Genomic DNA, 57,671 nt, shown 5'->3' with positions numbered 1-57,671 from the left:
TCACCAGCACGAGGTCAACGGGGATGCGCACGGGTACGTCATCAATAGTGGTTCCGGGCCGCAGCACGTTGATGTTGGGCCGCGCCCTGTATGAGGCCGAAACATCAATCATAGCGTTGATGGGGTCGCCGTCCCAGGTAATGGTTCCGCCATCGCGCAGGGTAAACCTTCGGCTGAAAATATCGCCGCCTACAAACAAATAGTCGCCGCTTGCCACATCGAAACTTCCGAATACCTGAAAAACCTCATCCTGAAGCCCCAAGCGGATGCGCCCGGTACCGCGCGCGGAAAGGATTTCGGAGGTCACTTCGTCAAAAATAAGACGAACCGTCATATTATCGTTTGCAACAAACTGAAGGTCGAGGCCGAATTTTTCCATAAAGGTGAGGTTCACTTCCCGCCCGTTTTGTCCGTTTCCGCCGTTTTCGGGATCCGGCGGGAGGAATAACCGGCTGAAATCAAATTCATCCACAAACTGAATAAACCGTGTACCACCTTCAACCGACTGATCGGTGCTGATCGGGATGGAGATGATGGAGTTACCGCTCATCACAATAGGTTGCGGTGTACTGATGAACGGATCATCGTTAGAACCGGAAAGCCTTACAATACCGGTTCCCTGCCCGCGGCCGAAGAATGGCACATCAGGGCCGGCCTGATTGTTCAGAAAGGTGAGGTTATTCATCTGAAGCTGCAAGTTGAACAGCGTTGGGCCGGTGAAGTTGTTGAGGTCAACTACGCCGCTCAAAGTTCCTCTTCCGTTGCGGGTGTCACGCACCCTTACATTGTTGATTTCAACACCGCGTTCACTGCTGAAATCGATGTTTCCGTTTAGCACGAGGCGGGTCATCAGAAATACGGGTACAAGTTCAATATCGATCAGTTCAAAGCGGGAATCAAAATACATGCCCTCTTCTCCCCATTCAAAAACGCCGTTTCCTCTTGCGCGGCCTTCCACTTCTTCAAAAACATTACTCACAATAAGCGGGAGAACCCAAAGGTCGATTTCATTGAGACGCACATCAAAAGATGCATACACGCCGGTTTCCCTTGCCGAAGCAAGGGTATTAAAGAAGCCCTCCACAACTACATCTTTCACTACAAGGTCATCTGTAAAAAACGGCCCGCCGGCCTCCTCCTCCGAAATGTCATCGGGTTGTGCCTGAACAGTGAGGATGGTATCAAAGCGTTCGAGCAGCGCGTTGAAACTGCTGTTGAAAGTAATATCGCCAACAAGCCGCTCATTGAGGCGGAGCCTATCAACCTGAAAGCCGCCCCTGAAACCCGGGTCTGAGCCTATGGTCCGGGTTTCAAAGCTGCCGTCAAGCGTACCGCTGAAACTCACGCGCCTGTTAATGAGGGCAGAAATGCGCTCAAGCTGCAGGCCGCTGATGTTATAGTACACTACGTCATCCGGGTCTTCACTGAAGGTTCCTTCAATGATGAAGCGCTCTTCCTGATTTCCAAACTCGAGGCGGTCCACAAAAATCTGACCTCCGTCAAAAATTCGGATTGGTGTCTGCCGGATGTTACTCCAGGTGTAGGCTTCATCACCCACAAAGAAATCCATGAGGCGGATATCTACATCGCGGTTGGTGAATACGGCACTTGCCATTGCACCGAGCATCACATCGTCGCCGGTTACAAGGCGGAGATGCTGAAGCACGAAGGCTTCGTCGTACATATCGAGCATGAGGCTTGCATCGCGCAGCTGTTGCCCGTTGCGGGTGCCGATGCTTGCGGCATCAAGCTGTAGCAGGCCGGAGAAGAAGCCGGCTTCTGCATCCGGCCTTATACTGAATGAGAGCCGGCTTACAACGCTGTCGGCAGTTACGGCTTCGGCATCAATAAAATCAGAGAAAAAGGAAGATCTGAATTGTACAGATGAGCCATCGGCCGTTACGGTTGCATCGAGGTTGGAGAGGGTATTGATTCGTGGAACAGCCGGAAATAGTGCGTGAAGCAGGCTCAGATCGTCGAGCTGCATTTTTATATTGAGCTGTTGTGCCGGCATTTGGGCAGCATGGCGGCTGAGCTGCCGTGCCGAAACCGGAGGTGCATCGCTGAGCTGGTACAGCGAGCGCTCCGTGATAAGGCGGTCAATTTGCTGATACCAGTATTCGGTTACAGCAAGGAGCTCCGAAGGGATAAGCCTGCCCCTGATTTCGGCTTCAAGCATGGTACCGCCAATCCTCAGCAGCCTGTGGGGAGATCCCTGATCAGCTGATACAGCGGCGGCGTCTTCCTCAAGGGTTACAAAAAACTCAAACTCGTCGATATTTTCATCCCCGTAAACAGAGCTGATCAGGTTGAGATAAACTTCACCCACAAAACTATCGGCATCGCTGCCCTGAATTACAAGGGTGATATCCGAATTAAGCAGGCCGGGCAGGATTTGCTCATCCAGCAGAGTGAGCTCCGGCCTGAAGCCGCTGAGCCTTCCTTCGAGGTTCAGCAGGGGCTGCTCGCTGATAAGGTCGAGCCAGCCGCGCAGGCTGAGTTCACCTCCCTCCGGCTGACGAACCAGCAAGTCCGGCTCGAGGAAACCGTCTTTGAGTTCGAGCTTTAGCAGCACGTCATCCAGCTGAAGATCCGTTATTCTGCTGTTGGTCAGGGCTGCTTCGAGCTTTCCTTTTCCGTTGGCCAGGGTACTTCCGCTGCCTGTGGCATTCACGGCGAAATTAAGAACAGAATTGCCCATTTGCATACTCGGCAGGCGTGAGAACCTCAGGTTTCTGACTTCGAGCTGCGTGTCATAGACCGGCAGACCGGCCCAGTTGGCACTACTTCTTAGAAGGAGTTCACCGGCTGCTGATTCTGCCCGCAGCTCTGCATCAAGCTCAGAGAGGGTTCCGGAAACTTCTCCCCTGAGTGTAAAAAGTTCAAGCTCGCGAAGCCGGAATGGCCCGACTTCAGCGAACAGCAGGTCAAGATCGTCGGAAGTTACGTTCAGGTAGTCGATAACGGCCGCGTAAGCGAACGGGCCGGATAGCCCTGAGGCTTCACCATAGAGCTGCAGGCTGCTGTCGCCAAAACGGAGGCTAAACCGGGAGAGTTCGGCTTCGCCAAGGCTTCCCCGAGCCTGCAAGCCAACTTCCAGTGCTTTGCCGAGCGCAGGCAGAGCCGGAAACAGCGGTCTGAACTCATCTGTAAGCACACGGGATTCATCAATCCTGAACTGAAAGCTGGCCGATTTGAGCTGCTCAGTGAGGTCGGGCATGGCTGCATTTACACCCTCAAAAATAAGATTAAAACGCAGCAGGCTCTGCGGTGTTTGCAGGGTGATGCGATTGAATTCGAGAAAACGCTCATCGGTGTACAGCTGCCCTCTGAACAGCAGTTCTTCAAAAGGAAGGGCATCGGAGCGGAAGCGCAGCTCACGGAAGGCCAGCAACCGCTGATCTTCAAAAAGCTCGAGGTTTAAGCTGATCTGTAAGTCCTCAGCGGAAAAGGCGTCAGGGAGATTTACAACAGTCGTATCTATGCCCGTGTTGCTGAGGCCGCTGAGGTTAATCCTGCCTCCGTTAAGAGTCAGATCCTGTAAGTAAATGCGGGGCAGATCTGCTGCGAGGGATGCGCGACCACTAACGGCAGTATGCACTGAATCGGCCTGATCCGGGTTTTTCAGCCGAAATGCCCGGGCAAGGCCCGGTGGCTGATCAGGCTCGAAGGCAAGCCTGATTTCCGGTTTTTCAATCCGGATGGAAGATATGGTAAGGCGGTCAAAAAGGGATCGTTGCAAATCAAGGCGTATATACAGCTGACTTGTGCTGAGAAGGGTATCCGCGAGGTTTTCCCCGATATCGCCCCCCGAGGCATCGTTCAGAGGCAAAGTAAGGGTTACATCAGAGAGCTCGAGTTCAAGGGGTAACGTACCCCGCACAGAGCCGATGGTGATATTTCCTTCAAAACGCTCATTGAAACGATCTGTAATGCCGTCAGCTACCCATTGCTGAACGGCCGAAAGCTGAAGCAGCAACAATACCATCCCAAAAACAAATGACACTATCATGAGCAGCGCAAAAAAAGCTGTCCAGAAATAACGCCAGATGGTATAAACCCATTTAAGAATCACGTGTAAAAACAGAATTAGAGGTCATTCAGCTGCTAAGCTGATTCATTTTTTGGAAGCTTTCTTCCCAAACTGATGTAATAAATTCAGCATCGTTAACAGGGTGCAGATAAGGTCTGCCATATTCGTGCAATAGAATAAAGCGTACTGTGGCGCGGCTCACTTTTTTATCAGACTGCATGGCTTTATTGAGGTCTTCAATGGAAAAGTGATCGAAAAAGCCTCGTGTAACAAAAGCCGCTGCATGCTGATCAATTAAGCTGTTGTCGATACGTGCGCCTAACTTTTGCGCCATAACACCGGCAGCTACCATGCCGGCGAATACAGCCTGACCATGTGAGATACAGCCGTAGCCCGCAACTTTTTCGAGGGCATGGCCGAAGGTATGTCCGTAGTTAAGAATCATGCGCAGGCCTGCTTCTTTGGTGTCTTCACTAACGACCCTTGCTTTCACTTTAATACACCGCTGTACAATTTCTTTCAAAAGCTGAGGGTCTTTACGCAGGCTTAAAATACTCCGCCCGTTAAGGAGCGCAAGAATGCCGGTATCTTCAATGGCGCCATACTTCAGAACTTCTGCAAAACCGCTAATAAATTCGCTGTCGGGCAGGGTATCGAGCACCTTGAGGAAAGAAACGACCGCCCGGGGCTGATAAAAAGCGCCGACCAGGTTTTTACCAACTGAATGATTAACGCCGGTTTTGCCCCCAATGGAGCTGTCAACAATGGCAAGGATGGTAGTCGGGATGTGAATGAGCGGGAGGCCGCGCAGCACAGAAGCAGCCACAAAACCCGCAAGATCACCCGTAACGCCACCGCCCACAGCCACAAGCGGAGTTTGCCGGTCGATGCCCTGTTCCAGACAAAAATCAACCAGGGAGGCCCAGTTCTGCACACTTTTGCTTTGTTCACCGGCAGGCACGCGTGCCAGTATCGGGCGCTTCACCAGGCTTTCAAGCCGGGCGATGAATGCATCCTGGAGGCGGAACACATTTTCATCGACAAAAAATACAGCCTGCTGTGTATTGATTGAGCGGATAATTTCCGCAAGTTCTTCCCACGGCTCATCAGCCGTAACAACCTGATAATCAATGGCTTCTTTTACGCTAATTTTCTGTTTTTCGGCTGTGTGCATCAATCTGTTGTATTAACTTTTTTACTGAAGCCCATACCTTTGCGTTAGGATGAGGCCTGAAATGAATCTGTGCAGTTTCGTATAAGGGCCGTCGTTTTTGATCGAGTGACAGCAGTATGTTACGTATTTCCTCTTCGGTTTTGAGTGTTCCGTTTTCATTAAGCAATAGCGGCCTTCTTGTATTGCGCTGCACCCTGTCTAAAATACTATCAAACGGAGCATCAATAAAGCATAAAATGCTGTTTTCGCGTATAAAGCGGGCATTACTTTCATCCTGAAGCGCGCCTCCTCCAAGCGCAATAACGGCAGATTCACTGAACAGCAGCTTTGCGAGAATTTCCCGCTCAGCAGCGCGGAAAGCGGCTTCACCGTTCTGTGCAAATATTGCGTGAACAGCTTTGCCAAAAACCCGCTCTATTTCCTGATCAAGGTCCAGAAAAGGGCGGCCAAGCTGCTTTGCAAGCTGCCGCCCGTGAGCTGATTTACCGCAGCCCATCATACCACAAAGGGTGATCATTTTCGGGAAGTAAGCATTCATCGGTTAATCCTCGAGTTCATCAGCCCGGGGCTGAACGGGCGGCACTATGAGTACTTCTTCTCTGTCAATCAGCACAGCGCCTGCCGGTCCTTGTTTTTGTTTGCGCACAAATTTACGCCTGGTTTTGATTACCGGAGTGAAAGCGCTGCCTTTGGCTTTGGAAAACCAGGCTGCCCACCCGGCCGCTTTTTCAAGCTGAGACACATCCGGCTCGGTCTGTGCGCGGTTCATACGAATGATTACATGTGAACCGGCAACGCCTTTGGCGTGCATCCAGATATCTTCCTTATGGGAATCCCGCATAATCAGATCGTTGCTTTTTGCATTTTTGCCAATCCAGACCTCATACTTCCCGATTCGGCCAAACTTATAGGGCCTTACGCTCTCCGCACCGGGCAACTGTTTTTTCCGAAATAATTCATGGCTGCTGTATTCGGCTTTCAGGGCATCAAGCGCCCTCAGGTCGGTTACATGCTGTAATTTTTCTTCGATTTCACGAAGCTGTGAAAAACGGCCTTCGATCATTTCCGCATACTCAGCTGCCGTTTCGAAGGCCCGTTCAGCTTTTTTTCGGAGTTCAAAATATCGGGCAGCGTTGCCTGCAATACCGAGGCGCGGATCGAGCTTAATACGGCGCTTTGTTCCTGCCTGATAAAAATCTTCCAGCTCGATTTCCTCCGAAGCCGGCAAGGCTTCGTGCGCATGTGCCATCAGAATATTGCCCGTCTGTTCGTAAAATTCAGCCTTTTCAATGCTTTTTCTGGCGTTATCGGCATCCTGCAGGGCCGATTCGTACCGTGCACGGAGTTTTTCAATGCGTTTTTGCAGCAGCAGAAGTTCCTTTGCAAAAACATTTTCCCGTCTTTCAGAAAAAAAGGCTACGCGAACCGCCGTGTTGATGTCAGTAAAAGTTTCAGCTCCGTCAACTGGAAAGTTCGCTGCAGAAAAAAGTGAAAATCGGCCGTCATGCAGAATGCGGGGCTCGGGGCTGTGCGTCAGTTGTAAATGAATGCTGCTTAGGAGTTCGTCAGCCTGATCAGGCGGGAGTTCATCAAGCTTATGAAAAGCAATAAGTTCATCCAAAAAAACACGCGGGAGCTGCGGCCAGGCCTGCTGAATTTTGCGCTTAAAACCGCCTTTGGCTTCTGAGAGTAAAGGTGCCTTAAGTGACTGCGGCAAAGGCAGATTTGCACCGGTATAACGGGAAGGATTTTTGAAAGCTTCAATAATTTTATCACCGTCGGTCAAAAAAATATTGGGATCATTTCCAAACATTTTGAGGGTAAGAAATATCTCAGAATCCTGAAAACGAATAAAAATAAATCGGTCAGATTCTGCAATATGAATTTTCTTAACGGTGTAGCCTGCGAGGGATGAAAAGAAAGAAGCTGAGTTAGATTTTTTAACAGAAACCCGTGGGTCAGTAAATACAGCGGTTCGCTGCGGATCCGTTGATACCATTAATTTAAGCTCCTGTTCCGGGCCGGAGAAAAACAAGCCGATCTCATTTTTGCGGCTCGTAACAGCCTGCGCAAACACTGCCTCAGAGAGCATTGCATTTAACTCAGAAGCTAAATATCTTAAAGAGTAATACGTGTTCATTGAAATAAATACTAAGTGTAGAAGCGCTTCTGGCTTAAATTTCTTAACCCAACATTCAAATTAAAATCCTTCGGCTATATGATATGAAGTACCCAATTTTTAAGTCAATGATAAAGAAAATTGAAACAGAACTTGGCAGAAGAAACATCAACCCGTCAAAATTTCGTGTCTGGAATGATCCTACAATAAATGCGGCTGGTCTTGAGCTTGCCCTTGAGCCTGCAGATGCGGGTTGCGGGGTTCGTGAGATCACTGTAAATCTGGATTGGGATAGCTTTCGGGAAGCCAAACTTGCAAATCAATTAGAAGGTATGGCCAAACATCCGCTGCTAAAAAAAAGAGATCTGCTTTCCAGCAAAGTGCCGGTAACCATTGATATCGAAACAGCCTGGCATTTTGATGAACAGCAAATCATCGATTTGCCTCCGAACGGAGATGCCGATGCGAGAATCAGCTATGCAAGCTCGTGGATGAACTCACTGAATCAGGAAATGGCCTTTATGCTTCAAACCGGCAAACTGCTTCACCGCTGGCATATTGAGGTTGACGGTGATCAGCACGGCAAGTATATCTCTGCAATGGCTTTACTGCTGTACCATCAGTATTCCTTCCGAGATGCAAAAAATCTTTCGGAGGTTCATGATGAGGTGAGCATCAAACTCGATAACATCCTCCGAAAAAGCTCGCTTGTTTTGGATTTAGCCCGAAAAACAAGACCTGTGGCCGCCTGAATACGCACATCCTTATGCTAAAATAAAAAAAGCCCTGTACGATATGTGTATCGCGGGGCTTTTTGCTGAAATAATTCCAAAAAAAAATCACAGATGGTTGGTGGACCTGTGATTTTTTTCGAAAACTCGGAGAGCCCTTTACGGAAGCTTACTTTTTCTTATGTCTGTTTTTGCGCAGACGCTTTTTGCGCTTATGCTTCGCAATTTTAGCTCTTTTTCTTTTTTTTCCGCTTGGCATCGGTAAATAAGTTTTGATGTTAAATATTTAAGGTCGTTTCTGCGATAGCCGAACGAACCTGCTTGATTTCATCTTCCGTTTCGGCTATTTCAATAGAACGACTAAGATAAGAAATACTTTCATCAATCCTATCATGATGATACAAAATCATGCCCATAGCTAAAAAAGCACGGTAATAGGGCTCATGATTGGTTATGGCAGCCTCAAGTTTAGATAGGGCGTAATCATCGCGATTCATAGAAACAAGCGCGACCGCATAATCGGTAAGCAGCTCAGCGTTCTGAGTGAGGGCCAGTGCTTCTTCGAAACAATCCTGAGCGAGGGAAAGAAAATGATTTCTGAGATCAGTATCGGAAATAGTTTCGGCCCAGTTGTAATTAAGCATGGCTGCATTCCACCAATCCTGAGGGTCATTAACAATCATGGCAATATGACGGCTGGCCTGCGCGGCACCATCAAGCCTGCCGACACGCTGATGGAGCAGCATGAGTTCCCCGTAAAATGGTACTGCGCTTCTGGAAAGCGGTTCGATCTCAGAAAGGCGCTGCTCGATCTGAGCTACGCGTGCGGCAATTGCCTCGGGGTTGCTTACATCAACATCACCGTGAAACTCGAAATAAGTTTCGCTTGTTTGCCCGAAGCCTTCTCCGTGATGAACCGTTGATTGCCCGGTTTCCTGTTGCTGCTGGTCTTTAGACCGCATATCAAAGGCTATAATTACCGATAAACCGGCTATTGCAATCAGGAAGAACAAAAGATACCAGCGGTACATAATTAATTTGGATGTTTTATGATGGTTTCTGACAGAAATCATCAAATTAAGCCAAAAACATGAACAGCGGGTGAATCTCAGCCTGGTACACGCATATTGCCGCTAACTTCACGCTTAAATTCTTTGGAAACCTTCAGCACGGGCACGTACTGCTCAGGTACTATCACTTCTTCATTGGTTTTAGGATTACGGGCAACGCGCTGCGCACGCTTCACAACTTTAAAACTGCCGAAACCGCGTAATTCTATATTTTTTCCTTCTTTAAGAGAAGCTATTACTGTGTCCAGAAATCCGTTAACTACGGCTTCTGTTTCTGCTTTGGAGATACCGGTTGACTCTGTAATGATATCAACAATGTCAGCTTTAGTCATGATATAAACGTTTGGTTGTGGGTACTGATAATATTGTTAGGAATGACACTCAAGGCCAATTTAACGGGAATAAAGCATATAACTTTAATGCTCCCGCTATAGTTCACTCAGAATGGTTTTTGATTCAGTCTTTTGTCGGGAAATCCTGAATTTGGGTTATTCATGTTTATCAAAAATGCCTTATACTCTTAAATTCGTTTCAAAAGCATCCCGTCAATTAACTAACTACGCCGCATGGAATTCTTTGAGTCAATTGTTGACGTTCTTGAAAAAATCGTTTGGGATACACCAAGTGTCTTCCCGATGATGGTTATACTTTTATTGGGCTTTGGCATTTTTATTACTGCACGGCTCGGTTTTATACAGCTAAGAAAGCTGAAACACGGTTTCAAAGTTGTAACCGGGCAATACGATGATCCTAACGATGAGGGCGATGTTAATCATTTCCAGGCCCTTAGCACTGCTCTTAGCGCTACGGTTGGAATCGGTAATATTGCCGGTGTTGCGCTTGCCATCCATTTTGGCGGGCCGGGTGCGCTCGTATGGATGTGGGTTACCGCGCTGCTCGGTATGGCCGTTAAGTATGCTGAATGTACCCTGGCGGTACATTACCGCACCAAAAACGCCGACGGTTCCGTTTCGGGCGGCCCTATGTATTATATTGAAAAAGGGCTCGGTGGCAACTGGAAATGGATGGCTATGGCTTTTGCCGGTTTTACGGTTATCTGTTCTTTTTTCACAGGCAATGCCATTCAGGCAAACTCGGTTGCTGATGTAATGTCAAGCTCGTTTTCTGTTCCGGTCGTGGTAACAGGCTTTATAACCGCAAGTATAGTAGGCGTTGTAATTATTGGCGGAATTAAACGCATCGGCTATGTAACTTCCCGCCTCACTCCTCTTATGGCAGTTCTGTATGTGCTTGGTGCACTTGTTATTCTGATTCTTAATTACGATCAGGTACTGCCTTCCCTCTATTTGATTGTTACTTCTGCTTTTGACCCCGTTGCAGGCGCATTCGGCGTAGGCTCGGGCGCAATCATGACTACCCTGGTGTGGGGTGTTAAGCGCGGATTGTTTTCAAATGAAGCCGGTCAGGGTTCTGCACCTATTGCGCATGCCGCTGCAAAAACCGATGAGCCCGTTCGCGAAGGCGTTGTAGCTCTGCTCGAACCTTTCATCGACACCCTGATTGTCTGCACCATGACGGGCCTCGTAATCATCACCACCGGTGCCTGGGATACCAAGCACCCTGAATCCATTTCGCTTTCTGAAGGCAATACGAGCTTTGGATGGGTACAGAATTCTCCGCAGGCAGGCACTGAGCTGCCCCAACTTATTTTGTTTGAGGAAGGCCTGCCGGCAAGCGATGTACTCGTACAGCGGTTCCGGTTCAGTGTTGACACGCTCTTTGTAGATGCCGCACAGCAGGTGCCTTTCACTGGTGAAATTAACCTGAGCACACTCACCGCCACAACAGCTACAGGCGAGCAAATGGCAAGATTATTCGGGAACGCAATCGATAACGGTGCTTCACTTACCGCACGCGCATTTCAGATCGGCCTCGAGCCCATTATGCCCTGGGGCAGCCTGCTGGTTACCATCTGCGTGCTTTTATTTGCCATTTCCACCTCCATTAGCTGGAGTTACTATGGCGACCGTGGCGCGCAGTATCTTTTCGGGGATGGCGCCATCCTGCCTTTCCGGATTTTCTATGTATTTATGAACTTTGTAGGTGCCGTTATTGCACTTGAACTGGTGTGGCGGCTTGGGGATATTGCCCTGGGCCTTATGACAATCCCCAACCTGATTGCACTGTTTGCGCTCAGCGGCGTTGTTGTTAAACTCACCAACACCTACTTCAAAAAAATGGACGAAGAAGGCGAAGATTAATGAAGCCAAATCCTCAGAATTTTACTGAAATCAAGCATCCGGTTATCGCGCGGGATCTCACCATCCTGCGTGATAAACGCACCGATACAGCCAATTTCCGGCTGGCACTTTCGCGTATCTCAACCATCCTTGCCTATCACGCGCTCAATAATATCGGGCTGAGCAGCTTCGAGGTAGAAACGCCCATCCAAAAAACGACCGGCTACAAGCTCGATACCAACATCGTTGTAATTCCGATTTTGCGGGCAGGGCTCGGCCTGGTTGATGCCATCACAACCTTTGTGCCCGATGCACGCGTTGGTCATCTTGGTATGTACCGCGATGAAGTTACCAAAAAACCGGTCGATTACTACGTGAACGTGCCTGATGGCATAGAGAACGCACTGGTGCTTGTAATTGATCCCATGCTTGCAACCGGTGGCAGCGCCTGCGATGCCATTGGGTTTCTGAAATCGAAAGGGGCCCGTGAAATCCGCTTTATCTGCCTCATTGCCGCACCTGAAGGCGTAGCCGAAGTGCAGAAACATTTCCCCGATGTGGCCGTTATCACTGCCGCCCTCGACGAGCGCCTCAATGAGAACAAATTTATTGTTCCCGGGCTCGGGGATGCGGGTGACCGGATTTTTGGCACGACCTGACCCACATTTCTTTTCATGACAGCTTTGGCACAACACTGCCGCATTACCTTCAGGCTATTTGCCCTAATTACAGGGCTAATAGCCTTTTCTTTTATGATGCAGTCTTGCAGTGATGCAGATCAGCACAGAGACCGACCGCCCAACCCGCTCGCTGATACCCTTGCGGGCATGACCGAAAGCAATAACCCGCACATCGAAATTATAGCCGGCAATCGGGTTAGGGTGTCGGCAACCGCTCCCCGGGGCGTAACCCGCGAAAGTGCCAACCTCAATCGCACCGATTTGTTCGGGCCTCCTGTTGAAATCACTGTATTTGATTCCCTCGGGCATGTCGAAACTCATATAACTGCCAATCAGGCGAGCTTTCTGAGCCGGCAGTATCTGTTTGAATTTATTGGTGATGTGGATGTGCATACCGGCGAACAGCGCCGCCTTCGCACCGAGCAGCTCACCTGGGATGAAATCGGAAGCCGTTTTACCTCCAACGGTTTCGTAATTATCACCACACCTGAAGACAGCATTACCGGTTACGGACTCGTGGGCGATCAGGACCTCACCCAGTACCGCCTGAACCGCGTAACCGGGCAATTCCGCATCAATGATTAAAGCAAACGCCATCACCGGTCAATATATAGCCCTGCATCACCTCAGCAGGCTCAGGCTCAGATTAATGCTGCTGATCCTGCTATCGGTATCGGCGCAGCTTTGGCCGGCTGGCGGCGAGGCCGTTGCGCAAACACAAGTACGCCTGCTGTTTACAGAAAGCCTGCGCGGCGAAACTACGGAATTAGGCAGGGTACGCATCCTGCGGGGTAATGTAGAAATGGAGACCGACGAGCTGCATATCAAAGCTGACAGCGTGTACCAGTACCTGGACCGGAATTTCATCGACGCCTTCGGAAATATTCAGATCAGGACCGATAATCAGACCATTTGGTCAGACAGCCTCCGGTACAATACCCTGAACGATATGAGCCATTTTCGGGGGCGTGTTGTGGTTGAAGGCCGTACTGCAAGGCTTTTCAGTCATGAAATGATCTACAACTTCCTATTTGAAATCGCTGAGTTTCCGCAGCGAATCCGTTTGGTTGACCAAGCCGGTACACTACAGGCAAGCCGTGGATTTTATTTCAGCCTGCCGGACAGTGCTGCGTTTTACGGAAACGTTCAGCTTGCCGATTCCACACAATATGCGGAATCAGACACCCTTTATGCGGTGCGTTCAGCTGATTTTTATCAGTTGCGGGGCAATGTTTTCCTCGAAGATTTTACGGAGCGTACACGCATGCGGGGCCGTTTCAGCCAGAGCGACAGTACCGGTTTCCGTGAACTTCGGGGCGATGCCCGCCTGCAGCGGGTGAATGAAGCTGAAACCGACACTACCTACCTAACGGCAAACCGCATCGAAGTTATCAACCGGGATACCGTCAATATCGTGAACGGTTTTGAGAACGTGCGCATCTGGGCTGAGCGTTACGCCTCCCTTTCTGATGAATCGACCTATGATGATAATTCAGGTCTTTTCCGCCTCACCGGTGCAGCCAGGCTGTGGCAGCGCGACCTTCAGCTGTCTGGTGAAGTGATTGATATTCAGCTTGCTGATGACGAAATCGACTACCTGTTCGCCTTCCCCAAACCCATAGCTGTAACCCCCGACAGCATCACCGGAAGATTCAATCAGATTCTCGGTGATTCCCTTTGGATTTATTTTGATGAGGGGGAAATCTCACAAATGCGTGTTGAACCGAACGCAGAAATGATCATTCACGAACGGGATGAAAACGACCGGCCCGAATTTGCTATTCAGATCTCGGCAGAGCGGTTACTGATGTTTTTCAGCGAGGCTGGCATCGACAGCCTAAAATATTTCCGAACCATAGAGGGGCGTTACATTCCGGAGATACAAAACCCGGAAAGCATTCGTCTTGAAGGTTTTCAGTACGAGCTGCAGCTGCGGCCTGATAAGCCTGAAACCTGGCTCTTCCCATCCCTCCCCCCCATCAGTGAAGAGCCCTTCTTCCCGCTGCCACAGCGCTATCTCGATTTTTTGAGGGAACGAGAAACCGGGACGGAATCACCCTGAGTTCAGTTTATCACAGAGAAAAAAGGCAAATCACCAGCCCGGCTCAACCCTCAGGCTAAGCAGCAGCAAAAGCACTTTCATGCACAACATAAGCCGCAAGCAGTTTCTGCAGCCGAAGGCGGCCGCGGTTTAGGCGGCTTTTTACCGTGCCAAGAGGCAGATTCACCGCCTTCGAAATTTCTTCATAGCTCAGATGGTGGTACTCACGCATTTCAAGCAGCTCACGGTACTCAGAAGGCAGCTGCTTCACAGCATCTGAAATTACGCGCAGCATCAGCGCATTACCGGTCTGTTCGTCAGGCAGCGGGCTTTCATCGGGCAACTGTACTGTCACAATGGTTTCGGGGTCGTCCGGGTCCTGATCTATGGAAACAGCATGATGCCGTTTCTGTTTTCTGAAACGGGTACGCATCAGGTTACCCGCTATCGTGTAAAGCCATGTGGAAAAGCGCGCAATTTCTTCGTAGCTGTTGCGGCTGCTGTACACCCTCAGAAAAGTTTCCTGAACAATATCCTCTGTATCCTGCTGATGCCTGGTGTAGCGAAATAAGTAAAGATACAGGCGGCTCTCATATCGCTTCATCAACTCGCTGAACGCCTCATCACTGCCACCCTGAAAGCAGCGCATCACCTGCTCGTCTGTCAGTCCTTCAAAATGATTTTCCCTTGTCCGGAATTGTTCATCATCCATAAAATGACCTTACCTGAGGAGGAGCCGCCGGAAGTTAACCTTCCTGAACAGCCCGGATTGCCGGTTTTAGTTAACACGGACTCAGGTAAGAATACGCCTAAGCATCAAAATAAAAACGGCTTTGGGGTCAAGCTTGCTGTACCCTTTCACTGCACGATCGGCATCTAAAATGGCCTCAAAAATAAGCGGCATTTCTTCAGGCCTGTATTTTGATGCATCCTTTGCCAGAAATTTTAGCCGCCATTCATTCACTTTCAGCTTTACTGCAATTTCTGACGGGCTCATGCCCTTAGCCGAATATTTCAGAAAACTCCACATAATCGTGAAGTTTCCGTAAATCAGCGACATCATTCTGAAAATCTCACCTGTGTCCGTGTCTTTATTCTGCAATAAACGTTCCGCAATGTAAAGGGTGAGTTTTGTATCCCGTGCAGAAAGTGCGTTTGCAAGCTCAAAAGCCGTGTATTCACGTGAAATCTTAACTACTTCTTTTACATCTTTCCTGGTTAAGACCGTTCGCCTGCCCGCATAATCGTTTATTTTTTCCAATTCTTTAGACAGTTCATGTAGCCTATTGCCTACAAGACTATACAAATAAAGCACGGCCTCATGCTCAATTTGTTTACCAAATTTTTTCTGAGCCCGCTCCACAATCCAGTCGAGTACTACTTTTTCTGAAGGTGCCGACGAAACAAAAAACTCACAATGCTCAGACTGGCTCAGCGCTTTGCCAAAACGCGTATTCCCCGCAGGCTTCTGACTATCAATCAGTACAAGCACCGTTGATTCCAGCGGGCGGCTGAAATACGGGATGAAGATTTCCAGGCCTGCTTCCGGTTTTTGGGTCGTATTATCAGCCAACACCTTTCGCTCAGTGCATTTCATGAACTCACGAACAATTACAAAGCGCCGGCCGCCGCTGAAGGCGTAACTTTTGGCTGAATCCAAGATACGCGACGGATCAACATCATTGCCATAAAGCAGCTCGTAATCAAACGATTGGCTTTCAGGCGGTATCATTTCAATGATTTTCTGCTGCAGTTCATCAATATATAAGGGTTCATCCCCGCACAAAAAATAAACAGGTTTGAACTTTCCGGCTTCAAGGTCCCGCATAATGCGCTCGAATTCCTGCTGCGGTTCGGCTTTGTTGCTTCGTTTGGCCATATATTAATAAGCGTTTTCCGGCAAATCTTTTTTGATGGGATGATGACGGGCTCCCGGTTCTTTCCGGTGCCAGATATTTATCAAAAATACCAAATCATTCCGGCTTTTTCTTTTTTTATGCAGGGCGATGCAGAAAGCCTCAAACTTTGGAAGCCCTTAAAATACAAAAACCCGTCCGCAAAAGTCATTAGCGGACGGGTTTTTACCGGGGGAAGGTTTCGTAGCCCTGATGGCTTTAAGGTGTAAGACGGCCGAGCATACGCGGAAACGGGATGGTTTCACGAACATGGCTAAGACCGCAGATCCAGGCTACGGTGCGTTCCAGGCCCAAACCAAAGCCGCTGTGAGGCACCGTACCGAATCGGCGGAGGTCCAGGTACCAGTCGAATACACTTTCATCCAGATCGTGCTCTTTAATCCGCGCACGCAGGGTTTCGAGGTCGTCTTCCCGCTGTGCCCCGCCAATCATTTCGCCGTAGCCTTCCGGTGCGAGTACATCCACACCGAGTGCCACACGGTCGTCGTTAGGGTCGCGCTTCATGTAAAAAGCCTTGATTTCAGCTGGATAGCCGTGTACCATAATCGGGCGGTCGAAGTGCATCGTAAGCAGGGTTTCGTCGCTGCCGCCGAAATCATCACCCCATTTGGTTTCAAGGGCCGATTTACGCCATACCGGCAGGTTTCTCAGGTTTTCTTCGGCTTCTTCGCGCTGTGCACGCAATTCTTTCAGGCGGCGGTCGATCTGGAATTTTCTTCCTTTTTTGGCTTTGCCGTGCTCTGCTTCCAGCTGCGGTATTTCAGTACTAATTGCCTGGAGTGCCGCGGTATTATCGCGCTCCATAGTATCGAGCAGGTTTTTGGTCTTCTCGCCGGAAAGCAGCTCAACAGCTTCGGTGTAGGTGATACGCGGAAAAGGTTTCTTCACTTGCTCCAGCTTGCTTACATCCCGGCCGAGGGTTTCCAGCTCGCTGCGGCAGTCGAGCAGAACCCGCTCCACTATAAACACAACCATATCTTCGGCAAGGTCCATGTTCAATTTGAGGTCGTAGAACGCCATCTCGGGTTCAATCATCCAGAACTCGGTGAGGTGCCGGCGGGTCTTGCTCTTTTCCGCCCGGAAGGTCGGGCCGAAGGTGTATATCTTGCCGTGTGCCAGTGCCATGGCTTCCCCGTACAGCTGCCCTGACTGACTCAGGTAGGCTTTCTGATCGAAGTAATCGGTTTCGAACAGGTTGGTTGTGCCCTCAGCAGCATTACCTGTAAAGATGGGGGCATCCATCTGTACAAAACCCTGCTGCTGAAAAAATTCATGAACGGCAAAAATAATGCGGTTCCGAACCCGCATAGCAGCCCACTGGCGCTGACTGCGAAGCCACAGGTGCCGGTTTTCCATCAGGAACTCAACGCCGTGCTCTTTGGGAGTGATGGGATAATCCCGGGCGATCTGAATAATATCAAGGTCGCGTACGTGCATTTCATAACCACCAGCACTGCGGTCGTCTTTTTTTACCATGCCCTTAATACGTAGCGAAGACTCCTGAGTGAGCTGCCCTGCCTTATCCCATACCTTTTCGGGCACATCATCTTTTGATACGATGCACTGGCAAAGGCCGGAGCCATCCCGCATGATTACAAAAATGAGAGATTTACTGCTGCGGATGTTCTGCACCCAACCCTGCAGGGTAGCCGTTTGGTCTTCAAACTGATGCAGTCCGCTTATATAGGTCGTGTTTTCAGCTGTCATGATTCAGGTACTAAAATCGTTTCGGTGAAAAATTCCGGATTGAAAAAATCAACGGCGAAGTTACGAATCTCTTCGGAAGTTACCGCGTCGATATGTTCCACAAGCTCATCAAGCGAGATGTAGCGGTCGAAATAAAGCTCGCTCTTTGCGAGGCGGGTCATACGGTTGCTCATATTTTCCTGCCCGAGCAGGAGTTTTCCTTTCAGCTGCGACTTGGCTTCCATCAGCTCTTTTTCCGGTACGATTTCACTGCCAAGACGGCCAAGTTCCTGATAAATAAGCTCCTGAACGTGTTCGGCATAGCTTTCATCGGTTCCGGCATACACACCAAAAAGTCCGGTATCGTGATAGGCCTGATTAAAAGAAGAAACTGAGTAGCAGTAGCCGTACTTCTCACGGATGTTCTGATTCAGGCGTGAACTCATTCCGCCGCTCAGCAGCGTATTGGCGAGCAGCAGTTCGTAACGGTTCGGATGGTTGATACCCAGCGAGCGGCGGCCCAGCACCAGGTGCGTCTGCTCAATGGCACGGCTTACGCGCTTGTGCTGCTTCACAAAGGTACTGAGCGGCAGGTCTTCCACAGGAACGTAGGGTGATGAATCGACCGTAAAGTAGCGCAGTGCCAGATCCACGATTTCCTGATGGGTTACGTTGCCGGCTACAGAAAGCACGGTGTTTGCCGGGTTGTAGCGCTGCGCAAGGTAGGCACTCAGGGCATCCTGAGCGAATGAATTTACGGTGTGTTCATAGCCAAGAATCGGCCGCCCGAGCGGATGGTTTTCGAACATCAGGCCGTTGAAGATTTCGAAGATGTAATCTTCGGGTGAATCCCGGTACATCTTCATTTCTTCGATAATCACCTTTTTTTCTTTTTCGATTTCTTCGGGGGGGAAAGTTGAGCGCAGCACCATATCGGAAAGTACATCTATGGCCCGCTCCTTCTCGGAATCGAGGCAGCGGCTGTAGTAGCAGGTGTGCTCAAGCGAAGTGAAGGCATTCAGGAAACCCCCAACCGACTCCATCGTCTGCACGATGTCGAAGGCGCTGCGGTTTTCGGTGCCTTTAAACAGCATGTGCTCCAGAAAATGGGTGATGCCCGCCTGCCGGTCAGTTTCGTGCCGGCTGCCGGTTTTCACCCAAACGCCACATGAGAGGCTGCGCACCGAATCTATGGTTTCGGTTACGATTCGCAGGCCGTTAGGCAGCGTCGTTTTTTGAATATCATCCTGTGGATAGCGTTTCATAAATTCCTGATAAATAATAATTATTGGCCTTTGAGAGGAGATGTTAAACCAGCTGCCCGCATAGGGGCGTGATGCCTTCACCCGAAAAAAAGAGCAAAAAATAAAAGCGCCGGTTGAACACATCAACGGCGCTTTTAAAAGTAAAGCAAAGGCTGCTACCGTTCGCACGGTGCGCAGCCGTTAAGTTGGCTGCTCAGGTTTAGTTGTTGTCAAGCAGGGCTTTCATGGAAAGGCGGAGTTTGCCGCCGGCTTCCACGCGCACAAGTTTAACCTGAATTTTCTGACCTTCAGTGAGCACATCTTCCACGTTGCGGATACGCTCGTGAGAGATTTCAGAGATGTGGAGCAGGCCGTCTTTGCCCGGCATGATTTCCACAAAAGCGCCGTACTCTTTAATGGAGCGGACGGTACCTTCATAAATTTCGCCTTCTTCAGGTTTACCGGCAATTGCTTTGATACGCGCGAGGGCAGCTTCTGCTTTTTCAGCGGAATCGGCTGCGATTGTCACGATGCCTTTGTTGTCCACTTCTTCGATCATGATTTCGGTGCCGGTTTCTTTCTGAATGGCCTGAATCACTTTACCGCCCGGCCCGATGATGGCACCAATCATGTCGGTATCCACTTCGTAACGGGTGAAGCTTGGTGCATATTTAGAAATGCTCTGACGCGGTGTTGAGATGCTTTCAGCCATGCGTTCGAGAATGTGGAGGCGGCCGGCTTTGGCCTGTTTGAGGGCCTCGAGCATCACTTCCGGCGTAATACCCTGCACTTTGATATCCATCTGACACGCAGTTACGCCTTCAGACGTACCGGTAATTTTGAAGTCCATATCACCGAAGTGATCTTCTTCACCAGAGATGTCGGAGAGAACGATGTAATCGCCGTCGGCACCCATACAAAGGCCCATAGCGATACCGGCAACAGGCTTCTTCATTGGCACACCGGCATCCATCAGCGCCATAGAACCGCCGCAAACGGAGGCCATAGATGAAGAGCCATTGCTCTCAAGAATGTCGCTTACAACACGAACGGTGTAGCCGAACTCTTCGGCGGAAGGCGCCATAATTTTGAGGGCGCGCTCGGCCAGATTTCCGTGTCCGATTTCGCGACGGCTAACACCGCGCAGCATTTTAGCCTCTCCGGTACAGAAGGGCGGGAAATTGTAATCAAGCATGAAGCGCTTGGAGTTGGTGTTGAAGAGCGTATCAACTGACTGCTCGTCGCGCTTGGTACCGAGAGTTACGGTTACGAGGGCCTGTGTTTCACCGCGGGTGAATATGGCCGAACCGTGTGTACGGGGCAGATAGCCGACTTCGGTCCAGATATCGCGGATGGTATCGGCTTCGCGGCCGTCGATGCGAACGCGGTCTTTAAGCATCATGGTGCGTATAGCATCCTGCTGAATGTCGTGACAAATCTTGTCGATATCCTGCTCCTGCTCGGGAAATTCTTCGGCAAGCGCGGCTTTTACTTCATCGTAAATAGCCTTGTTGGCTTCAGAATAAGCTTTTTTACCGAGCTGTGCTTTTGAAGCTGTGTAAAAACGATCACCAACGAGTGCTTGTACTTTTTCAACGAGGGTTTCTTCCGGCTTGGGAATAGAAACCTCACGCTTTTCTTTACCGAACTCAGCGCGGATCTCTTCCTGGAAAGCGCAGAGTTTCTTAATTGCTTCGTGAGCGATCTGAATAGCTTCGAGCATGTCTTCCTCAGAAACTTCGTGCATTTCGCCTTCGACCATTACGATACTGTCTTTCAGACCGCCAACGGTGAGGTCGAGGTCTGCTGTTGCGAGCTCATCAACGGTTGGGTTAACGATGAATTCACCAAAAACGCGGCCGATACGAACCTGCGCCATAGGCCCGGCAAAAGGAGCGTCTGAAAGGTGAAGCGCGCAGGATGCTGCAACGGGCGCAATAACATCGGCATCATTCTGACCGTCAGACGAAATCACCTGGCAAATTACCTGGGTTTCGTTCATGAATCCATCCGGGAAAAGCGGACGGATGGTACGGTCGATTAGGCGTGCGGAAAGGATTTCCTTCTCTGAAGGACGACCTTCACGCTTGATGAAGCCACCGGGAAACTTGCCTCCGGCGGCGTAGCTCTCGCGGAACTCCACGGTGAGCGGAAAAAAGGGCTGGCCGGGGCGCGCATCCTGTGCAACAACGGCGGTTGCGAGTACCATGGTGTCACCCAGGCGGGCAACAACACTACCGTGCGCCTGTTTTGCAAGGCGGCCGGTTTCGATGCTCAGGGTTTTACCCGGAGCGAATTCTACTGATCTGAAATCTGCTTTCATTATATTTTAACTGCGTTTAACTGCTGGAAACGGCTTACTGTGAATGCTTTTTCACAGCTCCGGCTTCCGGTAATGATACTGCAGCACACCTGATTGTGCACTTGCAGCGGTTGGCTTGTGCAGCACAAAAGGCAGTTTTTCTATGAAGCCCGGTACTACATGGCGCAGGCGGATTCAAGAGGCAAGCGCAGCAACTGTGGTTTAGTACAGCGGGTGCGCGGGCTTGTTAAATCCGCAACGGCGCATCGTGGCATTAGGGCATCAATTAAAAAAGAACAGCCTGTGCTACAAAAAAGGCACGGGGTTACCGTGCCTTTTTGGAGAAACGAAAAGCTTACTTACGAATACCGAGCTGCTGAATGAGCGTGCGGTAGCCTTCAATATCTTTTTTCATCAGGTAGTTGAGCAAGCGACGACGCTTACCAACTAATTTAAGAAGACCAAGACGGGTTGAGTGATCTTTCTTATGTATTTTAAGGTGACCGGTAAGGCGGTTAATCCGCTCGGTAAAGAGCGCAATCTGACCTTCTACGGAACCTGTATCTTCGCCATTTTTGCCGTATTTCTCAAAAATAGCTTTTTTTTCTTCTTGTGAGACGTTCATAAAATGAATGTATCCGCTTTAGATTAATATCATGCTAAAGTAGAAACTTTAACTGTTAAGCCTGTTAATATAGCGCTTTAAACAGTTGTATGCAATCTGCTTTATCCTGATGCAGCTGTGCCCGAAGGGCATCAAGTCCTTCAAATTTTTTTTCTTCCCGTATTTTATCATAAAAGCGAACCCGAAGCTGCCGCCCGTATATATCACTTGTGAAACCGAAGATATTGACTTCAATTCGAAGTTCTGCCGAACTCGTGACTGTTGGTCTTACGCCAATATTGAGCATGCCCTTATAAACCTGATCGTCGAGCAGCACTTCTACCGCATACACCCCCTTTTGAGGGATAACTTTCCGGGTTTCTTCAATTTTGAGGTTAGCTGTAGGAAAGCCCAGTATCCGGCCCTTTTTATCGCCATGCACAACCATACCGCTCAGCGGATACGGCCTGCCAAGCATGGTGCGGGCAAGGCGCACATCCCCCTTTTCCACAAGTGCCTTACGGATTAGCGTTGAACTTACCGTATGGTGGGCAACTTCATGGGCCTGAATTAGGTGTACGTTATAGCCAAGCGTTCCGGAAAGTTCCTTTACTGTTTGGATGGTGCCTTCACGATTTTTACCGAACTGATGGTCGTACCCGATGATAAATTCAGCGATTCCGATTTTACTGAAAAGAATTTTTTGGATGAAATCCTGAGAACTGAGCAGGGAGAAATCCCGGTCAAACGGAATCACAACCATGGCATCAACCCCGAGTTGCTGCAGTATTTCGGCTCTTTCTTCCAGTGTTGTGAGCAGGCCTACAGTGTTGTGCCCGCCGTGCAGCACTTCCCGCGGGTGGGGATTGAACGTAACGAGTACGCTCCTGCCGTTTATTTCCCGCGCCTTAGTTACGAGCTTTTCAATGAGGGTACGGTGCCCGAGGTGTACCCCGTCGAAAGTACCGACTGTTATCGCGGTTTGGGGGTGATGGGTGGCATCGTTAAGATAAGTCAATGACGTCATCAGCTTTGAAACGAGATACGAGTTCTGTTGCAGTTAATGCCCGTTCAACCGAATATGGGCCTATTTGGGTTCGTCTGAGGGCCGTAAGGTGGGCGCGGCTGCCGAGAGCCAGCCCCAAATCGTGGGCAAGGCTCCGAATGTAAGTGCCTTTACTGCAGGTAATTTCCAGTTCAGCTTCTCCTGCAGAGGCATCATAGCTGCTCAGTTCAATTTTATGAATTACAACGGTACGCAGGCTTCTTTCTACTTCCAGTCCTTTTCGGGCTAATTTGTACAGCCGCTGCCCTTTTATTTTAATAGCCGAATACATGGGCGGCACTTGCTGAATTTCACCGGTAAAACACTCTTTCAGCTTTGCTGCCACAGCATGATGGGTGATATGGCTAAAAGAAGATGTGGCATCCGGCTCGGTTTCAGCATCATAACTGGGTGTTGAGGCGCCGAACTGAACCCTTGCCTCATAAACCTTAATGCCATCCTGAACAGCCGAAACAGACTTTGTAGCCTTCCCGGTGCACAGCACCAGCAGACCGGTAGCCATGGGGTCGAGGGTTCCGGCATGACCAACTTTTTTGATGCCAATGAGCCGTCTCGTAAGCCCTACGAGCCGAAAACTGCTCCACCCGCCAGGTTTGTCGAGCAGAATCACAGCACCGGCAGTGTAATCATGATCGAGCAGCTGCTCATCAGCTGTGTGCCGGTCAGCATGAAAAAAACTGCCGGGTTCGGGCGGCGATTTAGCCGGCATATTCTCCATTCATTTTTTATCGTCTTCCGGTGGAGCCGGAGGAATATCCTTCACCTTGCGAAAAAGGTTTTCCATTTTACTGGCATACTCTGCAGTTTCATCCCGATAAAACTCAATTTCGGGCATTTTCCGCAGCTGATGCCGTAGCAGGGCAGAAAGTGCGGCACGAATTGCGGTTTTTTTATCAGACAGCATCTGATATACCGTTTCGTCAGCACCGCTGCTGTCAATCACGCTGATGTAAACCCGCGCAATCGAAAGATCGGGAGTCATTTTTACATCAGTAATGGTAATAATATTGTTGTGCTGGTAATCAAGCAGGATTTTGCTCAAATCCTGCTTAATTACCGACGCAACCCGCTGTGTTCTGATACTCATAACTTTATTGGGTTTGGCATGAACAGCGGTTAGTTGGAAGAGTCAAGCGTACGCTTGGTTTCAACCATTTCGTATCCTTCAATTACATCACCGACTTTAATATCGTTGAAGTTCTTGATACTGATACCACATTCGTAGCCGGTGAGGACTTCCTTCGCGTCGTCTTTAAAACGCTTGAGTGAAGAAATTTCCCCGGTAAATATTACGATGCCGTCGCGAATGAGACGTACTCGTGTATTCCGGGTGATTTTCCCTTCCGTAACATAACAGCCGGCAATGGTACCGACACCAGGTACTTTAAAGGTATCGCGTACATCAACAGAAGCTGTAATTTTTTCACTGATATCCGGTGAAAGCATGCCTTCGAGGGCATCGCGAACCAGATCGACAGCTTCGTAGATAATGCTGAACAGACGGATGTCGATTTCTTCTTTTTCGGCAAGTTTTCGTGCATTGGCAGTCGGGCGTACCTGAAAACCGATGATGATAGCGTTCGAAGCCGTTGCAAGCAGCACGTCAGTTTCACTGATAGCTCCCACACCGGTATGTATAATGTTTACTATCACTTCGCCGGTACCGAGTTTTTGCAGTGCACCTGAAAGGGCTTCAATAGAGCCATCCACATCACCTTTTATGATGATATTAAGCTCAGAAACATTACCAGCCGACATTCTCCGCGCGAACTCGTCGAGGCTCATGTGTTTCACCTTGCGCAGTTCCTGCTCGCGCTTAATCTGCTGACGTTTCAGCGCGATATTCTTAGCTGTTTTCTCATCGTTGGTAACGTTGAATTTATCACCTGCCTGCGGCTGACCATCGAAACCGGTGAGCTGAATAGGAGTAGCGGGGCCGGCGGTTTCAATACGCTGACCGCGCTCATTTTCCATAGCACGTACACGACCGAAGTGTTTACCGGCAACAAAGGTATCGCCAATTTTGAGGGTTCCCTTAAGAATGAGCACATTGGCCACTACCCCTTTACCGCGGTCGAGCTTGGTTTCCAGCACGATACCTGCGGCATTCCGCTCGGGATTGGCCTTCAGCTCAAGCAGCTCTGCTTCAATGAGCACTTTCTCAAGCAGCTCATCGATACCGGTTCCGGTTTTAGCCGAAACGCGGGCACACTGAACGCTGCCGCCCCAATCTTCCACAAGCACGTTATGATCTGACAGCTGCTGCATAATTTTATCGGGGTTCGCAGCTTCCTTGTCAATCTTGTTTAAGGCAACTACCAGAGAAACTCCGGCAGCCTGAGCATGATTAATCGCTTCAATGGTTTGCGGCATCACCGAATCGTCAGCCGCCACAACCAGAATTACAATATCAGTTACCTGTGCACCACGGGCACGCATGGCCGTAAAAGCCTCATGACCAGGTGTATCGAGGAAGGATATTTTCCGGCCGCCGTCGAGTTCAACCGCGTAAGCACCGATGTGCTGGGTAATTCCGCCGGCCTCGCCTTCTGCGACTTTGGTTTTCTTGATGTGATCGAGCAGGGATGTTTTACCGTGATCAACGTGACCCATAACCGTAACGATGGGTGCACGAGGAAGCAGATCTGCTTCATCATCTTCATCTTCTTCGAAAATTTCTTCAGCTACCGCATCGGCATCTACAAACCGGATTTCCTTATCATATTCCTCAGCGATAAGCTCGATGGTACCTGCTTCAAGGCGCTGATTGATTGACACCATGAGGCCGAGGTTCATGCAGCTCGTAATTACCTGAGTAGGGCTGATATCGAAAAGCTGTGCAAGATCGCTCACCGTGATAAATTCAGTAACCTCAATAACTGACTGCTGTTCTTCCTGAATCATAGCTTCGAGCTCGCGTTTTTCAGCCATCTGATCGCGCTTTTCACGTCTCCGCTTCTGACGCTGCTTGCCTTTTCCGCCCTGTGCAGCAGCCATAGTTTCCCTGACCTTTTTATCTGCTTCCTTAGCGGTTACATCGGGACTTACAGCCTTCTTGCGGATGCGTTTCTTTTTGAGCTTGGAAGCGTCTTCAGTTGCCGGCTCAGGCTTTTCAGCCAGCTTGGCTTTTTTGCGCACCAGCACTTCTTCAGGCGTTTCTTCGGTTTTAACCTTTTTACGCTTTCTTTTTTTGCGTTTTTTGGCTGTCGCATCAGCGCCTTCTTCCGGGGGAAGTACATTGATGGTACCGAGAACCTTGGTGCCTTTCAGACGGTTTTTATCGCGTGCACGTATAAGATCGTCGTCGTCTTCCGCTTCATCCGGTTCAGGGATAACGGGTGCCTTTTCTGTTTTGGGAGGCATTTTGGGCCTGTCATCAAACTTGGGCCTGGGTTCAAACTTAGGCTTCGGCTCGAATTTTGGCCTGGGCTCAAATTTCGGCTTATCAGCAGGTTTTGGCTCCGCAGCTTTTTGTGGAGTTGCCTGAGGCGCTTTTGCGGAAGCTGAATCCGCGTCAGCTGATTTTTCAGGGGCAGCTTTCGCAGCAGGTTTTTCTTCTGCTGGCGGGGAAACCGGGGTTTTGGCAGCTTCCGCTGGTTTTTCGGTTTTAACGACCTCTTTTTCAGGCGCTTTTGCTAACTCTTCCTTTGCAACTTCTGCCGGAAGAGCAACAGGCTCAGGTTTGGGTTCCGGTTTTGGCTCAGGAGCTTTCAGAGGTTCCGGTTTGTCCGTTTGCGGTTCCAGAGCAGGTTCGCTAACAACAGCTTTAGGAGCAGCCGGTACGGGCGGCAAAGGCTTAACGGATGGCTCCTCGGGTGTCAGCAGATTATCAACGGATGCCGAACGCGGCACAGGCTTGGCAGCATTTTCTCTTTTCTCGCGTGCCAGCTCATGTTCCTGATGCCTCGCTTTATCTGAACCATACAATGACTCGAGCGCCGAATACATCTCAGGCGTAATTTTGGAATTAGGCTTGTTATCGACCTCAAAATCATTTTTGGCTAACGCCTCGACAATGGTTTGTGTCGCGACATTAAATTCCTGTGCTACTTTAAATAATCGCTTTGGCTTTGCACCGTTCGACATACAATAAATCTGACTGATTATAAATAACTATTAATTTAACTCATCTTCATCAAACTCATCGCGAATCATTTTGAAGATGTTTTTTGCGCTGTACTCGTCGATCCGACCGTTGGTTCTGCGAACAAGTTCGCCCGGATTGAGGCGCAGTACGGCACGTGCGCTGTCGCACCCTATTTCATAAAGTACATCAATTACATCGGGTCCGAAATCTTCTTCGAACTCCGAAATTTCGATATCGTCTTCGTAATCTGTTTCACGATACACATCGATCTCGCACTCTGTTAGCAATGAGGCCAGTTTGATGTTTACACCACCTTTCCCAATGGCTTTAGAAACCTGATCAGCAGGTACGTTAACCTTTGCATGGTTGCCTTTGGGATTAAGCTCTACTGATAACACCCTTGCAGGCTGCAGTGCACGCTTAATAAACTCTACCTTGTCGGTTGTAAAGTTGATGACATCAATATTCTCATTACAGAGCTCACGCACGATAGAGTGAATGCGGATGCCTTTCATACCAACACATGCCCCAACAGCATCAACGCGCTCATCATTGGAAATAACGGCTACCTTAGACCGGTCGCCGGGTTCACGAACAACCCGCTTGATTTCGATAATGCGATCATACACTTCAGGAATTTCATTTTCAAACAAACGCTCAAGGAAAGCCGGCGAAGTACGTGAAACAATAATGCTGAGGTTGCCATTATCCATATTTACTTCTTCAATCACGCAACGGATAGTATCGCCTTTACGGTAACGGTCTTTCGGAATCTGCTGGTTTTTGGGCATCACGAGTTCCGTACCGTTGTGATTAATAAGCATATCACGGGCACGAATCTGATAAACATCACCCAGCACAATTTCCCCGATGCGTTCAGTGTACTCCTGAAACAGCTTTTCCTTTTCAATCTCACGGATACGCTGTGCCAGTGTCTGACGTGCTGTAAGTACCGACCTGCGCCCGAAATCTGTAATAAAGATTTCCTGAGCATACTCATCAAACAACTCAAGGTCGGGATCAAGCCTGATCGCTTCCGAGTATTTAATTTCAGTTACATCATTGGTGAGCTCGTCATCAGGTACTACTTCACGGGTATGAAACATCTGAATATCACCCCGGTCGGGATTCAGAATAATTTCAAAGGCTTCGTCTGAACCGTACTTACGACGTATCATGGAGCGAAAAACATCCTCAAGGATGGTCATAAGCATATCTTTGCCGATGTTTTTCTCTCGGGCAATCTCGGCAAAGTACTGTATAATAAGTTTGCTTTCTTCGTTTGGCATGAGTTTCTCCGGAATAAGTATCTCTTAGAAAGTCGGTACGATTTTAGTTTCAATGATGTCTTCAAACCTGATGAAAGAATCGGTTTTGGCTGCCTCAAGCACAATACCTTCATCATTAACTTCCTTTAAAAGACCCTCGTTTACCAAAACTTTAGGGCCTTTTTCAGTTTCACTTTGATGCTTTACCTTAGCCGTTCTGCCTTTATTAAGGTGATATTGCCTCACAAGTTTTAAAGGCCTGTCAAGCCCCGGCGAGGAAACGTTGAGAGTAAAGCGTTCGCCCAGTAAATCGTGGGCTTCAATTACGGTTTGCAGCTGCCGGCTGATCAGGGCGCAGTCGTCCAGTTTAATACCACCGGCATCAGATTCTACATACACCGATAGCGCGGGCGATTTGGAGCTGCTCTTGAGCTCTAAATCAACCAAAAAAACATCACTTCGGGTGATGTTGCGTTCTATCAACCCGCGAAGCTGATCAAGTTGTGTATCTTTCTGAAGCATAAATTTAATTAGACTTGAAAGCAGGCTGTCCGAACCGGCAGATCAGGGCATTTTTACAGATGCATCCTTCGCTGCCGTCAAACAGCCGTACATATAAATCGGTCTGATACAAAAAAAGTGAGACCCGTAAGTGCGGGCTCACTTTCTTTCAGATTGCTAATATACGCTTTTTGGAAGCCTTATACAAACCACTGACCACCCCGCTGAGCAGAACTCTGTGAACAGCAGCTTGTTGCTTTACTTAAATTGTGCAACATAATTGCATCTTATTACTAAAACAGCTCAACAGCTTATGCTTAACTTTATGCCCATGCTTTCTTAACTTCGCGCTTCGCACTTTGGCAATCACTTTCCTCTCAACTAACATTCCTGACTTTATGAGACTGCCTGCTTACTTTGTTGCACCGGCATTTGCCTTGCTCTTTTTATTGTTCAATGCCTGCAGCGATGATAACGGTGGCACCGGTGAACAGACAGGCAGTGCTGCGGCTGCCCGTGTGCTTGAGTACCCGGCTACCGTTCATTTCAAAACTTCACATGATGCGCAGGAACCTTCTGCTACCGTTAGGGTAGCTGTTGCTGAAAGCAACATGGCAAGACAGCAGGGGCTGATGAACGTTTACGAAATGCCGGAAGACGGGGGCATGATCTTCATTTTTGATCAGCAGCAGCCCCTTAGTTTTTGGATGGCGAACACCCCTCTATCGCTCGACATGGTATTCGTTAATGATGAATTTGAGATTGTCCGTATTCATCAGAATACCACTCCTTTCTCTCAGCAGCAGTACCCTTCCGGCCGACCAGCGCTATACGTAGTTGAGGTTCACGGCGGGTTCACCGCCCGGCACGATATACAGGAGGGTCATTTTATCGAGTTCATACGGTAATAGCGTATCGTTTTCAGCTATAATTTGCCTGGCTTTTTACCGTTTCCAAAACCATTCATCTGTTAATCATAAGGTTCATTTTTCTATGGCCGCCATTGCTTTATCTCACTTAAAAAAATCATATCCTGAACCATCAACGGGGCTTAAGCAAGCCGTTTTGGACATACCCTCACTGAAGGTTGAAGCCGGCACACATATTGCACTCCGCGGCACCTCAGGGTCCGGAAAAACTACGCTTCTCCACTGCATCAGCGGCATGACCCTACCTGATTCAGGCGAAATCAGCATTTTGGGAAGGGATATTACAAAACTTGCCGAATCCCGGCGGGACCGCTTCCGTGCCAACCACATAGGCTACATTTTTCAGTCTTTCAACCTGCTTGACGGCTTCACTGCCCTGGAAAATGTGCAGCTGGGCATGCAGTTTGCCGATAAGAAAATCCCGCCGGCACGGGCAGAGGATCTGCTGAAGCGAGTCGGGCTTGGCGAACGGCTGCATAACAGGCCCTCTCAGCTGTCAGTTGGGCAACAGCAGCGCGTTTGCATTGCCAGGGCACTTGCCAACGACCCGGAGATTATTCTGGCAGATGAGCCCACAGGATCACTCGACCCCAAAACATCGGCTGAAGTGCTGGCGCTGATTAAAGAAATCACGGCCGGTAAAACGCTTATCCTGGTGAGCCACGAAACCGAAGTGCTTGCCGAATTTGAAATCAACATCGATCTCACAGAATTAAACCAGGCGGTTCCCGTATGAGTCCTGTAAAGATAGTTTTCAAAAATATGAAGCTGCGGCTTCTCAGCACTCTGCTTACCATTGGCTCAGTAGCGCTGGCCGCATCCCTCGTTATTGCGGTGCAGACCCTCGAACGCGAAACCGAACAGGGTTACACCCAAACTTCGGTCGGCTTCGATTTAATCCTCGCTGCACCCGGCAGCCGGATGCAAACGACCCTCAACACAATCTATCACCTTGAAACCTCTACCGGGGTAATTCCCGGAGATGTGTATCAGATCGCCCTTCGCGACGGCCGCATCGATCAGGCTTTTCCCGTTTTTGTAGGTGACAACTACCGCGGCGTACGGGTTGTAGGTACCTCAGCCGGGTTTATCGCTGAAGGCGAACCCCGCTCCGGGCAGCCTTTCCAGATCGCAGAAGGCCGGAATTTTGAACGCCCTTTTGAAGCCGTAATCGGCAGCAATGCAGCACGAAGGCTCGGCATCGGAATTGGGCACACCTTTTTTATGACGCACGGTGTAAGCGAGCTTGATGGTGACGACATTGAGCCGCACGTGCATGATGAGTTCGAACTTGTAATTACGGGCATTCTCGAGCCCAGCCGCACTGCCCACGACAATGTAATTTTTACCAGCATCTACAGTGCCTATGCAGTGCACTACCATGCGCATGACCACGAGCACGATCACGACCACGAGCACAACGATCACGACCATGCGCACGGTCATGATCATGACCACGACCACGACCACGAGCACGAGCAAGACCACAACCACGATCATGGTGAGGACCATGACCACGCTTCTCACAGTCATGGCAGCGACAATGCGCACGACCACAGCCATACGCACCGGCACAGCCACAGCCACCATGCACTGGCTGATACGGAGCGCCTTTACGCCATGACCGAGCGGCTCAGCCGTCAGTTTCCGCACCCGCTTTCGGAGTATGAAAGCCGTGTAAGCCGCCTCGATGCCGTTTTACTGAGTTTTGGCAATCAGGCTGCCGCGCTGCAGATTGCCGGCATGATCAATATGCCGACACCCCAAAATCCGCTGCTGGCGCGCAATATGATGCGCGATCCCTTCTTTGCACACAAAGATGAACTAATGGCCGTAGTGCCCGCCATGCAGATTCAGGAACTGATGAGCATTATCGGGAATGCCGAACTTGTGCTTCGCTATGTAGGCTGGCTCGTATTTATCGTAGCTCTTTTCGGCGTTCTGGTTGCCATCTACAACACCATGGAAGAACGCCGCCGCGATATCGCCATCATCCGCTCCCTTGGTGCAAGGCGCGGAACCGTGCTCGGGCTTATCCTGCTGGAAGCCGGTTTCATTGTGGGTATCGGCTGTATTCTGGGGCTTGCCGGCGGTATCGGAATTGTAGCCGCCACAGCTCCGTTTATAGCTGAAACCGCCGGTATCATCGTTTCGGCCTATGCAATAGACAGCGCTCAGTTCGTTACCTTGCTAACGTTTGTATTGCTCGGTATTTTGGCAGGTATCATACCAGCACTCAAAGCTTACCGCACGGATGTTGTCGCAAATCTTGCTCCCTAACCCCTCAACTTTTTGAAACTATGAAGACTGTATCAGGCTTGTTCATCGTCCTTTTCACGCTTTCTGTATTTGGCGCAGCACCCACGATAACTTCAGCTGCCGTTGGTGAGGCGGGCCTTTCTGAGGCTTCATCAGAAGCACCCCGCATCATGTTCAGCGATTTCAGACGCTACCAGATTCACCGGCAAAATGCAGCGGTACCCGAAGACCTCAAAGCGCTGAACGGGCAGGAAATCAGCGTAGTGGGCTATATGGTGCCTTTCGACCGTATCGAAAACATCACACAGTTTATTCTGCTTCAGGCTCCGTTTATGGGTTGCATGCACGTGCCGCCGCCTCAAGCCAATGAAACACTGATGATCGAAACTACCAGACCATTAGCAACTTATACCTTCGACCCCCTCCGCGTTACAGGTACACTTAAGATAGACGAAGTTTACGTGGAAGGTTTTCTCGTGAGCGTTTACACCATCAGCAATGCTCGGGTTTCCTCAAGCAGTGCTTCCGATGCTGAACTCGAAGGACTTCCTGATAACTTCCATTTTTACGGCGATCTGTAAACTTCGCCGTTTAGGATTTTTCCAAAAAAGAAAGCCCGGTCTGGAGTTCACCTCCGGGCCGGGCTTTTTTAATTTAAAAACAGGCAGCGGCAGAAAACAGCATCAGCTGCCTGATTTCGCAAAACAAACTGAAAAGAAGCTCAGTTATCAATGCCGGCACGGGTTGCCTGCCAGTTTACAACCTGCCAGCTGCCTTCTGACATAATCAATACGCCGCTGTTCAGAAAGCGGGTTTCAGATTCTCCTTCAACAGCTACCAGCGTAAAATCAAGCAGTGCTGTGCCTGCGTAAAAACGGAGGTTCGGATTTTCAGCATGATAGCGCACTTCAGCCGGTGTATCAGCAGGAAGGGGCTGAAGCCCGGCCATCAAAGCTGCCTTTCCGAATCTTGCTCCCGAAGAAGAGGTATAAACCAGCTCTTCATGCCAAAACGAGCCGTGAATCTCAGCATCTCCCCGAGAAGCACCCTCCATGAAACGATCGAGCTTTTGAAGAATTTCAGTCCGGGCTTCTTCCTCCTTGAGTAGCGTTTCCTGTACTGAGGTTTCTGCGCATCCAGAAAATATGCACAGTAGCATTATGGCAATCGGCAGGAGTATTTTCATAATTTAAGTTTTAGGATGATGTGTTCAGATACCTGACCCGCACCCTCCTAACTTAAGCTATGAAACGGACATCTGAAAATGCTCTGAATCAACAAACTCCGACTTCAGAATACTAAAAATGAGTTTGTCGGCATATTCATTATTTTTGAGGGCATGCTCGCGCAGGGTACCTTCAAGAGTGAAGCCATGATTCTTGAGGATACGAATCCACTTTTCATTAAAATCAAAAGCTGCTGACATCACCTTGTTCATACCCAGCTCTTCGAAGCTAAAACGGACCGCATCCCGAAAAGCAGCAGTTCCATACCCCTGATTTTGATAGGAGCGGTCTGCTATGGTGCACTCAATAATACAACGTTTATTAATTGGGTCGATACCGTGAATATCAACAATTCCAATCAGCTTCTGATCTGCTTCATGGTGAATTTCCAGAATGAGAATACCGCTGTTTGGGTCATTCAGCATTTCCTGCATGCGCTGCCTGAACGAAGAAATTGGTTCCATGTCAAGCGGAAAATCGGAATCAAAATAGTTAAGTTCAGGGTCGTTGTTCCAGGCGTGATGGGTTTTGATGTTATCCATATCCACCGGGCGAATTGTTATCATGCGGTCTGTAAGTTGATTAATAATTTAATGTAGTGCGAATTTAAGCTAACATTGGGGTAAATATCCACTATTTTGATTCAAAAAAGCGCTTTTTTATACAAGACTATAGAATACAAACAGTTAGTTCAACCCTGCCCGGCTCATCCCTGCCTGGTTCTTACAGAAGGATCGCGAAAACTTAGCACCTGAACTCTCAAAAACCGGTTTAATACTTTATATGCCGCATTTCTAACACATACTTCGGATAAATTTTCTGCGAATTTTCCTTAATTACAATTATTTCAATATTTTCTGAAACCAAATTATTCAGGGCGCTTCGGTGTTCAGACAACTTTATATTGATATCGCTTCCTTGTGTAATTGATATAATGCCACAAATTGGTTTGGTTATTAGCTTTCGCGCAAAAATTCAGCTGAGCGAACTATCAATTAAACACATAGCATTCTTTTTTTAGCAAATTCAACAAAGGCAGCAAAAAGAGCCTCCTCATACAAATTGAATGATCCGAACTGAACCTTCTGAAAAACAGATACATACATCCGGACTGAAATCCGTTATCGATAGCCTGGAAAAGCAGGGGTATTTGGAATGTGCACAAGAAGCCGTATCCGTTACACCGGTTGCAGATCAGCCGGTTATTTTCTCTGTTACCGTACCTTTCGAAAATATCGATCCCCTGGCAGTATTGGAAATACTTGCTGAGTCTGATCAGTTTCAGTACTACTGGGAACATCCTGATGAACGGCTGGGTATTTCAGCCGGGAGAGCTATCCGCAAAATCAGCTGCCCGGGTCAGTGTGCCGCAGCCGGCCGCAACGGCAAATCGAGCGATCGTTTTACTGCAACCTCCGAGGCCATAAAAAAAGCCTGCGAAGATATTGTTGAATACAGCGCCTTCCGGCACAGCCTGGCAGGCGTACATTTTTTAGGTGGATTTTCATTTTTCGACCGTCAGGATGCTGAAGCCTGGAAAAATTTCAACGCATCTGATTTTTTTGTACCGGAATGGTCATTTGTTCGGGACGGCGAACTCTGCCTGCTCACCGTGAACAAAGAAGTACCGAAAAACATCAGCGCTGAGAAACTGGCTGACAGTGTACGGGCTACCATCGACCGTATGGCAACGCAGCTGCTAAAATCAACCTCTGCGGCCCTGCATGAAGAACCCGCGCCGGCTCACGAATACGCCGAGGTAATTGAAGAGCCGGAATCGCTCGGTAAATGGATCGAAAATATCAGTGCAGCCAAAAAGCTTATCGAGCTTGGTGCCTTAACCAAAATTGTGCTTTCCCGCATGCTGAGGGTCAGGCTTTGCGGCCGGCAGCAGCCAACCCGCATCCTGAATCAGCTTCGCAATGAGTACCCCTCCTGCTATACTTTTATGATGCGGCCCGAGGGCAAAACGGCTTTTGTGGGCAGCACCCCCGAGCGCCTGCTATCCATCCGCTCGAACTACATCCTTACTGAGGGACTTGCAGGAAGCATCTCCCGAGGCAAAACCGCCACAGAGGATGCCATTATGGAGAAAAAGCTGCTCAGCAGTGCCAAAGATCTTGAAGAGCACCGCCTTGTTGTTGAGGACATACGCGAAAAACTGCGTAACTTTTGTGATGAAGTAAACCATCCCGCTCAACCCGGGATAAAAAAATTCACCAACGTTCAGCATCTCTATACTCCCATTTCCGCCTGGACCAATAACAAATACGATCCTTTTGTAATTCTCAGGAGCCTGCATCCCACACCCGCTGTTGGCGGGGTGCCCTCACGCAAAGCGCTCGGTTTAATCCCCGAATATGAGCTTTACGAGCGCGGCTGGTATGCTGCCCCTGTTGGCTGGCTCAACAGTAAAGGGCGCGGCGAATTTGTAGTCGCCATCAGAAGCGGCCTTATTACCGAGCACGAGGCGCTGTTTTATGCCGGCTGCGGCATCGTACAGGATTCTGATCCGGTTGCAGAGTGGGAAGAGACCAAGCTGAAACTCATCCCCATGTTAACTGCCATCAACCATGCCTGACACCGGCACTGACCCCCACATGCCTGTGGGAACCGGCGAGCTCAATTTTACTTTCGGATACCGGCTGCTCTCAGAATTTGCAGCCCTCGGACTCTCTCACGTTGTTATCTCGCCCGGTTCCCGCTCCACCCCGCTCACGCTTGCCGCAGCCATGCTGCAGCAGCAGGGCCGGCTTTCCGCCCACATCATCCTGGATGAACGCAGCGCCGCTTTCTTTGCGCTCGGCATCGGCAAATCTACCGGCCTGCCCGCAGCGCTGATCTGTACATCCGGCACGGCCGCTGCGAATTACTTCCCCGCGGTTATCGAAGCCCGGATGACCTCCACCCCCCTGCTCGTACTCTCGGCCGACCGGCCCTTTGGTCTTCATGGCGTGCTGGCTCCGCAGACCATCAACCAAACCAACCTTTACGGCGATTATGCGGTGCTTTTCCGCGAATCGGAAGCCCTGATAGAAGCCGACGCTTCCGGGCTCAAAACCGCGGAGCTTGCCCGCACTCTTTTCGAAGCCTCCCGAACGGAAGGCGGCCCAGCACACCTTAATGCAGGTTTCAGCAAACCGCTTGAGCCAAAGGCAGACCGCATCCCCGGGCTGATGCAGTGGTGCACCGAAACCCGTCAGCGGCTTGAAGAGGAACTCCCGCCACTGGCAGAAATCCCCGCTGATGACGAAAACGATGCCATGCTCGAGAAGCTTTTCTGGCTGCTTGAAGATGCCGACCGGCCGCTGATCATCTGCGGTCCGCTTGGTGCGGCTTCGGTGGCAGAGCGGAGGCTGCTCGAGCTCACGATGAGCCAAAGCCGCATCCCGCACCTGATCGAAGGCACCGCCTCCGTGCAGCAGACCGATACCGAAACGCCCCGGAGCACGGTTTACGGCTATGAAAGCTTCCTCCGCAACAAAAAAATCGTTCAGGAGCTGAAACCCGATTTCATTCTGCGGGTGGGATTTCCGCCGGTAAGCCGGGCGCTCAACGATTTTCTGAAGGCACATGCCTACGTGGTGCAATGGTGCCTCAGCAGCACCGAGCAGGTTCCCGATCCGCTCAAAATCCATACCCGCTTCGTACAGTTTTATCCGTTCAGCACCCTCACCGCATCATCAGAAAGCTTTGCTGCGGGGCTCGCTGCCGCTGACATACAGCAGAAACACGACGAATGGCGCAGCCATTGGCAATCACACGAATCGGCATTTGGCAAACAGCTTAACGCGCTGAACTCCGCTTCAGAACCCAATACCACACTCAGCGACGGACAGGTTTTCCGAAGCTTTCTGGGTTTTGCGCGTGAGCACCCTGCTCACTTCAGTGGAGCTCAGCTCTTTATTTCGAACTCCTTTTCGGTGCGGGATCTCGACCTGTTCAACGATATGCCACTGCCTTTTACTGCCGTGCACCACAACCGGGGTGCGAGCGGTATCGACGGCATCACTTCAACCGCGGCCGGCATCTGCACCGGCAGCAACGCGCCCGTGTGGCTGCTCCTTGGCGAGTTGTCTTTCCTGCACGACACCAATGCCCTCCTGCAGCTCTCGCGGCACCACGGCGCGCCCTTGCGCATCATCGTGGTCAACAACAGCGGCGGCACCATCTTCCGGATGCTCCCCGTAAGCGCTCATGCCGGGGTGTACGAAACCTACTTCGAAACCCCGCAACAGGTTGATTTGAGCCTGCTGTGCCGGGCACACGGCATCAGCCACCTGAAGGCAGCCTCGCGGCCCGAATTTAACGATGCGCTCGCGCAGGCTCAGGAATCGGCCGCAGCCGTGCTCGTAATCGAGGCCGTGACCGACACCACCCACAGCATGAAAGAGCGCCGTGCCCTCTGGCAGGCCGATAATCCCCGCTGATGACTGAATTCACCCGGGAAGGCCTCACCTACAGGGTTCATACAACCGAAAGCAAGGGCGCCGGACCTGCCCTAATGATGCTGCACGGCTTTGCCGGGTCGCACCAAAGTTTCGCTCACCTGCTGCCGCAGCTTGAAGGATTTTCAAGGGTGATGTGTCCCGATCTCGCCGGACATGGCGGGAGCCTGAGCCGGGCAGCCGACCCGACGGCCCGCTACGCAACTAAGAAGCAGGTTCTCGACCTGCGGCAGCTTTTGCGTGAACAGGTTGAAGGTCCGCTGGTGGTGTACGGCTACAGCATGGGCGCCCGGCTGGCCCTGCAGCTTGCCGTATCGCTGGCGGAGCAGCCGGAAACCGGGTTCAGCCTGCAACATCTGGTGCTCGAGAGCGGCACAGCCGGACTCCGCAGCGCATCCGAGCGCCGGCAGCGCCGCGAACAGGACCGTGCGCTCGCTCAAAGAATCCTGACCGATTTCGAAGGCTTTGACCAAAGCTGGGATACACTTCCGGTGTTCGAAAGCAGCACGGAGCCATCCCCCGAAATAAACAAAAAAATGAGGGACATCCGCCGGGCGCAGGATCCGGTACAGCTTGCGGCTTCCCTGCGCGCGTTTGGCACCGGCAGCATGCCGGCCCTGCACGGCAAGCTTGGCCTGATTTCGGCGCCCGTTACCCTGCTTACCGGGGCCTGCGACTCCAAATTTTCCGAAATTGCACGCGAACTGCTGCCGCTCTTTGGCAGCAGCCAAAAGCGGCACCTCACCATCCCTGACTGCGGACACCGGGTCCATCTGGAAAACCCAACACTGCTGTGCAGGCTGCTAAGCGAAATTGCGGCACAAAAATGAGCGTACATCAGCTGCTTGTTTGCAGGCCGGCTGTTTTTAAATTGCAAATCAGGGCTTATTCCTGTAATATCAACACAGGATAACAGTGTTATCCTGACACCATCAAATCAAATTCAAATTCCATGAACTGGATTACTGCCAAAACCTACGAGGATATCACCTACAAAAAAGCTGAAGGCATCGCGCGGATAGCCTTTAACCGGCCGGATGTGCGCAATGCCTTCCGGCCAAAAACCGTCTTTGAACTCGAAGATGCCTTTCTGGATGCACAGGAAGACCGCTCGGTCGGCGTTGTGCTGCTCACGGGCGAGGGTCCGGCGAAAGACGGGGTGTACTCCTTTTGTTCGGGCGGCGATCAGCGGGTGCGGCAGGCCAAAGGCTATCAGGGGGAAGACGGCCGGCAGCGGCTTAACATCCTCGATGTACAGCGCATCATCCGGTTTATGGGCAAGGTCGTGATCTGCCTGGTGCCCGGCTGGGCCGTAGGCGGCGGGCATAGCCTGCACGTGGTCTGCGACATGACGCTCGCAAGCCGCGAGCACGCCATCTTTAAGCAAACCGACGCCAATGTGGCAAGCTTCGATGCCGGTTTCGGTTCAGCATACCTCGCACGGCAGGTCGGGCAAAAGCGGGCACGGGAGATTTTCTTCCTCGGCCGGAACTACTCCGCGCAGGAAGCCTACGAAATGGGCATGGTAAATAAAGTGGTGCCGCATGAGGAGCTCGAAGCGGAAGGTATCAAAATGGCCAAAGAAATTCTGGAGAAGAGCCCCACCGCCATCCGCATGCTCAAATTCGCCTTCAACCTGATTGATGACGGCCTTGTGGGTCAGCAGGTGTTTGCCGGCGAAACAACCCGGCTTGCCTACATGACCGAAGAAGCGAGCGAAGGTAAAAACGCCTTCCTCGAAAAACGAAAGCCGGATTTCGACAAATACCGGATCTGAAAAAAGTACCAGGCCCGCGCCCATTTTATCATTCGACTGTATCCTTCACCCTATTCCAACCAACATGAAAAAAAGCATATTCATCACCGGAGCGGCCTCGGGGATTGGCCGCGAGACAGCGCTGCTTTTTGCAGGGCGCGGCTGGTTTGTCGGCCTGTTCGACCTTAACGAAGACGGCCTGAAAGCCGTGGCCGCCGAAGCCGGCGAAAACAACTGCTGCTACGCCAAACTCGACGTAACCGATCCGGCCTCCTACGCCAATGCGGTCGAAGTTTTCGGCAAGGCAAGCGGCGGCAAAATGGACGTGCTCTTTAACTGTGCGGGCATCATGTACATGGGTTCTGTAAAAGATGTGACCCTCGAACAGCAGCTCCGCACCATGCGCATCAATGTGGAAGGCATTGTGATCGGCGTTTATGCCGCGCTGCCGCTGCTTAAAAAAGCAGACAAGCCGGTAATCCTGAGCATGTCCTCTGCCTCGGCGCTGTACGGGGTGCCTGACCTTGCCGTGTATTCGGCCTCCAAATTCGCGGTTCGCGGCCTCACCGAAGCCCTTCATATCGAGCTTGAGCGCGAAGGCATTCACGTAACCGACATCATGCCGCTGTATGTGAACACCAACATGATCAGCTCACAGCAGCACAAAGCCGGAACCCTCAATATTTTCGGAGCCAACCTGCGGCCGGTTCAGATCGCGGAAGTGGCCTGGAAAGCCTGCCATCAGCAGAAGAAAATCCACTGGGTGCCGACCTTCAAACTAAAAACGCTGCGTACGCTCAGCAGGCTCTTCCCTTTTGTGGAGAAACCTGTGATGAAGTTTCTCAGCAAATAGAGCCGCTACCGGATGCAAGCCCGCTGATTCCGGAATGCTTTCTCACGCAAAGACTGTTAAATTGGCCCGTGCTTCTTAACGGAAGTACGGGCTGTTTTTTTGCTACAGCCCGTATCATCACACAACAGTCAAAACCCCGCGAACGCCCTGCACATGCTCAAAATCACCGAAATCCGCCTGATCAACCCTTCTGAGGCCGCCGCCCCTGCTCAGCTGCCGCTGTACAGTGAGGCGGTGCAGGCCGGGTTTCCGTCGCCGGCGCAGGACCATATCGAAAAACAGCTTGACCTGAACGAATACCTCGTGAGTCACCCGGTTGCTACTTTTTTTGTGCGGGTTCAGGGGGAGTCGATGCGGGAAGCGGACATTCACTCAGGCGACATCCTGATTGTGGACCGCTCGCTTGAGGCAACCAACGGCAAAATTATCGTGGCCGTGCTCAACGGGGAGTTCACGGTGAAGCGCCTCCGGAAAGAAAACGGTCAGCTGTGGCTGTTGCCGGAAAATGACGATTTTGAACCCATCCCCGTAACACCTGAATCTGATTTTGAGGTTTGGGGCGTAGTTACGTGGATCATCCATCGGGCCACTTAAACCTGCCGGAACTCAGATCAGGGCTATGAACGCATCACCCAAAAACCAACACGACCCCTTCCGCGAGGCGCCGCAAAAAGGCCGGGGTCCGTTTTATGCCATTGTGGACTGCAACAACTTTTATGCATCCTGTGAGCGGGTGTTTAACCCGGCACTCAGGGGCAAGCCGGTTGTGGTGCTTTCTAACAACGACGGCTGCGTGATAGCGCGCTCAGCGGAAGCGAAGGAAGCGGGCATCCCCATGGGGGCACCGGCTTTCAAATATGAGCGGGAGTTTCGGGAGAAGGGCATCCGGGTGTTTTCATCGAACTACGCGCTGTACGGCGACATGTCCGGCCGGGTGGTTCAGACCCTGCGGGGCTTCAGCGATGATGTGGAGGTTTACTCGATTGATGAGGCCTTCATGCTGCTTCAGCCGCCTAAAGGAAGGCCCGTGCACCTGTACGGGCAGGAAATCCGGCATAGGGTGCGGCAGTGGACCGGACTGCCGGTGAGCATCGGCATTGCCCCGACCAAAACGCTGGCCAAAATTGCCAACCATTTTGCAAAACGAGAGCAGCTTTGGGAAGGCGTACTGCACACCGACCTCATCAAAGATTTTGATACCTACCTGCGCCGGCTGCCCGTGGGTGAAGTGTGGGGCATCGGGCGGCAGCACACGCAGTTTTTGCACAGCCACGGCATTGAGTCCGCCTACGACCTGAAAACGGCACCGGAAAGCTGGGTGAAGCGGCACATGCACGTAACCGGGCTGCGCACCCTACGCGAGCTAAACGGCATACCAAGCATCGAAATGGAAGACATCGAGCCCCGAAAAGGCATTCTGTCATCCCGCTCCTTCCGGAAACCGGTAACGGATTTCGGCCACATGCAGGAAGCCGTATCGGCCTACATGGCCCGGGCAGCCGAAAAATTACGGGGACAGCATTCTGTAGCCGGCGTGGTTCATGTTTTCGTGAAAACGAACCGTTTCGCCAAAAGTCAGCCGTACTACAGCAACACGGCAACCATGCCGCTGCCGCTTGCAACGGACTTTACGCCAGACCTCACAAAGGCCGCCCTCGCCGGGCTCACGGAAGTTTTTGTGGATGGCTACGCCTATCAGAAAGCCGGGGTGATGCTCACTGAAATCAGGCGAAGAGATCAGATACAGGGCAATCTTTTTGTGAATCAGGATGAGCTTGAGCGAAAGAAAAAGCTGGCGGATGCCGTTGATGCCGTCAATCAGAAAATGGGGCGAAACAAGCTAATTTATGCAGTTAACGGCTTGAAGCAGGAATGGACGATGCGGCAGGAGCATAAATCGCCGGCATACACGACCAACTGGGATGAATTGCCCACAGTAAAATAAAAGGTCTTACAAATATTAATGCATGAATGCAGAACAGCTTGATTAATAGTATCTTATTTGAAGGTGATTTGGGTTTGATTAGCCGCATAAACTTTTCTGCATTTCTAAACCAACGAACTTGTAAAGTTTAAATTTAAATTTTATTATTACAAATAACCGAGCTTACCAAACTATTTTGAACTTAAGCACCGACTGCCGGGAACTAATATTTACTTGTACATCATAAATGCAGGCTCCCTTCACCTTAACCACTGACTTAATCTTACCTATGCCTGATGCGAAAGACATTCGATTCAGGCAAAACCAAGAAAAAACAGCGGCAGGCACAACAAATACACGTTCAGCTCGGGTAACGGCCTTTATCAATTATTAAGAAATCATGAAAAACATATCCCGAATCGATCAACCTTCAAAAAATACATTTGGGTGGTTTGTACGAATAAGACGTGACGGCAGGCAAATCAGCAAGTTTTTCAGCGACGGCAAATATGGCGGAAAAGATGAGGCTTTAAAAAAAGCTGTGTCTTTTCGTGATGAGCATATTGCTGAATGGGAAAATTTCGCTAAAAACCACAGCCGGCCCATGCACGTAGGTACCCGCAGCAACATCGGTCAAAATGGTATCAGCTACACACAGAAAAAGAAAAAACGCAACGATAAGGAGTACATCGAACATGTGTTTTCAGTGTGTTACTCGCCAGAAAAAGGGGTCAATAAAAACAAGACCTTCTACATCCCGAAAAGTAAAAATAACGCTGAATTCAAGCGGAACTTCAAGGCTAAACTTCAGGAAGCCATCGAGTTTCGTGATGAAATGATGCACAAGATTTATGGCTTACGTTATGTAAACTTCAAACTTCGAAAGAAAAAAGCTGACGAAGTGGCTGAAGTAACCAAGGCTAAGAAAGAAAAAAAACAAAGGCCGGCTTAAAAGATTCGTCCTGCTTTATCTGTACAACCCAAAAAGCCCTTAACCGGGCTTTTTTTGTTTGTACAGCAATTTTATTGAAATCAGAAACCTCCTATTTTAGCAGATACTCTTTAAATTATCCCTGCTGCAGGCGGTTGCCGAATATGCCACATTCTAAAGAACAGCTCCACACATTTGCCGAATTGCTTAAGCAGGGCGAGCTCGTGGTATTCCCTACCGAAACCGTTTACGGTCTTGGTGCTTCAGCATGGAACCCCAGGGCTGTTCAGAAAATATTTGAAGTTAAAGGACGGCCTTCCGACAACCCGCTGATTGTGCACATCAGCAATGTAGATATGGTAAAGGAGTTTACCCCTTCGGTTTCAGCAAGGGCAAAGTTACTGATGCAAAAATTCTGGCCCGGTCCGCTCACCCTTGTTTTCAATAAACGCCCGGAAGTTCCTGATATCGTTACCGCGGGCATGAACACCGTAGCCCTCCGGATGCCCAATCATCCGACAGCTCTTGCGCTCATACAGCTCAGCGGCCCGCTCGTAGCACCAAGTGCAAATAAATCAGGCAGGCCAAGCCCTACCCGCCCTGAGCACATCTATGCCGATTACCAAAGAAAATTACCCGTAATCGATGGCGGTATTTGCGATATCGGCATCGAATCAACCGTACTTGACCTCACGGTTAACCCGCCGGTTATTCTCAGGCCCGGTAATATTACAGCATCCGATATTTATGAGGCATGTGGTTTTACCCCAACAGACGGCTCAGATACAAAAGCAGAGGCACCAAAAAGTCCGGGTATGAAGTACACCCACTATGCCCCTAAGGCAAAAGTCCGATGGTTCAGCACGGGTGAGCTGTCAGCTGTAGATGAGCCTGCACTTGTACTTTGCCACACTTCTGAGCCCAAAATGCCGCCCGCGGCAACCGGCCTGTTTTGGAGAGGAGATTATCCCGGTTTTGCCCGTGAGCTGTACGACACCTTCCGCAAAGCCGATCGGGATGGGTTTGATCTCATTCTCGTGGAAGAATTTGAGCCGGAACAGCTTGCCGGCAATGAGCGGCTGCTTTCTCTCGTAAACCGTATCAGCAAAGCTGCTGGCCCGGGTAGCTGAGGCTCACCTCCTCCAGAATCAGTCCCGAATGAGAATCAGACCAATCCAGTCGCCTTCCTGCTCTCCCTCAACTTTTTTGAACTGCGCGTAGGCACCGTGCTTCAGTATAATTTCCTCATCAGAATACAGCAGGCCGGAAAGCATCAGAATACCGCCGGGCTTCAGCGGTTTGGTAAGCATTGCAGACATATCTTCCAGAATATTCCGGTTGATGTTGGCCATTACAATATCATAGGTCGTATCTGCCGGAATTACGCTGCCATCACCCTGCTTCACTTCAAAACGCCCTTCAACGCCATTCATCAGCACATTTTCGGTCGTATTGATGGTGCTCCACTCATCCACATCAAAGCCAAAACAGTGTCCGGCACCAAGTTTCAGGGCAGCAATACCGAGAATGCCCGTTCCGGTTCCGGCATCCATCACCTCAGCGGGCAACCCGCCGCCGTTACGTTCAGCCCACATACGGAAAACCTCCGGCATCAGCCTGAGTAAAATGCGCGTCGTTTCATGATAGCCTGTTCCGAACGACATTTTGGGGTCAATTTCAAGAACGATGCGCCCCGGCTCGTTTTCAATATCAGGATTAGGGGCCGCCCAGCTCGGGCGAATCCAGAACCGGCCAACCTGCATCGGCTGTATGGTCTGCTCCCATTCTTCATTCCAGTTGCGGTCTTCAACACGCTCTTCTTTCACTATGTAAGCGCCGTGCCCGATACCGATCAGAAGATGCTCGATGGTTTCGCGGGTTACATCGTTGAGGGAAGCTTCCGGAATCCATGCCATAAGATGGTTACGATGCTGATCAAAGCCTTCAAACTCAAGTTCGTCAAGTTCAGCTATGAGCCACTCCTGATATTCGTCAGGGATTTCGATTTCCAGCATGATGTGCGCCATAAACTGTTTCTTTCGGTTTTGTTGATGTTGTTTTTTTAGGATGATGCGCTCACAGGCCGGAATAAACTCAAAGCCCTTCAAGCTGCATTTTAAGCTCGCTGATGCGCTCTGCAACATCTTCCGGCTTCAGATGCCGGAAACGCTCCGGCAGCAGCGCACGGGAGGTGCACTCCTTCACGGCGAGCAGGGTTTGCAGCTCGATTTCTTCGGGGTATGTTGGGGGGATGAAATCTTCGAAGGTTTCTTCGAGAATTTCCATCGAAACCCGCTGCTTGCCGGCGGCGGCAGCCCGGAAACGGGCCCGTGTGAGGGCGGCTTCCATATCGGCGCCGCTGTAGGTGTGCTTGCCAAGCCGGATGGATTCAGGCACCTCGTTTTTGGTCATTACCATGCCGGTTTTGCGCTTCATCGCCTCAAAAATTTCGACCCGTTCTTCTTCGGTATCGGGATAGAACAGCGCAAGATGCTCTTCAGCCCGGCCCTGACGCTTCAGGTCAACGGGCATCAGATCCGGACGTGCCGTCATCAAAAACCATAGGATGCGTCCGCGGTTGGCCGAGTTGCTCATAAAACTCGCGATTTTGGCGAAAACCCTGCTCGATACGCCGCTGTCGCCCGATGCGGCGCGGTCGCCGAGGTAGGCATCGGCTTCATCAATCATGACCGCAACCGGCGCCATCGCTTCGAGCAGGGTGAGGATTTTTTCCAGATTGCCCTCAGTAACCCCCTGCCACTGCGATCGGAAATTTTTGAGCTTCACCATAGGCACCCCAACTTCGCCGGCGAAGCAGCTTACCATAAAGGTTTTACCGGTACCCACGGGTCCGCATACGAGCCAGCCCATTGGCAGCACATCCCCACGGCCGTTTTGCAGCGCCTGACTCGCATTGCGCAGATGTTTTTTAACCTGCGCATGCCCGGCAACATGATCGAGGGTGTAGGCTGTGTCAACAAATTCAAGCAGATCATGCGCTTCGGCTTCAATCAGCTCTTTTTTCTTGGTTACAAGCGTATCAAATGTGAGCTTTTCGCTGTTTTCAACCGCATTTGCCAGAAGGCTTCGGAGCTGTACAAAACTCAGGCCCGCGGTTTGCTGTGCAAGCACTTCAATACCCGGCACGCTGTGCTGAGCTGTTTTTTCGGCATCATAATTAAAAAAGTGGCGGATGAAATCGATGCGGTCATCCTGTGAAGGCAGCCCGATTTTAATGGCCGCATTGTAGGGGCTTTGTACAAGGCTCCGGTTGATATCGGCCAGGTTTTCGGCAAGCATTACCACCGTAAAATCCGATGCCAGGAAAATGGGATCCTGCGACCATTTCATTAAGTTAACAAGAACATTTCTGTCGTCGGGGGCCGATGAGCTGTTATCGGAGTTGGGTACAATGGTTTCCGCATAATCGATAATACAGGCTATACTTTTGCCTTCCTCGAGGCGCAGCCGAAAATATTTTTCGAGCAGCAGCAGCACCACAGCCGGAAGCTTCGGCAAAGGTTCGGCGCTGCGGCCAGCGGCCGGACTGTAAGGAGCAGGCAGCGCACGGTAAAAATCGGCACGGCTCTGTTCATCCCGGAAGTGAATACCGCCTGCGCGGTCGTACATAACCACAATATCGCGGGATGCAAAAAGCTCATCACCCAAAAAGCGCAGCAGCCGGCTGAATTCAACACTGCCATCCGAAGCGCCGCGTGTGATCACCAAGTCACGAATATTTCCGTGCAGGGTAAACTGATTTAGGGTTTTGCTGAGATATTTTCGGGCAAACAGCTGTGCCCAGTTCGGATACTGATCCATTATTTGAGGAAGGCTAATTTAAAAACTCGGAAACTGAAATCAGGCTTAATTCATTACTTCACACTTCACTACTTCGATGCGGGAATGGCTCGCTTTTACTATGGTAAACTTAAGTCTGCCAATGCGGATTTCTTCACCAACTTTCGGAATCCGGCCAACATCATTTATGATGAAGCCCGCGATGGTTTCAAATTCAACCTCATCTTCTCTGAGGCCGATTTCCGGAAAGTTCTCCTCAATATCTTCGATTTCAAGGTTGCCGGAAAAAATAAAGCGGTTTCCGGGCAGCTTTTTCATAATGACCTCATCGGTATCGTACTCATCCTGAATGTCGCCCACAACTTCTTCGATCAGGTCTTCACTTGTAACGAGGCCCGCTGTTCCGCCATACTCATCGAGCACAACGGCCAGGGAAATATTCTCCTTCCGGAAATCGCTGAGCAGGCTCGTCGCTTTTCTCGATGAGGGTACATACTTTACAGGGCGTATAATGTCAGTAATATCAGCTGGTTGCTTAAATAAATCGTAAGCCAGAATTACCCCGGTGATGTTGTCGATACTGCCTTCATAGACCGGAATTTTGGAGTATCCGCTTGTAATGAATGTGGTGAGCAGGTCTTCAAGTGAGCTTCCTTTCTCAACTGCGACAATCTCCGTTCTCGGAATCATGCTTTCCTTCACGCGCTTGGTGGAAAGCTCAAGAACGTTGGTCAGAATCTCGGAATCGTCTTCATCCATATCGCTTTGCTGATTTGAAGCTATATCCCGGAAAATCATTTCGATGTCTTCCCTTTTGAAAAAATCTTCCACGGAGTTCGCCTCGGGATTCAGGAAACGCACAATGCGCAGCGAAATCGCATTCGCCACAAAAATAAGCGGTCGCAGCAGCAAATTGGTGATACCGATTGGAACCATAACCAGCGGTATCAGGCGGTCGGCGTGTACCCTGAAAATGCTTTTGGGAATGACTTCCCCAACTACCAAAATAACACCAGAGGCTATCATTGTCTGTGCAATCAGCATGCTTAGCTCAGAAGGAGTATGGCCGAATAAATAATCCCAGGTATCCGTAATAGGGCCAAGCAGGAAGAGGGTCATAAGCGTAGCATAAGCCACATTAACCACATTATTCCCCAGCAGGGTTGTGGAGAGAAAACTCTCCGGATTTTTTACGAAATAGGAGATGTACTGCGCACTGAGCGTATTTTCACGCGACTTTATTTCCAGGCGAAGCCGGTTTGCCGCAACGTACCCGATCTCAGAGCCTGAGAAAAAGGCACTCAGGCCCAAAACGCCCAGTATGATGAGCAACTCATTCACGGGCTGCTCCTTTTTTTTGCACGAAAGCACTGCCTGTGAGGGCAGTGCTTATTTCCGACGGTGGTTCCAATCCTTCAGTGAGTTAGTTACCGGTAAAAACGGGTTTTCGCTTTTCGAGAAAAGCGCCCGTTCCTTCTTTAAAATCATCAGTTGCGCACAAATCACCAAAGATATTGGCTTCAATGGCGAAGCCGTCTTCCGCTTCATAATCCTGTGCGGCAACAACGGCAGAAATGGCGCCCGAGAGGGCGATGGGGGCATGTTTGGTCATCATTCCGATCAGTTCTTTGGCTTTGGCCAGGGCGTCGGCTTTGGTTTCGAGCACATAGTTGGCAATGCCAAGAGCGCCGGCTTCCTCCGATTTCACCATGCGGCCGGTGAGGATGAGCTCGAGGGCGCGGCCGCGGCCAATCAGCTTGGGCAGGCGCTGTGTGCCGCCGTAGCCGGGAATGAGGCCGAGGCTCACTTCGGGCAGACCAAAAACGGCGTTTTGGGTAGCAACGCGAATGTGGCTTGCCAGTGCCAGCTCAGTTCCGCCGCCAAGCGCATAGCCGTTAACCACCGCAATTACCGGCTTTGAAAGGCTTTCGATATCATTAAAAATATCCTGCCCCTTTTCAGCAGCATCGGTACCTGAATCTTCGTTAAGCGCTGAAAGCTCCGCAATATCGGCGCCCGCTACAAAGGCCTTTTCACCAGCGCCGGTTATAATAAGCGCTGAAATTTCGTCGGTGGTTTCAACGAAATCAGCAGCCTCGCTAAGCTCATCCAAAACGGCGTTATTCAGAGCATTGAGTTTATCAGGGCGGTTGATGGTGAGGAGGCAGATCTTGTTTTCAACCTCAAGAAGCAGATTTTGAAATAATGGAAGTTTCATGAAAGAGTGATTTTTCAGGATTAAGTAACAGTTCGAATCGGTTAATTTTCAGTTTTCACTGATGTTTTCCGGAACAGCTCGTCGGTTTGCTCAATTTCTTTCTCGAGAGATCGCAGTTCATCAAGATAGGAAGGAAGCGTGCTTTTTCCTTCGCTGAATTCCGCAAAAACCGAGTCAGCATCCTCCAGATCGAGCAGCAGGCTGTCCATCTGATGTTCAATCTCTGCTGTATTACTAAGCGTCATGGATTTTTCATAAATATAGCGAACCGTGTCTTCAATGGTTTTGAGCTGCGAATCTGAAATTAAGTATTTTTCGCGGGCTGCCCCATATTTCTCGCCTCTTTTGTTCAGGATAATCAGCCTTCTTTCAAGCACCTGCTTAAGCCGCGGCGACTCAGCTTCCTCAATTTCTTTTTGGGTAATTTCAGCCTCTTCCTGCAAGCGCGCCTGCGTAGTGCTTTCGAGATAACTGCGGTAACGCTCGTTGCCCTCAAGCAGCAGAATGTAGCTTGTCAGCAGCGCCTCAAGCCGGGTAGTGAGATTATCAATGATGCCCTGTGAGCTGTAATTTACCTTCTCGAAATTTTTTCTGATAAGCCCGGTAATGTGCTTGAGTACCAGAAATCTCTTTTGGGAAGCTTCTGAAAGCTCTCCGAAAATGCGGCGCTCGTCGAAGCGGCTGTTGCGCTCCTTAAAAGTGCGCAGGTTGATGTACTTCTGAAACCGCGGCTGTCGCGGAACAATGCCCAGATACAGCAGCTCCGCAGCTACGGTGATGGAAATGATGAGATTCACAACATCCCCCGCGCTTCCCGACATAAAAAAAGCGCTCGAAAAAGCAGCTATAAGCAGCGCGAGGTTGAGCGGATGCAAAAAGGCTTCTTTGGTGTAGTTAACCGGCTTATCCATTGAGTGCTTCGCTTCGCAGGTTGGTTGGTTGAATGATGAATTGCTGAATGATGCTTTCCGTGCTAATGAAGTAAAATGCAGGAGCTAAGGTTCATTTCTGCCGATTGTTTTTGTGTTGCCTTCGGGGAGCCTCACGGGGTCGGGCTCAGGCATTTTCTCTCTTGATGCTGCGGGTGCCGCCTTTTCCCCCGGGGTTCCGGTTGTATCAGCTATGGTTTTTGCACCTGTTATAGCGGCGGCTTTTTCATCGAGCTGCCGCTCAATGGTGCCCATTTCGGCCCTGATCTGCGCCAGCGTTTGCCGCGCTTTTTCTTTTTGCTCAAAAGCTTCCATATCTTCCGGAGCTGCGCCGGATGATGCTGTATCAGCATCGCGGTTATCAAGCCACACTTCGAGCCGTGCCTCGGCCTGCACAATACGCTCACGCACCGCCCCGAGGGCATCCTGAAAGCTTTCGAGTACCGGCCGGGTATCAATCTCCTGGAAGGACTTCAGCACGCGGGATTTTCGTTCAGCCGCAGCCAGGCGCTTTTTATCCTCCAGGATTTGCCTGTAATGCTGCTTGTACTCTTCCTTAAGGCGCTCCCGCTCTTCTGACATCTGCGTACCGGTTTGGGGTGATGATCATCTGAAAAAAGCGGACAGAAGCGACGGCTGCCGCGCTTCTGTCCGCTTAGAGGTAAACTATTCTTTCTGACGCCCGATGGTTTTTGACCTTGCGGCTTCATCTTCAGCCGGGCTGTCTGATTCAAGACTGATGTCGATTTTGCGGGTGGCCTGCTCCTTTGCAGGGGCCGGTGCATCAGCTGCTTTGCCCATTTCGCGCTTGAACTGCGATACCAGATCTGAGGCGCGCATTTTCTCGGCATCAATCTCGATTTCGAGGGTTTTGGTGTCCACACTGTCGAGGGCGATTTCCATGCGGGCTTCACTCATAGCGGTTTTCTCATTCAGCCGGTTCACCATTTCCTTGTGCGTGGAGTCGAGGCCGGTTACTTCAAACTGCTCGAGCGTGTCGGCAATCTTAGCCTGCCACTTGGCCCGCTCGTGCGCCTGCAATGCCTCGCGGGCTTCACGGATTTTGCGGTCTTTTTCGCGCATGAAGGCGCGCTTCACCTGAAGCGATTTATCATAGGCCTGCTCGGCAAACCTTTCCTGCTCAGCAGTTGAGACCACATTTTCGCGCGCCTTTTCGAGCTGAAGGGCATAGCTCTCGGCAATGTCGTCGCGGTTCGCGTTAATAGCCGCCTTAATTTTATTCACGAGCTCGGCTTCAAGCTTCTCGTACTTTTGGCGCTCCTTGCGGATCATCACCAAATTGGCCTTCACCGTTGCGATGTTTTCATTCATCTTGGGAACCTGATCATTCAGTTCCCTGATATTTTGCTCTAAAATGAGCTTGGGTTCTTCCATGCTGGAAACGACACCGCCAAACAGGGATTTTATGGCTCTTACAAATCTGTTCCACATAAGTCAATAAGATTTTTGGGACTTTATATTTAAGTGATTCTGCGACACCGAAGCTTCAGGAAAGTGAAAAAAACAGGAACCTGCAATACTCAGGCTGTTACAGCTTACGTTTTTAACGCAGGAACCTCATTATAATCAAACGGATGAATACCCTTTGCATCAACCGTCCGGGAAATCAGTACGCCCGGCTTTGGTGCTGCGCTTCCAAGCTTATACGCGTTCTGCATTAGGTTGCGTGCAACAGACAACATATCGGCTTTATTCGTGTGCAGCACGGCGATTGTTTCACCTTTCTTTACTTCATCACCAAGCTTTTTGTGCAAGATGATGCCGGCTGTCGGGTCGATCGGCTGCTTCTTCTCGCGGCGGCCCGCGCCCAGCTCCAGCGACGCCATGCCCACGCTGTAGGCATCAATGCCGGTAACGAAGCCGTCCGCATCAGCGGTAAACGCAGCCTGATGAGCGGCTTTCGGGTAGTTCTCAGGGTTATCGATCATGCCGGTATCGCCGCCCTGCTCTTCCACGATTTCACGCAGTTTGCGGAGCGCGCTGCCGTCTTCAACATGCCTGATCGCCAGTTCTATGCCTTCATTAAGCGTAGCAGCCTTGCCGCCCAGCCAGATCATCGCACCGGAAAGCAGCAGGGTAATTTCGCGCACATCATCGGGCCATTCGCCTCTGAGGCATTCGATACTTTCCTCAACTTCGAACCAGTTGCCGATTTTGTATCCCAGTGGCTGATCCATATTGGTGAGATAGGCTACCGTGTTTTTCTTAAACTCCGTGCCGATATCCACGAGCCTGCGCGCCAGTACGCCTGCCTCCTCAATGTCTTTGATAAAAGCGCCCGAGCCGTACTTCACATCAAGCACGAGGGCGTCTATGCCTTCAGCCAGTTTTTTGCTCATAATGCTGCTCGCAATCAGCGGGATGCACTCAACGGTAGCCGTAACGTCGCGCAGGGCATACAGCCGCTTATCGGCCGGGGCGATATCTTCGGTCTGACCAATAAACACAACATTATGTTTTTTGATGACTTCCACGTAGCGCACCAAATCCAGGTTCACGTCAAACCCGGGGATGGATTCAAGCTTGTCGAGGGTTCCGCCGGTATGGCCGAGTCCGCGTCCCGAAATCATCGGTACAGGCACGCCCGCCGCTGCTACGATGGGGGCGAGAATCAGGGAAAGCTTGTCGCCAACTCCGCCGGTCGAATGTTTGTCCACTTTAATACCGGGCACTTCGCTCAGGTCCATCACCTTGCCGGAGTGCAGCATGGCGTAGGCAATGGCAGAGGCCTCCTCATCATTCATCCCGCGCAGAAAAACGGCCATCAGAAAGGCGCTCATCTGATAGTCAGGCAGCTCATCGCGGGTGTAGGAATCGATCAGAAACTGAATTTCGTCTTTAGTGAGGTTTCCGCCGTCCCGCTTGCGACGGATGAGTGATACTATATTATAGGATGAGGAATTCATGAAAGAAGTTCTATAAGTCGAATGATTATTTTTGCCCGGATATTAAAAAAGACTGACCGTCGTTTCTGACGGACTGCACGATTTTCTTTACTAATCAAGAAAACCAAACAGCTAAAATAAAGCTTTTTTGGCAAAGCTGAAGCTTAGTTCGGCCTTCGCTGCTTTGGTCGGCTTTCTTATTTATCAATGCCGGCTTTTCTCCTGCGAATACCGGCTTAATTCCTTAACTTCTGAAACCACAGCGCCGGTTGCTGCGTTGTGCTTGTTTCAGTTTAAATAAAACCTCATACCGGAACCCTTAGGTTTATCTCCATGGAATTTCTCATCATCCTGTTCATCATTTATTCTTTCTTTCAGTGGCTGCTTGGTGATAAAAAGAAGCAGCAAGAATTGAAGCGCCGCCGTCAGCAGCAGCAGATGGAACAGGAGCAGGATCCGAGGTTTGACAACCCGCGCACTGCCCGCCAGCAGGAAGAGCGCCGCGAACCGCAGAGCTGGGAAGATGCGATGAAAGAGCTCGAATCGATTTTCTCCCCCGAGCCGGTGGAAACCGCCGAAGAAAGACGCGCCCGCGAAGAAGCCGAATACCGGCGGCCCGAGCCGCAACCGGTTTTCAGTCCGCAGCCCAAACCCTCCGACAATCCCTTTATGGATCACGCTGGCATGAGCAGCAGCCGCAGCAGCAACCGGAGAGCCGAACCCGGCCTGCGCGAACTCGAGGAAGCCGGCGACAATCCGATTTTCCAGAAAGCTGATGTTGCGTACGATGTGTACAACCATACCGCTGGTACCGGCAGCCGCCACACTACCGGCGCCGTGAAACTGCTCAAGGATCAGGACTCCAACCAAATGGCCATCATCCTGAAAGAAATTCTGGACAAACCGCTCTCCCGCCGCCGTCATGAAGTCCGCATTTTCTGAGCGGGATCATTTCCAAAACACATCCCGCCTTCAGACCGCGCACCCTTGATTACGCTGCTTTGTGAAAACCAAATCCCGTGGCTCAAGCACCTGCTTCCGTTTCCGGAGGTTCAGGTGCTTTCTTTTTGGGATGATGCCTCCCTGCGCGAACAGCTGCCCCTTGCCGATGCCCTGCTCATCAGGACCGTTACGCGCATCGACCGGCTGAGCTTTCCCGCCTTTCCCGAACGCCTCAAAGCCGTGGCGACGGCGACCGCCGGTTTTGATCATGTAGATGCGGACTGGCTCGGGCACAACGGCATCCGTTTTTTTCACGCCCCCGGCTGCAACGCCCGCTCGGTTGCGGAGTACGTCGCAACCGCAGTTGTGAGCCGGTTCGGGACCACTTCCGGCGCCCTCGCCGGACTCAAAGCCGGCATCATCGGGTACGGGAAAACCGGCTCGCAGACCGCCGCCATTTTGCGGCAACTGGGCATAGCGTGCATCTGCTACGACCCGCCCAAATCGGAGCGGGAACCGGCTTTCGCGAGTGCCGCTTTCGGGGAACTCCGGGATGCCAACTTCATCACCCTGCACGTGCCCCTAACACCCGACGGACCGCACCCGACGCGTCACCTCGCCGGTCCGGGTTTATTCCTGAACCGCACAAAACCGCTCCGGCTGCTCATCAATGCCGCAAGAGGCGGCGTGCTCGATGAAGCCGCAGCCCTAAGCGCCCTCCAAACCGGCAGCCTGGAAAGCCTCGTTCTCGACGTCTGGGAAAACGAACCGGCGCTTTCCCCCCAAAGCCTCGAAGCCGCAGCGCTGGCAACGCCCCACATTGCCGGCTACAGTCAGCAGGCCAAGTACAACGCAAGCCGGATTATCTGCGAATCCCTCTCCGGCTTCCTCGGTTTCCGCTTCAACAGCAGTCCGCCCGCATTCGACATTCCGGAGCCTGTCCGCGCCGAAGCCGGACTTGCTGATGCGCTCCGCCGCCTGCACCCGGCCTTCCGGCTCGACCAAAGCCTGCGGACAAATCCATCCTCTTTTTCAGCCCTGCGCAACGAAGCGGCAGATCGCTGCGGCTTTGCGTACATTGCCCTCAGCTGGCTGCCCGAACACGAACATCAAACGGCCAAAGCCCTCGGATTTACCCTCCTCCCGTGACCTCCTCCCCATCTCCATCCGTTTTCCGCTTTCTGCGCACCAACCCCGACCGCACGGCGCGCATTTCCTTCGGCCTCACCGCCGGCGTGCTGCTCTTCCTGATGGGCAGCCTCGCACAGGATGCTGCCTCCGCCGGGGAGCGCATGGTGATGATCCGCTACCTCAACTTCGTGTTTTGCGGCTTTTTTGCGTTCATCATCCCACACCTGCGCTTTCCTGACAAAAAACGCTATCTGCTTCAGGCCATGAACCTGCCGGCCGCCGGACTCTTCCGCTACGCCGCCGCTGCCCTGTTCCCGCTCTTTGGCCTGTTCACCGCCATGCTGCTGCTGCTCGCCTTTTTTGACCCGCAGGCCCCCGCCCAAAACCTCAGCGAAAAAGCGACCGTCTTTTTGGCAGGATGGGCACTGATGGCCGGCATCGGCACCGTTGCGGCGGTCCGCTACAGCACCATCGGCTCCGTGAGTCAGGAATGGCAGGAAGGCAAACGCGGCACGGGCCTGCTGGGAAGCCTCCGGCAGATCGGGCAATCGCCCTCCATGCCGCCGGGCAGTTTCCCTTCAATCGTAACAACGGTTTCGGTTTCCGCGGGCGGCATGCTGCTGGTGGTTGCCGGGGCGTGGCTCGGAGCCTTCACCCAAAACCCGCTGGCTGAAATCCTGCCGGGCGCGCTGCTGCTCGGCTACGGACTGCTGCGCATCGCGCAGATCCGGCCGGTCTTCGACCGCTTTTTTTACCACACCAACGCCTTCTACGCCGAGCTCTTCCTGAACCCCAAAGCCGTGCAGGAAGGCCGCGAGCCGCTCCGGCACGAAGCCCTGTACTGGGTGCCCCGCCGCTGGAAGCCCGCCGTGTGGTTCTCCCTGCTGCAGCTCGACCGCCGGCAGCCGCTCGGCCGCATCATGGTTGTGATGCACCTCATCCTCTGGACCGCCTTCTACGCCGGCCTCAGCGATGCCGCAATTGCGACCCTGCTGAGCTTCATCATCCTCGGGAAATCGCTGATGAGCTACATGCTCATCACCCGCCCCTTCGCACCGCTGCTGTTTCAGTACCGCCTGCTCGCCCCCACCGACTGGATTCTGGTCCGTTTCTTTGTGAACCTGCGCTGGCTGCCGCTGCTGCTCGTGAGCCTCTGGGCCGTCTCGCTGCTGAGTGCGCGGGTCGATACCGGCTTCATCCTGCAATGGGCCGCCATCGATGCCGGTATTTCACTCACTGCGGCCCTGCTCTTCACCCTGCTCCACGAATTCCGACTCAAATCCCTCTATGCCTGATTCCCAACAAACCCTCAAAGCCGTGAACCTGAGCAAGCGCTACGGTCAGGCCCGCTACATCATTCAGGATTTCAGCTACAGCTTTCCGCGGGGAACCGCGACCGGACTCAGCGGGCCCAACGGCTCCGGCAAAACGACCCTGCTCCGCATGCTCACCACGGCGGCCTACCCCACTTCGGGGCATATTTTTTGGGGTGATGTGGATATCCATCAGCAGCCGCACAGCTACCTCGCGAGCACCGGCTTTGCCTTCGACAGCAGCGAGCTGCCGCAGTTTGCCAACACCGACGAACTGCTCGAAGTCATCCTCCGCGCCCGCGGCTTGTGGGATGATGCCGAAAGCCCGAAAAAAATCTCCGCCCTGCTCGAGCTGCTCTCCCTCGACGAGCGCCGCAAAACCCTGATCGGCACCTACTCAAGCGGCATGATGCAGAAAACCCTGCTCGCCGCCGCCCTCATCACCGAGCCGCCCCTCATCCTGCTCGACGAACCCTTCCGCGCCCTCGATGTAGCCACCCGCACCGCCCTCACCGATTACCTCAACACCCGCAAAAAAAACTACGGCGACACCATCATCATCTCCTCCCACCTGCCCGAAATCGTAGAACAGCTCTGCGATCAGGTGCTGCAGTTCCCCCTGGGCGAAACCGCCTAACCGAAAAGCAAGCTGTAAATCCGTGCCCTGAACCCTGCTCCTTTGGCAACCCGAAGCTTTTTTATTTGGGAGAAACTCCGTGCCCATCACTGTCTTTCGTGCTGCTCCTGATATCCCAAACCAGCGGAGAAGCCCGTGCTTTTTTGTAGGGCGCTCCCGGGTGTAAATTAATCCCGCCTCCGGAAACCGGCTTTTTTTCACACACCGCTACAGCCCGATCTGCCAAAATTTACCACAGACATCAGCAAATCAAAAAGATGACTACTGACACCCACCTTCAGAAATTTATTGATGCGCAGCAGCACACCTACGGCGAAGCATTAACTGAAATCAGATCAGGAAAAAAGCGCACCCATTGGATGTGGTTTATTTTTCCGCAATTTCGCGGACTTGGGTTCAGTACAACATCGCAATTTTACGCCATTCAGTCAGTGGAAGAGGCACGAGCCTACCTTAGTCATCCCGTTTTGGGATTCAGACTCAGAGAAATTACCGCTGCACTTCTGGATCTCGACGAGAAAAATGCCCGGAATATTTTCGGTAGCCCTGATGACCTGAAGCTCAAATCCTGTATGACCCTGTTTTCGGTCGCTGATGATTCAGGCGACACCTTATTTACGGACGTAATCCATCAATACTTCACTGGCAGCCCGGATAAAAAAACGCTACAGCTGCTGAATCAGCGAAACTGACCGATCCTCAGCTTCCCCTAACCCAAATAAATTCCCTCCGGGAAATGGGGAGT

At 51.1% G+C, this 57,671-nt stretch carries 52 protein-coding genes (1 of these 52 running past the window's edge); 24 read left to right on the top strand and 28 right to left on the bottom strand.

All coding sequences use genetic code 11. From position 1 onward, the window contains the following. The 4 genes in view from LAT75_RS02740 to LAT75_RS02725 are tightly spaced (at most 25 nt apart) and all read right to left on the bottom strand, a layout consistent with a single transcriptional unit that may run on beyond the window. A protein-coding gene (locus LAT75_RS02740) for a translocation/assembly module TamB domain-containing protein (protein ID WP_291481091.1) crosses the window boundary here: on the bottom strand, nucleotides 1-4,075 show its 5' portion. It extends 725 nt beyond the left edge of the window; only the first 4,075 of its 4,800 coding nucleotides appear in the window; the start codon lies at nucleotides 4,073-4,075; its stop codon lies off the left edge, out of view. Nucleotides 4,076-4,100: 25 nt separating this feature from the next. Then, nucleotides 4,101-5,207: a 3-dehydroquinate synthase gene (gene aroB, locus LAT75_RS02735; RefSeq protein ID WP_291481090.1), complete on the bottom strand. Its 1,107-nt coding sequence runs from the start codon at nucleotides 5,205-5,207 to the stop codon at nucleotides 4,101-4,103. Then, nucleotides 5,179-5,745 carry a shikimate kinase gene (locus LAT75_RS02730; RefSeq protein ID WP_291481089.1) on the bottom strand — a complete coding sequence of 189 codons (567 nt, stop codon included), beginning with the start codon at nucleotides 5,743-5,745 and terminating at the stop codon, nucleotides 5,179-5,181. The genes aroB and LAT75_RS02730 overlap by 29 nt, the downstream gene beginning before the upstream one ends. Before the next feature lie 3 nt (nucleotides 5,746-5,748). Beyond that, nucleotides 5,749-7,347 carry an NFACT RNA binding domain-containing protein gene (locus LAT75_RS02725; RefSeq protein WP_291481088.1) on the bottom strand — a complete coding sequence of 533 codons (1,599 nt, stop codon included), beginning with the start codon at nucleotides 7,345-7,347 and terminating at the stop codon, nucleotides 5,749-5,751. Nucleotides 7,348-7,454: 107 nt separating this feature from the next. Here LAT75_RS02725 and LAT75_RS02720 point away from each other — a divergent pair, with 107 nt between their 5' ends. Beyond that, nucleotides 7,455-8,078 (top strand): hypothetical protein, encoded by a 624-nt coding sequence (locus LAT75_RS02720; RefSeq protein WP_291481087.1) that lies wholly within the window; start codon nucleotides 7,455-7,457, stop codon nucleotides 8,076-8,078. 257 nt (nucleotides 8,079-8,335) lie between these two features. Here LAT75_RS02720 and LAT75_RS02715 read toward each other — a convergent pair whose 3' ends face one another. Both LAT75_RS02715 and LAT75_RS02710 read right to left on the bottom strand, forming a co-directional pair. Beyond that, nucleotides 8,336-9,088 carry a hypothetical protein gene (locus LAT75_RS02715; protein WP_291481086.1) on the bottom strand — a complete coding sequence of 251 codons (753 nt, stop codon included), beginning with the start codon at nucleotides 9,086-9,088 and terminating at the stop codon, nucleotides 8,336-8,338. Nucleotides 9,089-9,165: 77 nt separating this feature from the next. Next, entirely contained in the window at nucleotides 9,166-9,459 is a 294-nt protein-coding gene (locus LAT75_RS02710; protein WP_291481085.1) for an HU family DNA-binding protein, read from the bottom strand. Nucleotides 9,460-9,693: 234 nt separating this feature from the next. On the opposite strand from LAT75_RS02710, the gene LAT75_RS02705 reads away from it, so the two are divergent. The 4 genes from LAT75_RS02705 (at nucleotide 9,694) to LAT75_RS02690 (ending at nucleotide 14,070) form a co-directional block, all read left to right on the top strand. Then, nucleotides 9,694-11,349 carry a sodium:alanine symporter family protein gene (locus LAT75_RS02705; protein ID WP_291481084.1) on the top strand — a complete coding sequence of 552 codons (1,656 nt, stop codon included), beginning with the start codon at nucleotides 9,694-9,696 and terminating at the stop codon, nucleotides 11,347-11,349. Further along, nucleotides 11,349-11,987, top strand: coding sequence for a uracil phosphoribosyltransferase (gene upp / locus LAT75_RS02700; RefSeq protein ID WP_291481083.1), 639 nt, complete (start codon nucleotides 11,349-11,351; stop codon nucleotides 11,985-11,987). Before LAT75_RS02705 ends, upp begins: the two co-directional genes overlap by 1 nt. Nucleotides 11,988-12,080: 93 nt before the next feature. Then, the gene (gene lptC / locus LAT75_RS02695) at nucleotides 12,081-12,593 is read left to right on the top strand and encodes an LPS export ABC transporter periplasmic protein LptC (protein ID WP_291481082.1); all 513 of its coding nucleotides are present in this window, start codon (nucleotides 12,081-12,083) and stop codon (nucleotides 12,591-12,593) included. Then, nucleotides 12,586-14,070, top strand: coding sequence for an OstA-like protein (locus LAT75_RS02690; protein WP_291481081.1), 1,485 nt, complete (start codon nucleotides 12,586-12,588; stop codon nucleotides 14,068-14,070). Before lptC ends, LAT75_RS02690 begins: the two co-directional genes overlap by 8 nt. Before the next feature lie 55 nt (nucleotides 14,071-14,125). On the opposite strand, the gene LAT75_RS02685 is transcribed toward LAT75_RS02690, so the two are convergent. Both LAT75_RS02685 and holA read right to left on the bottom strand, forming a co-directional pair. After that, the gene (locus LAT75_RS02685) at nucleotides 14,126-14,761 is read right to left on the bottom strand and encodes a sigma-70 family RNA polymerase sigma factor (protein WP_291481080.1); all 636 of its coding nucleotides are present in this window, start codon (nucleotides 14,759-14,761) and stop codon (nucleotides 14,126-14,128) included. An 81-nt stretch (nucleotides 14,762-14,842) separates the two neighbouring features. Beyond that, complete coding sequence (gene holA / locus LAT75_RS02680) at nucleotides 14,843-15,928, bottom strand: DNA polymerase III subunit delta (protein ID WP_291481079.1); 1,086 nt, start codon at nucleotides 15,926-15,928, stop codon at nucleotides 14,843-14,845. Nucleotides 15,929-15,967: 39 nt separating this feature from the next. On the opposite strand from holA, the gene LAT75_RS02675 reads away from it, so the two are divergent. Then, nucleotides 15,968-16,174 (top strand): hypothetical protein, encoded by a 207-nt coding sequence (locus tag LAT75_RS02675; protein WP_291481078.1) that lies wholly within the window; start codon nucleotides 15,968-15,970, stop codon nucleotides 16,172-16,174. Here LAT75_RS02675 and LAT75_RS02670 read toward each other — a convergent pair. The 10 genes from LAT75_RS02670 to LAT75_RS02625 all read right to left on the bottom strand — a co-directional run bounded on the left by LAT75_RS02670 (nucleotide 16,164) and on the right by LAT75_RS02625 (nucleotide 28,744). Beyond that, a complete protein-coding gene (locus LAT75_RS02670) occupies nucleotides 16,164-17,672 on the bottom strand; it encodes an asparagine--tRNA ligase (RefSeq protein WP_291481077.1) in 1,509 nt (502 codons plus the stop codon). The two genes, LAT75_RS02675 and LAT75_RS02670, sit on opposite strands and share 11 nt — an antisense overlap. Continuing rightward, the gene (locus tag LAT75_RS02665; RefSeq protein ID WP_291481076.1) at nucleotides 17,669-18,916 is read right to left on the bottom strand and encodes a pitrilysin family protein; all 1,248 of its coding nucleotides are present in this window, start codon (nucleotides 18,914-18,916) and stop codon (nucleotides 17,669-17,671) included. Before LAT75_RS02665 ends, LAT75_RS02670 begins: the two co-directional genes overlap by 4 nt. Before the next feature lie 199 nt (nucleotides 18,917-19,115). After that, nucleotides 19,116-21,218 (bottom strand): polyribonucleotide nucleotidyltransferase, encoded by a 2,103-nt coding sequence (gene pnp / locus LAT75_RS02660; RefSeq protein WP_291481075.1) that lies wholly within the window; start codon nucleotides 21,216-21,218, stop codon nucleotides 19,116-19,118. Nucleotides 21,219-21,552: 334 nt separating this feature from the next. Continuing rightward, entirely contained in the window at nucleotides 21,553-21,822 is a 270-nt protein-coding gene (rpsO, locus tag LAT75_RS02655; RefSeq protein WP_291481074.1) for a 30S ribosomal protein S15, read from the bottom strand. A 64-nt stretch (nucleotides 21,823-21,886) separates the two neighbouring features. Next, nucleotides 21,887-22,828, bottom strand: coding sequence for a bifunctional riboflavin kinase/FAD synthetase (locus LAT75_RS02650; RefSeq protein WP_291481073.1), 942 nt, complete (start codon nucleotides 22,826-22,828; stop codon nucleotides 21,887-21,889). After that, nucleotides 22,806-23,576, bottom strand: coding sequence for a tRNA pseudouridine(55) synthase TruB (truB, locus tag LAT75_RS02645; RefSeq protein WP_291481072.1), 771 nt, complete (start codon nucleotides 23,574-23,576; stop codon nucleotides 22,806-22,808). The genes LAT75_RS02650 and truB overlap by 23 nt, the downstream gene beginning before the upstream one ends. 9 nt (nucleotides 23,577-23,585) lie before the next feature. Next, nucleotides 23,586-23,954 carry a 30S ribosome-binding factor RbfA gene (gene rbfA, locus LAT75_RS02640; RefSeq protein ID WP_291481071.1) on the bottom strand — a complete coding sequence of 123 codons (369 nt, stop codon included), beginning with the start codon at nucleotides 23,952-23,954 and terminating at the stop codon, nucleotides 23,586-23,588. A gap of 29 nt (nucleotides 23,955-23,983) precedes the next feature. Beyond that, nucleotides 23,984-26,953 carry a translation initiation factor IF-2 gene (infB, locus tag LAT75_RS02635; RefSeq protein WP_291481070.1) on the bottom strand — a complete coding sequence of 990 codons (2,970 nt, stop codon included), beginning with the start codon at nucleotides 26,951-26,953 and terminating at the stop codon, nucleotides 23,984-23,986. Nucleotides 26,954-26,983: 30 nt separating this feature from the next. Then, nucleotides 26,984-28,243: a transcription termination factor NusA gene (gene nusA / locus LAT75_RS02630; protein WP_291481069.1), complete on the bottom strand. Its 1,260-nt coding sequence runs from the start codon at nucleotides 28,241-28,243 to the stop codon at nucleotides 26,984-26,986. 24 nt (nucleotides 28,244-28,267) lie between these two features. Then, nucleotides 28,268-28,744: a hypothetical protein gene (locus LAT75_RS02625; RefSeq protein WP_291481068.1), complete on the bottom strand. Its 477-nt coding sequence runs from the start codon at nucleotides 28,742-28,744 to the stop codon at nucleotides 28,268-28,270. A 377-nt stretch (nucleotides 28,745-29,121) separates the two neighbouring features. Here LAT75_RS02625 and LAT75_RS02620 point away from each other — a divergent pair, with 377 nt between their 5' ends. From LAT75_RS02620 to LAT75_RS02605, 4 genes are all read left to right on the top strand, one after another. After that, on the top strand, nucleotides 29,122-29,631 hold the full coding sequence (locus LAT75_RS02620; protein WP_291481067.1) for a DUF192 domain-containing protein: 510 nt from the start codon (nucleotides 29,122-29,124) through the stop codon (nucleotides 29,629-29,631). 157 nt (nucleotides 29,632-29,788) lie between these two features. After that, complete coding sequence (locus LAT75_RS02615; protein ID WP_291481066.1) at nucleotides 29,789-30,388, top strand: ABC transporter ATP-binding protein; 600 nt, start codon at nucleotides 29,789-29,791, stop codon at nucleotides 30,386-30,388. Then, nucleotides 30,385-31,932 carry an ABC transporter permease gene (locus LAT75_RS02610; RefSeq protein WP_291481065.1) on the top strand — a complete coding sequence of 516 codons (1,548 nt, stop codon included), beginning with the start codon at nucleotides 30,385-30,387 and terminating at the stop codon, nucleotides 31,930-31,932. The genes LAT75_RS02615 and LAT75_RS02610 overlap by 4 nt, the downstream gene beginning before the upstream one ends. A 20-nt stretch (nucleotides 31,933-31,952) precedes the next feature. Continuing rightward, nucleotides 31,953-32,492 (top strand): DUF3299 domain-containing protein, encoded by a 540-nt coding sequence (locus LAT75_RS02605; RefSeq protein ID WP_291481064.1) that lies wholly within the window; start codon nucleotides 31,953-31,955, stop codon nucleotides 32,490-32,492. Between the two features lie 140 nt (nucleotides 32,493-32,632). Here LAT75_RS02605 and LAT75_RS02600 read toward each other — a convergent pair whose 3' ends face one another. After that, nucleotides 32,633-33,097, bottom strand: coding sequence for a nuclear transport factor 2 family protein (locus LAT75_RS02600; RefSeq protein WP_291481063.1), 465 nt, complete (start codon nucleotides 33,095-33,097; stop codon nucleotides 32,633-32,635). A gap of 57 nt (nucleotides 33,098-33,154) precedes the next feature. Continuing rightward, a complete protein-coding gene (locus LAT75_RS02595; protein WP_291481062.1) occupies nucleotides 33,155-33,703 on the bottom strand; it encodes a GNAT family protein in 549 nt (182 codons plus the stop codon). A gap of 584 nt (nucleotides 33,704-34,287) precedes the next feature. Between LAT75_RS02595 and LAT75_RS02590 the strand changes: the two genes are divergently transcribed. The 9 genes from LAT75_RS02590 (at nucleotide 34,288) to LAT75_RS02550 (ending at nucleotide 44,179) form a co-directional block, all read left to right on the top strand. Further along, nucleotides 34,288-35,718, top strand: coding sequence for an isochorismate synthase (locus LAT75_RS02590; protein WP_291481061.1), 1,431 nt, complete (start codon nucleotides 34,288-34,290; stop codon nucleotides 35,716-35,718). Then, nucleotides 35,711-37,567 carry a 2-succinyl-5-enolpyruvyl-6-hydroxy-3-cyclohexene-1-carboxylic-acid synthase gene (gene menD, locus LAT75_RS02585; RefSeq protein WP_291481060.1) on the top strand — a complete coding sequence of 619 codons (1,857 nt, stop codon included), beginning with the start codon at nucleotides 35,711-35,713 and terminating at the stop codon, nucleotides 37,565-37,567. Before LAT75_RS02590 ends, menD begins: the two co-directional genes overlap by 8 nt. Next, nucleotides 37,567-38,415 (top strand): alpha/beta fold hydrolase, encoded by an 849-nt coding sequence (locus tag LAT75_RS02580; RefSeq protein WP_291481059.1) that lies wholly within the window; start codon nucleotides 37,567-37,569, stop codon nucleotides 38,413-38,415. The genes menD and LAT75_RS02580 overlap by 1 nt, the downstream gene beginning before the upstream one ends. 122 nt (nucleotides 38,416-38,537) lie before the next feature. After that, nucleotides 38,538-39,362, top strand: a complete 825-nt coding sequence (locus LAT75_RS02575) for a 1,4-dihydroxy-2-naphthoyl-CoA synthase (protein WP_291481058.1) — start codon at nucleotides 38,538-38,540, stop codon at nucleotides 39,360-39,362. 64 nt (nucleotides 39,363-39,426) lie between these two features. After that, nucleotides 39,427-40,194, top strand: a complete 768-nt coding sequence (locus LAT75_RS02570; protein ID WP_291481057.1) for an SDR family oxidoreductase — start codon at nucleotides 39,427-39,429, stop codon at nucleotides 40,192-40,194. A gap of 153 nt (nucleotides 40,195-40,347) precedes the next feature. Next, on the top strand, nucleotides 40,348-40,788 hold the full coding sequence (gene umuD, locus LAT75_RS02565; RefSeq protein WP_363320504.1) for a translesion error-prone DNA polymerase V autoproteolytic subunit: 441 nt from the start codon (nucleotides 40,348-40,350) through the stop codon (nucleotides 40,786-40,788). A gap of 25 nt (nucleotides 40,789-40,813) precedes the next feature. Then, nucleotides 40,814-42,139 carry a Y-family DNA polymerase gene (locus LAT75_RS02560; RefSeq protein ID WP_291481055.1) on the top strand — a complete coding sequence of 442 codons (1,326 nt, stop codon included), beginning with the start codon at nucleotides 40,814-40,816 and terminating at the stop codon, nucleotides 42,137-42,139. 379 nt (nucleotides 42,140-42,518) lie between these two features. Beyond that, nucleotides 42,519-43,070, top strand: a complete 552-nt coding sequence (locus LAT75_RS02555; RefSeq protein ID WP_291481054.1) for a hypothetical protein — start codon at nucleotides 42,519-42,521, stop codon at nucleotides 43,068-43,070. 143 nt (nucleotides 43,071-43,213) lie between these two features. Then, nucleotides 43,214-44,179, top strand: a complete 966-nt coding sequence (locus LAT75_RS02550; RefSeq protein ID WP_291481053.1) for an L-threonylcarbamoyladenylate synthase — start codon at nucleotides 43,214-43,216, stop codon at nucleotides 44,177-44,179. 18 nt (nucleotides 44,180-44,197) lie between these two features. Here LAT75_RS02550 and prmA read toward each other — a convergent pair whose 3' ends face one another. From prmA to LAT75_RS02510, 8 genes are all read right to left on the bottom strand, one after another. After that, the gene (gene prmA, locus LAT75_RS02545; protein ID WP_291481052.1) at nucleotides 44,198-45,076 is read right to left on the bottom strand and encodes a 50S ribosomal protein L11 methyltransferase; all 879 of its coding nucleotides are present in this window, start codon (nucleotides 45,074-45,076) and stop codon (nucleotides 44,198-44,200) included. Between the two features lie 67 nt (nucleotides 45,077-45,143). Next, complete coding sequence (locus tag LAT75_RS02540; protein WP_291481051.1) at nucleotides 45,144-46,871, bottom strand: AAA family ATPase; 1,728 nt, start codon at nucleotides 46,869-46,871, stop codon at nucleotides 45,144-45,146. Between the two features lie 45 nt (nucleotides 46,872-46,916). Further along, nucleotides 46,917-48,191, bottom strand: coding sequence for a hemolysin family protein (locus tag LAT75_RS02535; RefSeq protein WP_291481050.1), 1,275 nt, complete (start codon nucleotides 48,189-48,191; stop codon nucleotides 46,917-46,919). 82 nt (nucleotides 48,192-48,273) lie between these two features. Continuing rightward, nucleotides 48,274-49,068, bottom strand: a complete 795-nt coding sequence (locus tag LAT75_RS02530) for an enoyl-CoA hydratase-related protein (RefSeq protein WP_291481049.1) — start codon at nucleotides 49,066-49,068, stop codon at nucleotides 48,274-48,276. Between the two features lie 41 nt (nucleotides 49,069-49,109). After that, a complete protein-coding gene (locus LAT75_RS02525) occupies nucleotides 49,110-49,979 on the bottom strand; it encodes a hypothetical protein (protein ID WP_291481048.1) in 870 nt (289 codons plus the stop codon). A gap of 84 nt (nucleotides 49,980-50,063) precedes the next feature. After that, nucleotides 50,064-50,579, bottom strand: coding sequence for a hypothetical protein (locus LAT75_RS02520; RefSeq protein ID WP_291481047.1), 516 nt, complete (start codon nucleotides 50,577-50,579; stop codon nucleotides 50,064-50,066). An 84-nt stretch (nucleotides 50,580-50,663) separates the two neighbouring features. After that, nucleotides 50,664-51,449, bottom strand: coding sequence for a PspA/IM30 family protein (locus LAT75_RS02515; protein WP_291481046.1), 786 nt, complete (start codon nucleotides 51,447-51,449; stop codon nucleotides 50,664-50,666). A gap of 104 nt (nucleotides 51,450-51,553) precedes the next feature. Next, entirely contained in the window at nucleotides 51,554-52,924 is a 1,371-nt protein-coding gene (locus LAT75_RS02510) for a thymidine phosphorylase (protein ID WP_291481045.1), read from the bottom strand. Nucleotides 52,925-53,236: 312 nt separating this feature from the next. Here LAT75_RS02510 and LAT75_RS02505 point away from each other — a divergent pair, with 312 nt between their 5' ends. The 5 genes from LAT75_RS02505 (at nucleotide 53,237) to LAT75_RS02485 (ending at nucleotide 57,618) form a co-directional block, all read left to right on the top strand. Beyond that, the gene (locus LAT75_RS02505) at nucleotides 53,237-53,845 is read left to right on the top strand and encodes a hypothetical protein (protein ID WP_291481044.1); all 609 of its coding nucleotides are present in this window, start codon (nucleotides 53,237-53,239) and stop codon (nucleotides 53,843-53,845) included. 45 nt (nucleotides 53,846-53,890) lie between these two features. Further along, the gene (locus LAT75_RS02500) at nucleotides 53,891-54,994 is read left to right on the top strand and encodes a 4-phosphoerythronate dehydrogenase (RefSeq protein ID WP_291481043.1); all 1,104 of its coding nucleotides are present in this window, start codon (nucleotides 53,891-53,893) and stop codon (nucleotides 54,992-54,994) included. Further along, entirely contained in the window at nucleotides 54,991-56,271 is a 1,281-nt protein-coding gene (locus LAT75_RS02495; RefSeq protein ID WP_291481042.1) for a hypothetical protein, read from the top strand. The genes LAT75_RS02500 and LAT75_RS02495 overlap by 4 nt, the downstream gene beginning before the upstream one ends. Then, a complete protein-coding gene (locus LAT75_RS02490) occupies nucleotides 56,264-56,926 on the top strand; it encodes an ABC transporter ATP-binding protein (RefSeq protein WP_291481041.1) in 663 nt (220 codons plus the stop codon). Before LAT75_RS02495 ends, LAT75_RS02490 begins: the two co-directional genes overlap by 8 nt. Nucleotides 56,927-57,183: 257 nt before the next feature. Further along, nucleotides 57,184-57,618 carry a DUF1810 domain-containing protein gene (locus LAT75_RS02485; RefSeq protein WP_291481040.1) on the top strand — a complete coding sequence of 145 codons (435 nt, stop codon included), beginning with the start codon at nucleotides 57,184-57,186 and terminating at the stop codon, nucleotides 57,616-57,618. Nucleotides 57,619-57,671 lie beyond the last annotated feature (53 nt).

It is taken from the genome of Cyclonatronum sp. (assembly GCF_022565315.1).
GTDB lineage: Bacteria > Bacteroidota > Rhodothermia > Balneolales > Cyclonatronaceae > Cyclonatronum.
This window is presented reverse-complemented; position numbering and strand designations above follow the sequence as displayed.

Coding starts and splice junctions, on each gene's coding strand:
- LAT75_RS02685 (WP_291481080.1), bottom strand. CDS start 14,761: ATGGATGATGAACAATTCCGGACAAGGGAAAATCATTTTGAAGGACTG.
- LAT75_RS02560 (WP_291481055.1), top strand. CDS start 40,814: ATGAACGCATCACCCAAAAACCAACACGACCCCTTCCGCGAGGCGCCG.
- holA (WP_291481079.1), bottom strand. CDS start 15,928: ATGGCCAAACGAAGCAACAAAGCCGAACCGCAGCAGGAATTCGAGCGC.
- LAT75_RS02595 (WP_291481062.1), bottom strand. CDS start 33,703: ATGATAACAATTCGCCCGGTGGATATGGATAACATCAAAACCCATCAC.
- infB (WP_291481070.1), bottom strand. CDS start 26,953: ATGTCGAACGGTGCAAAGCCAAAGCGATTATTTAAAGTAGCACAGGAA.
- LAT75_RS02620 (WP_291481067.1), top strand. CDS start 29,122: ATGAGACTGCCTGCTTACTTTGTTGCACCGGCATTTGCCTTGCTCTTT.
- prmA (WP_291481052.1), bottom strand. CDS start 45,076: ATGGCGCACATCATGCTGGAAATCGAAATCCCTGACGAATATCAGGAG.
- LAT75_RS02730 (WP_291481089.1), bottom strand. CDS start 5,745: ATGAATGCTTACTTCCCGAAAATGATCACCCTTTGTGGTATGATGGGC.
- rbfA (WP_291481071.1), bottom strand. CDS start 23,954: ATGAGTATCAGAACACAGCGGGTTGCGTCGGTAATTAAGCAGGATTTG.
- umuD (WP_363320504.1), top strand. CDS start 40,348: ATGCTCAAAATCACCGAAATCCGCCTGATCAACCCTTCTGAGGCCGCC.
- nusA (WP_291481069.1), bottom strand. CDS start 28,243: ATGCCAAACGAAGAAAGCAAACTTATTATACAGTACTTTGCCGAGATT.
- LAT75_RS02525 (WP_291481048.1), bottom strand. CDS start 49,979: ATGGATAAGCCGGTTAACTACACCAAAGAAGCCTTTTTGCATCCGCTC.
- upp (WP_291481083.1), top strand. CDS start 11,349: ATGAAGCCAAATCCTCAGAATTTTACTGAAATCAAGCATCCGGTTATC.
- LAT75_RS02650 (WP_291481073.1), bottom strand. CDS start 22,828: ATGACGTCATTGACTTATCTTAACGATGCCACCCATCACCCCCAAACC.
- LAT75_RS02580 (WP_291481059.1), top strand. CDS start 37,567: ATGACTGAATTCACCCGGGAAGGCCTCACCTACAGGGTTCATACAACC.
- LAT75_RS02670 (WP_291481077.1), bottom strand. CDS start 17,672: ATGACAGCTGAAAACACGACCTATATAAGCGGACTGCATCAGTTTGAA.
- LAT75_RS02625 (WP_291481068.1), bottom strand. CDS start 28,744: ATGCTTCAGAAAGATACACAACTTGATCAGCTTCGCGGGTTGATAGAA.
- truB (WP_291481072.1), bottom strand. CDS start 23,576: ATGCCGGCTAAATCGCCGCCCGAACCCGGCAGTTTTTTTCATGCTGAC.
- LAT75_RS02505 (WP_291481044.1), top strand. CDS start 53,237: ATGGAATTTCTCATCATCCTGTTCATCATTTATTCTTTCTTTCAGTGG.
- LAT75_RS02570 (WP_291481057.1), top strand. CDS start 39,427: ATGAAAAAAAGCATATTCATCACCGGAGCGGCCTCGGGGATTGGCCGC.
- lptC (WP_291481082.1), top strand. CDS start 12,081: ATGATGCAGTCTTGCAGTGATGCAGATCAGCACAGAGACCGACCGCCC.
- menD (WP_291481060.1), top strand. CDS start 35,711: ATGCCTGACACCGGCACTGACCCCCACATGCCTGTGGGAACCGGCGAG.
- LAT75_RS02675 (WP_291481078.1), top strand. CDS start 15,968: ATGATGACGGGCTCCCGGTTCTTTCCGGTGCCAGATATTTATCAAAAA.
- rpsO (WP_291481074.1), bottom strand. CDS start 21,822: ATGAACGTCTCACAAGAAGAAAAAAAAGCTATTTTTGAGAAATACGGC.
- LAT75_RS02725 (WP_291481088.1), bottom strand. CDS start 7,347: ATGAACACGTATTACTCTTTAAGATATTTAGCTTCTGAGTTAAATGCA.
- LAT75_RS02575 (WP_291481058.1), top strand. CDS start 38,538: ATGAACTGGATTACTGCCAAAACCTACGAGGATATCACCTACAAAAAA.
- LAT75_RS02555 (WP_291481054.1), top strand. CDS start 42,519: ATGAAAAACATATCCCGAATCGATCAACCTTCAAAAAATACATTTGGG.
- LAT75_RS02715 (WP_291481086.1), bottom strand. CDS start 9,088: ATGTACCGCTGGTATCTTTTGTTCTTCCTGATTGCAATAGCCGGTTTA.
- LAT75_RS02690 (WP_291481081.1), top strand. CDS start 12,586: ATGATTAAAGCAAACGCCATCACCGGTCAATATATAGCCCTGCATCAC.
- LAT75_RS02600 (WP_291481063.1), bottom strand. CDS start 33,097: ATGAAAATACTCCTGCCGATTGCCATAATGCTACTGTGCATATTTTCT.
- LAT75_RS02605 (WP_291481064.1), top strand. CDS start 31,953: ATGAAGACTGTATCAGGCTTGTTCATCGTCCTTTTCACGCTTTCTGTA.
- LAT75_RS02490 (WP_291481041.1), top strand. CDS start 56,264: ATGCCTGATTCCCAACAAACCCTCAAAGCCGTGAACCTGAGCAAGCGC.
- LAT75_RS02720 (WP_291481087.1), top strand. CDS start 7,455: ATGATAAAGAAAATTGAAACAGAACTTGGCAGAAGAAACATCAACCCG.
- LAT75_RS02665 (WP_291481076.1), bottom strand. CDS start 18,916: ATGAAACGCTATCCACAGGATGATATTCAAAAAACGACGCTGCCTAAC.
- pnp (WP_291481075.1), bottom strand. CDS start 21,218: ATGAAAGCAGATTTCAGATCAGTAGAATTCGCTCCGGGTAAAACCCTG.
- LAT75_RS02710 (WP_291481085.1), bottom strand. CDS start 9,459: ATGACTAAAGCTGACATTGTTGATATCATTACAGAGTCAACCGGTATC.
- aroB (WP_291481090.1), bottom strand. CDS start 5,207: ATGCACACAGCCGAAAAACAGAAAATTAGCGTAAAAGAAGCCATTGAT.
- LAT75_RS02540 (WP_291481051.1), bottom strand. CDS start 46,871: ATGGATCAGTATCCGAACTGGGCACAGCTGTTTGCCCGAAAATATCTC.
- LAT75_RS02610 (WP_291481065.1), top strand. CDS start 30,385: ATGAGTCCTGTAAAGATAGTTTTCAAAAATATGAAGCTGCGGCTTCTC.
- LAT75_RS02510 (WP_291481045.1), bottom strand. CDS start 52,924: ATGAATTCCTCATCCTATAATATAGTATCACTCATCCGTCGCAAGCGG.
- LAT75_RS02515 (WP_291481046.1), bottom strand. CDS start 51,449: ATGTGGAACAGATTTGTAAGAGCCATAAAATCCCTGTTTGGCGGTGTC.
- LAT75_RS02485 (WP_291481040.1), top strand. CDS start 57,184: ATGACTACTGACACCCACCTTCAGAAATTTATTGATGCGCAGCAGCAC.
- LAT75_RS02530 (WP_291481049.1), bottom strand. CDS start 49,068: ATGAAACTTCCATTATTTCAAAATCTGCTTCTTGAGGTTGAAAACAAG.
- LAT75_RS02520 (WP_291481047.1), bottom strand. CDS start 50,579: ATGTCAGAAGAGCGGGAGCGCCTTAAGGAAGAGTACAAGCAGCATTAC.
- LAT75_RS02550 (WP_291481053.1), top strand. CDS start 43,214: ATGCCACATTCTAAAGAACAGCTCCACACATTTGCCGAATTGCTTAAG.
- LAT75_RS02705 (WP_291481084.1), top strand. CDS start 9,694: ATGGAATTCTTTGAGTCAATTGTTGACGTTCTTGAAAAAATCGTTTGG.